Raw genomic sequence first — 56728 nt, forward strand, 5'->3', positions numbered from 1 at the left:
CATGACTTGGTTTGGCGTGGCTTGTGAGTTACACCGTGACTGGCGTAATGATGTGGAAGGTTTGGCTACTTTGTTATCTAACCATATCCCGGATTACCGTAATCTGATTACTTCGTATAACGCGCTGAGCGGTAATAAATAGTATTAATCAAAAAACAACAGAGGGGGAATGCTCCCCTTCTGCTCCTGCTAGTTATTTTTCTAAATTAACTCGCCAATCAACCAGCATCTAAAGAATTTGATGAAATCATGAACAAACAAATCAAAACCTCTTGTGTGAGTCCTATGCGTTTGACGGCAGTGATAATGGCCACTGCCTTCACTTTTCCAGCCTTAGCCGCAGATTACACACTTGCTGATAACAAAGAGCATGAAACACAATTCGTTCACCCTCATGAATCTATATTGGCAGAAGATGTACCGTTTGGCGCCCCAAATGCCAAGCCGCCACCTTATACCATTTTGCGTTACACCGAGCGTTACTCCTATCTGGCGGACCCGGCAAAACGTACCGACCCGTTTGATACGTTCAAATACATTCCACTAGACGCTGATAACCCGGAAAGCTATCTTTCCTTCGGCGGTGAAATCCGCGAGCGCTATGAACAATCGCACAATCAAGCCTTTGGCATCAAAGGTGCAGACAGTGAGCATTATGGCCTGCAGAGAATCATGCTACATGCCGACTTCCATGCCAATGAACGCCTGCGGTTCTTTGTACAAGGCATATCCAGTGTGCAGTTTGGCGGCGAGCAAAAGCTAGACGTGAACCAGAACCCGCTAGACCTGCAACAAGCATTTATCGACTATACCTTTGGCGACCCAAGCCCGAATGGCAACAGGCAAACCGTACGCGCCGGCAGGTTCTCCATGAGTTACGGCTCCGGGCGATTAATTGCCACGCGAGCAGGCCCGAATACGCAATTGAAATTTGATGGCTTGCAATTTATACACTCGAATGAAGGCAATAAAAAACTGTATGCGTTTGTGACGCGCCCGGTAAAAGAAGATAGATACGAGGCAGATGGGCCAAATCAGGCACAAACGTTCAGCGGCATTTATGCCAGCACGCCATTAAGCGCAACATCTGGCACCAGTGTAGATGCGTACTACCTTAACTACCGCAATGAAGAAGCGGCTTATGTAGGTGCCAAGGGTGTTGAAAATAGGCATACCTTAGGCCTGCGCTGGTTTGGCAAGAACGGGCAATGGGATTACGACTGGGAGGCCGTGGCGCAACTGGGCGAAGTTGGTAATCAAGACATTCGCGCCTGGACCTTTGCCAGTGATAGCGGTTACACCTTTAAAGACCTTGCCTGGCGCCCACGCCTAGGCATCAAAGCGGATATCGCAAGTGGCGACAGCAATAAAAAAGATGGCAAATTAGAAACCTTTAACCCATTATTTTTTAAAGCTAATTACTTCAATGATGCTGCATTTTTCCGCCCAGCTAATCTGGCCGATATTCATGCCTCACTGCAAATGCAGCCCAGAGAAGACCTGACCATCACGTTTGGTAGTGACTTCATCTGGAAACATACCAAGCAAGATGCGATTTACGCAACCACGGGGCGCGTGCTGTTGCCAGCTAGCGATGCATCCAGATATGTAGGCACCGCATTAGAAGCCGCTGCACAATGGAAAGTTAACCGGCACGTTATAGCGACTGCATCCTATGTGCATATGTACACAGGTTCACTGGTGGACAAAGCTGGTGGGGGCGATATTGATTACCTTGCTACCTGGGTTAGCTTTATTTGGTAGTTACTTACAAAATTAAAACGATTCCGCGCTAAGCAACGGTGAATATTTGAGATTGCCACACGTGGGTAATGAGTTACCCACCCTACTTGACCGTGGACTCGCCTTTCCAGCCGATCATTGCTGCCATGCTATACTCGCTGCAAACTTTTAACAGGCAACGTACCAAAAACAATGATTCAATATAACCCGAAAGACTGGATTATTTTTATCTTCCGTTTTCACGAATCGGATACCTTTAGGCGGCTTATCCCCATGATGATATTCATAGGGCTATACGCCGGCGGCATTGCCTACTTGGAGTTAGAGTTTTGGCAACTCTCCGATAAAAGCCATGTGAAGAATATCCCGTTAATGCACACCACCGTTGGTTTTGTACTGTCATTATTATTGGCTTACAGAACCAACACCGCTTACGAGCGCTGGTGGGAAGGCAGAAAACAATGGGGTGCTTTAGTCAACAATAGCCGCAACCTAGCGCTTAAACTCTCTGCTTTTTTATCCGATGAGAGCGACCGCAATTTCTTTAGAAAAGCCATTCCCACCTATGCTTCGGTGCTTTCCAAACATTTAGCCAATGAAGAAGTCAGCCAAGGTTTGTTTGAAGGGCTAGATTTAGAAATCGACCACCACAAACACAGCCCGCTGCAAGTGGCTAGGCTGTTGTTCCAAAAAACCAATGAGCTATACACCACAGGCAAAATCACAGGTGACCAGTTTTTCATCATTAAAGATGAACTACAATCCTTCACCGAAGTTTGCGGTGCGTGCGAGCGCATAAAAAACACACCGATCCCCTATTCTTACAGTGCGTTTATTAAAAAATTCATCTTCTTTTATGTGATGACGCTGCCGTTTGGCTATGTGTTTAACTTGGGCTACTACGTGATTCCAGTCGTAGTATTTATTTTCTACGTGTTAGCCAGTTTAGAACTGATCGCCGAAGAGATTGAAGAACCGTTTGGTGGCGATGATAACGACTTACCCACAAAAAAATTAGCCGCGAATATCAAAAAGCAGGTGGAAGAGTTGCTTTAACAATCAATAACCAATCCTACTTGGCTAGTCAGTTTAAACCTCAATCCTGCATGGCATGTGCAATACCGATTGCTGTACGCCAAGCCATCACTTTTTGCTCAAATGATAATGCTGCATGTGCCGGGCTGGTTGATGGTAAGCGCATATAGTCTATAGCAGTATGCTTGCATGTGGGTAATACGTGCTTTTGATAACACTGTGCTGCGGCGGCACCGTTGAAACATACCCTTGTAATATGCTGGTGCTGCGCTAGAAACGCATTAAAGTCATTCACTTCGATTGAGTCATTCTTAATCGCGGAATCCAGACTACCTTCACGGTAACATGAGTGCAAAACATCCCACAATGCGATACCAGCAAGCTTCAATGCTGCAACACGTTGCTCATAGGGAGCCTGCGCATCAAACCCAATGAGTTCGCCCATAATCTTCCAAAACGTATTGCGCGTATGCGCATAATATTGCCCAGCCTTAAGAGATGCCTCACCAGGAATGCTGCCAAGTATCAGTATGCGGGCAGAACTAATTGCTATCGGCTCAAAACTTACAATACGCACGCTCATGGCATTCATCCATTAAATAAAACAAGGGTATGCTAGCACCAATAGTGTAAACATTAGCGCGTAAAAAACGAGAAAAGCCGCTAACTTAGCGGCTTAACATAGGTTGTTTTAGGCAAAACTCCGTTGAGAATAAGCGACCGTACTAATACCCTCCTCGTCGGTCGTGGTAGCCGCCATCATGGTCATGATCTCGGTCCCTATATCTATCTCTGTCGCCATCTCGGTCTCTGCCATCACCACCGCGACCTCTATATCTGATTTCTTTAGGGTAATGGCTACGAGGCAAGTCTAGCCAAGGGCCTGAGCGTGAATGTGAATAACGCCAGTAGTTATTATCGTAATAGTAGTAATACCCTTGTTGATAATAATAAGGCTCAACACCAAACTCCACTACCACTGGCAAGGCCGGGGCTACAACCACCCTATCTGCGGGTGTAACCACGCAACCACCCAATAGTAAAATCGCAAGTGGTAAAACAATACGCATTTTAGACATTTGACTTCTCCTTTTGGGCGAAGCTTCAAAATTCCATCAAACTATCCGCGCCCTACTAAGCCAGCTAAACTAAAGTGCTCAAAACACTTTTAAGCAGTCTTTAGATTGCTTTACTTAACAATCTATTTGAATGCCCAAACGAGAGATAGTTTCTTACAACAAAGAATGAGATGTAAATGAGGATGTTCGATAAACCGCAAAAGCTAGTTAGGCCAATAATTGAACGGAAACTTAATCATTCAACTTCAACTTTTAGCGACTTAGGTGCTTGTGCTTTTTGCAGTGTATTTCAAAAATGCCATTCTTGAGTTGGCCATAATTTTTGACTCATCAACATTTACTAACAAAGATACTGAACGAGTAAACTGGGAGCTTAAAAATTTAGACTAGCCTTTCAAATCATCAATCAGTTTTCGTTATTGCAGACCATTTTTCTGAAAGTTGTTGGCTACGAAACTTATCAACAATGAAGTCTACGAAGACTCTTGTTTTTGCTGGCATAAGTTTTTTTGCAGCAAAATAAAGTGAAATTACGCCAATCTCAGTGTACCAATCTGGTAGTACTCTTAATAATGCACCGCTTTCTAAGTGCTTCAATACATGCGGCATAGGCACGTGTGCAATGCCCAAGCCTGCAATTGCAGCGTTACACAAAGCCTCTGGGTCATTGAGAGTTGCTCGCGGAGGCAGTTCAATAGTCACCTGTTCCCCTGCTAAACTTTTGAGATGCCAAGGTGTGATGCGATTAGTGGTTTGTGAATAACGAATAAGGGCATCAAATTTCTCTAAGTCAGCAGGTGTTTTCGGAATGAATTTATTAGCCAAATAAGCCGGAGAAGCCACCAAAACTAAATGTACTTTTGCTAATTCACGTACTACCACACCTGGTGCTAGCTCTATACCGCCGCCAATAGCCACATCAAAACCTTCGCCAATTAAATCTACTTGGCGATTATCAAAGCGCCAGTCTGGTTTGATTGCTGGGTACAAGCTTAAAAACTCGCCCAGTAAAGGCAGAATATGGTCACGACCAAAAGCCATTGCCATACCTACTTTTAGTGTGCCTGTAGGTTGGCCTCCAGCATTGCTTGTATTAGCAATGGCCGATTGAATAGAATCTAAACCACCACTCACTTGCGCTAAAAATTGTTCACCGGCTTCTGTAAGCGTGAGGCTGCGCGTGCTGCGATGGAATAATCGCACATTTAAATCTGCCTCTAACTTAGCAACGTTTTTACTTACACCACCTGGGGTCAGGCTTAATCTTCTGGCTGCGGCTGAGAAGCTGCCAAGCTCGGCGCTACGCACAAATGACTCGATACTGCTCAAGGTTTCCATAAGTTATCTTCTACTATTGGTATAAAGTAATTGTCACAATATACGACTTATTATTGAGTAATGAAAGGCTCATACTGCATTCATGCTTTAGGGCTAAAACAAATTAATCATTCAATAAGGAGTTTTATCATGAGTAACTTAAATACAAAATTAACAAATAAATCTTATCAACGTCTAGTTGGAAAAGTCGCTATCGTGACTGGTGCTAGTTCAGGCATAGGCCGTACCACTGCAAAACTATTTGCGCAACATGGCGCTAAGGTAGTGGTTGCAGCGCGCCGTGAAGCTGAGCTAGCGACACTGGTTGCTGAAATTGTGGCTGATGGAGGGGAGGCGATTGCTTTTGCCGGTGATGTGCAGTCAGAGGAGTTTGCAAAGTCATTAGTAGCACTTACCGTTAAAAGCTTTGGTCGTTTAGATATCGCTTTTAATAATGCAGGTACCTTGGGAGAGATTGGCCCAACAGCAGATGTGTCTGCAAAGAGCTGGAATGACACATTGGCCATTAATTTAACTAGTGCATTCTTAGGTGCCAAATATCAAATCCCAGAAATGGTGAAACAAGGCGGTGGTTCAATTATCTTCACCTCAACTTTTGTGGGATATAGTGCAGCATTTCCTGAGTTTGCAGCTTATGCTGCAAGTAAATCTGGCTTGATTGGACTGACACAGGCATTAGCCGTTGAGTATGGAGCTAAGGGTGTACGAGTCAATGCTGTGTTACCAGGGGCTGTAGATACTGATATGTATCGCGAGAAAAATAAAACCGCTGAATCACAAGCCTTTTTAACCGGCATGCATGCCCTAAAACGTGTAGGGAAGCCTGAAGAGATTGCAAATTCAGTGTTATACCTCGCATCTGACGACTCATCATTTGTCAGTGGAACTGCTTCTTTAGTAGATGGTGGTTTGTCTATTAATAGAACGTAGAAGAGCTACAATCCCGCAAAAATGTTGGTGAATCAATAAGCAGCTATTCACTAGTCAATTTAATCAATAGGTTAAATTGAGGCACGTCACCATAAGCCACAATTAGAAGTCCTCATAAAGTGCTAGTTTATGCAGAAATTTACGTATAAGTTGCAACTGAGATATTTCTAAGAAACTTCATATTTGTAGACAGAAATTTCATTTATTTGAGCTAATTAATTTAGCCAATACATTTAAGAACTGACTGATTAGATTCAGCAGCACCAAAGCCACATTATCGTCAAAGGTATGTGGCTTTTATATTATTAATGAATTAAACGGAGATTAGGTATGTTTGAAACAGGATTTACAGCAGTCGAGTTATTAAACCGATATGTTTCTTTTATTAAGAAAGAGATAAAAACTCATAGTGTCAATATCTATCCTATCCTTGGTGCACATGGGCCAGAGTTTTTTATTGAGTTGTCGTCAGGAGACTTAATTTCACGAGATATATTATTAACAATTGCAATCAAGTTTGGCGAGACAAACATGGACTACGAGCTAGCCAAGCAGGCTATAGCTAATCATTCAGAAATTTATGTCGGCGTTCTAAATTATGCATATCTAATCGCATTTTTAGGACTGTTAGAAAAAAGCTTTAAAGGCGATACTAAAATTTTACACCCTTTGAATAATACTGGCGATTTCCTACCTGGATGGAATCAAGCTATTGCTATGGTTTCTTCTTAAATACATTTTTGATATATAAATAGTCAAGATTCACAACTAGCAGCTCATATAGATTATTCACTAACATGGGTTGACCATAAGCATACCAACGTATTGGTGTTTTATCATTTACATACTGCTCAAGGGCTTTGAACAGCTTTAGATGAGACATTAAGGAATCGTCATGTAGAAGCGCATTATAAACTTTAATTTGGAAAGCAAAAGTATTGCCATTTACGCTTGTACTCACATCGCTAGAAATAATAAATCCATCTGATATTGCTTTTACAACTCCACTGCCATGATAAATCCTAGAGCGATTTGTATTTAAATATTTTGGTCCCCAAAATGCATCGTAATAATTTGTCTTATCACCCAAGGAAATTGGCATTTTAGTTAAGATGCTTTTAGTCAACGGTACCAGATCATTGGCATCCCAAATCTTATTTTTCACATTGCTATAACCATCAGTCCAAACACTGTTATACATCTCTACAATAGGCTGGAGTAAATAAGTCTTAGGAATTGGCTTACCTAATAACCCTACTTTTCTCCTACGCTCCAAGACCTCGATACTTGAGATGGTCAACCGTGGCCGCTCGGTAACTTTATTTTTTAAATTACGTCTGGGCGGCCGTTCTGTTAAAGCTTCTGGGAAAACTAATTCGTGAGAATCATAATGAGCCTGTCCTACTTTTTTTACTACTGCATTAGGGTAAATTGCTTCGCCATTACACTCGTACCTATGGGGCTCCCATCTTGCAGAGAAATAAGGCGAGCGTGAACTTTCACCATCGGTATATATCAAAAATGCGCATAGTTTAATGGCACAAAATGGACAATAAAAACTATCGTATCGAATGCCATCACTTAAATATAAGTAGCGGAATTCCCATGCAGACATTGGCTTATTGTCATATTCGGTAACAGCATAATCAGACATATGTATTTTTCTTATCTATTTACTAACTATTGTTCAATTCGAAGCAAAAGACTTTCACTTGTAGGTTCCACTTTGTCATAGTGGCGTATTTCCTTAAAAGCGGAAGCTGTGATTTAAGTTAACCTTTATCTTTTGGAGGGAATGGATCATTCCCATAGCTATCCTTCTCGCGAATTTGTCCATTCTTTCCATGTATTATCAATTCTGATTTTTGGTTTCTTGCTATATCTCTCGCATGCTCAATTGCCTGACTTTGTGTTGAATGTATTGCGGTTACACGTCCATTGCCAGCACCCTTTACTGCCCACTCGTTTTTATGCGGAACTACATGTTGATTCTTTTTCATCATGAAACCTTTCAATATAAATTTAAAAATAAACTTATTCCCAATCTCCGCTTTCTCGCAGAAACATACATAGAGCAATACAACTCCATATCGCAATCAATAAAAAAATCATCGCAAAAATAAATACTAATTGAACAAGGTAATGCCCAATCATGGTCAGGCTTTGCAAATCTTCACTAAAGGGAGCTATGAACCCAGCTAGTAACAACAATATAGCGGTCATTGCTGAAAATGCGATTATTTGTCTAACATAGCTACGGTATTGATTTAAAAACGGGTCACTCGTTTTTTGCCAGAAATCTATAATTGCAAACAAAATATTCAAAATTGATTCAAGAATTCGCATAGAACGGGTCTCCCATAGCCTCGGTATCTTTAAAGTGAGTACATACTGCAGTTTCTAAATACTTCATTCTTGGGCTGCTATTAATTGTTCCGTCTGAGCCGTCATACTCTAAATAAATCGCCCCTGTGCTCATCGAACCCCATGAAGTTAGTATTTGTACACCTATACCAACTGCACTCGACGCCAACACCCCATTCGGCCATATAACTTGGGGATTTCCGCCTGCATCCCCATATTTTTTGGCTTCTTTAGTTAAACGGTCTTCATTTAGAAACTTCATGCAATGCATACATAAATTCCCTGGCAAGGACAAAATTACCTGCCCACTAATATAATAGTTATCGTTTATTTTGTGCACATCCATACCTATATCAATATAAGGAATCAAATAGCGCCTAGTAAAGATCTCTAAGTCGCGTCTCTGATGGTATGAGTCTAAACAGCCAAAAATGAGATCACAATCGCGTAACTGTTTTGCCGACTCCTGCCAAGTAGTGTTTAAGACTTGTATGGATGCATCTGGATTAACCTGTCTAATCACTCTTTGGGCTATAGTCGTTTTTAGTTCGTTATGCTCGACATCTCTCACAGTGCCGCCTACCAGCCTATTCAGATTTGTATCTTCAATCCTGTCAAAATCAACTAATACGAAATTACCCAATCCAAGATGTGCAAACTGTTGTACGATATGTGATCCGCCGCCGCCCAAACCAATGAATCCAATTTTGGCACTTGCAAATATTTCATCGCTTTGCTCACCTAAAAAGCTTTGCCTAGAATATTTTCTTTTCATTAAGACCTTCTCCAAATTTTTGACAAAGGTGAGCCGGTAACTGTAATGTCAGTTATTGGGAATATGCTTTTAGGATTAGGTGTCCAACATAAGCCCCTTGCTAAGTCATGACTCAACACAATAGTTCCATGTGGTAACTTTGGCCGGACATTCCAAAAATCTGGAATGAATTTTGAGCTCTCTCTTAAATCAACCTTACTGAAACTTGGGACACCACGATGCTCGTGCATATGGACATGAAACATACACATATTCTCAATGTAAGCTATTTTTAATGCTTTCCGAATAGCAGCTGGCCCCATCATCGCACCCACTGACATATCATCTATATAGTCATCATCGTCCACTGGATAATAATCCTTGGCTAGCAATATCAGTCCATCATCCAATGATGCAACACTACATGCTATAAATCCTACCCGCTCAGCAGCAAACTTGTGTCTTGTTTGTAGATTAGACCGAATCGCACGATCTAATCCACTCGTGATTTTGAACGATATTTTTTTCATTTGAATGCCCTTAAATGCTGAGCAATAACATTTGTAGGGTTACCTGAAAATTCAACGTAATTCCATGAACAGGTATGCCAAGCTTTTCCGAGTATGCTATGTACAGACCAGTTTTGACCCTTTCCAGCTACCGGCTCTGAGAAAAATAATCGTGTGTTGTAACCATCTCTTGTGCTCAGGCATACCAATGCTTCTATTGCACCTGGTGTATTTCCAGGTGGTAAGGTAAGTGATGGAAAATGAATGTATGTCAACCCAGCCTCCACCATAATCGAAGCGTCATTACAGAATAACTTTTTAACCTCAGTCAGCATTTGTTCCGATACCATTACGATGATCCTCCTGCACGAACATGGCTAATAAATACTTCACCTCCTTTAATTACCACTCTTGAATCATCATTCAACGGGACAAAATCGCCATCAACAAACTGGTCTAACTCCTTGTCTGCCGAAACACCCAAGGTTGCTTTTAGATCTGATACTGTATAACTTCCTCTGTGAATAGATACAGATGTCGAATTAAGCTCAATGTCTACGTTAGACTTGCCTGGATTATCGTTCTTTTCCTTCATTTCTTTTACATCATGTTGATTATCTTCTTGATTTTTCATGTTTAAATCCTTATATGATTATTGCTATTTAGATAAATGGTTGCTATAATGCAATCAATGTCGCAACTATATACCATTGCTAAATAGAGTGTCAATACTCTATTTAGCAATTATTTTTCGGAGAGTAACAAAATGGCTACTTCAAATAAAGGTTTTAATCACGACGCCTTTTATGAGGCTGTGAACTTAACAAGAGAAACTAGGGAAATGAGTTGGAAAGATGTAGCAACAGCAACTGCTGTAGGCACTTCAACCTTGGCTAGAATGTCACAAGGCAAGCGTCCAGACGCTGATAGCTTAGCTTCCCTTTCTGCCTGGTCAGGCCTTAACCCTGCTAATTTTGTTGCGTCCGCTGAGAAAGCTGATCGCCCTGAATCTATAGCGTTAATTTCTTCGTATTTAAGATCAGATCCTAAATTAACTGCAGAGGGCGCGTCTTCTTTGGAGGAAATTCTCAAGACTGCATATAAGCATTTTGCTAAGTCAGAATAATCAAAATTCAAAGTTAATTATTTCTTTAATGTCATGCCAACTTTTGAAGTTAACCCATAAAAGATGTTCTTAAATTATTGAAATTGCTTTATTATTTCGCAGCTTTCAATAAATGAAATTTATCTTTTGCAATCTTTTTGATTGTCTGGGAATAAGGATGAATGATTATGAATAAATCAGACTTGTTACTATCAGCGCTAGCCGCTGGTGAAAAAAGCGAATACACACCTGTACAAATCCAAAAACTGATGTTTTTGTTAGACAAGAATATTAGCAATCGTCTAGGCGGACCATTTTTTGATTTCCGTCCATACGACTATGGCCCTTTTGACGCCTCTATTTACGAAGATCTCCGCGAATTAGAAAGACAAGGATATATTTCCACATCCCCCTCTAGTAGAGGATGGAAAAAATATCAATTAACAGATACAGGTCTCTCTAAAGCAAAGGAGTCATCAGCAGAAATTGATGCAAAAATATTCGACTATATCAAAGCTGTATCGAATTTCGTAAGATCATTATCTTTTGCTGATTTGGTATCATCCATTTACAAAGCTTATCCTGAGATGAAAGTTAATAGTATTTTCAAAGGCAACTAAATGACGATATTGGTTGGTATCAAGTGCAAAGATGGCATCATTATTGGATCGGACAGCTCAGCAACATTTAGTGCTGGCCAAATTTCCACTATTGAACAATCAACTAAGAAAATTCAAATTCTTCATGACTCCATTATAGTTGCGGGTACAGGTTCAGTGGGACTAGGACAACGCTTTTGTGATGTAATTGATAGTGCCTATGCTTCAAGAAAATTTGTTGGTTTGAACGGCATCCAAATGGCAACTAAAATGACGAGTCTAGCCATTGAAAACTTCATGAGCACAAGGGCTCCAGCAGGTCAATATGGAGCATTAGTTGCCTATACAGCTGACAACGATATACACTTGTGCGAGTTTGGTAATGCAGATATGCAGCCTGAGCTGAAAACCACAGGAATATGGTATGCATCTATGGGAAGTGGGCAATTGATTGCCGATCCATTTCTAGGATTAATGCGAAATGTATTTTGGGGTGATGGCATGCCGACTTTGCAAGAAGGCATCTTTATTGCGACATGGACAATAGAACATGCTATTAATCTTAATGCCGGTGGTGTTAACGGACCAGTTCAGCTTTCAATTTTAATGAAAGATGGTAAAGCTAGACTTCTTGATGAAGGAGAACTGGCTGAACATAAAGAAAATGTCTCTGGCGTAGTGGCCCATCTAAGAGCATATAAAGAAAAGTTTTCGGCGAATTCGGCTCCATCACTACCAGAGGTTCCAAAGGCTTAATTGCTTTTGTCATATACGCTAATTCCTACATAAAGCGGGATAAACCGTATCATCATCTACACGTAACACCTCAATAGCCTCCCCGCTAGAGCTCCTATCTACAAGGATGCCAGGCCCAGCTTTTCCCAGCAAAGCAGTGACATTAATATGTGCTGATAAAAAAGGTGTATCATTTGGCTCACCCGTTGGATCCAATATAACCTCTCCTATACGATTAGCATTATTTTTATCAGACTCAGCATAGTTATCAAGTAAACAAATTTCTGTAATCCATATCCTCTTAGGGAATTCCTTTTCCCTATAATACCTTTTTAAAATATCAGCCATACTAGCGTTTTTAGCTACCCATTCACGAAACCTGTATCTTTCTGATAAATAAGTTCTAACCACAACAGGCTTTACATCAACTTGTAATAATTCAGCAGACTTTGTTTCCAAGTACTCTTTTATCATCTGTAATATCACCTCAAGCGAGGTAGCTTCAGCCTCCTCTCCAGTGATAAAAACATCACTTGGGAGTAGCGGGACTGCAAAAACAGCCTGCTCCAAAGCATAATCTTGGTCAGATCTATCTTTAAGTTTTAAATATGGCCCAGTATTATCGTTGTGTATATAAAAATCATTCACCCAACTCACTGAGTGAAACATATTTAAAGTCGAGTTATGTGGCATTGTATAGTTGCCGATAGAGTTAGGCTTTATAGTTGCATCCCATCCATGCCCTATTAAAACCACTGCATGTCCAGATTGCGGGCTAGGAGGAAACAACCCCAATATCACAGGAATCTCAGACTCCACATATGTATAGATTTTTCTTTTTGCATTTTCTAAAGCATCATCTAAAATTTTCTCAGAGTGTCCTTTAAGCCATATTATATGAGACGAGTATCCAGCAAATCTAACGGCCTCAATAATTTGTTCTACGCTCAAACCCTCTCTGTTAGGGAGAGTTCTTCCACGAGTTAAAAAACGAGTTGCTGCTGAGGTAATTTGAGCAGGATCAAATGCAGAGTTGCCCTCTCTTTTTCTCAACGTTCGAAGCGCCATCCAAATAGACGCCTGTGCACATGCGCCTACAGCATTATCTTGTTGCATAAAAGGCGTTGCGCGTATGGAAAAGGTTCTGCCAGCTAAATGTACAAGAAACTCCTCATGTGCTAGAACGAAATGATTACCCGCCGGAGGTCTAATAATTGTTGCAGCTACTGGGCTTGACCTAATCGGCCTAATGGTCATAAAGCCTAAATAGTCGCTTGAATTATCAACATGAACACGATCTATATAGTCGAGTGAATCTTCATTATCTAAAGGTGCGGTAGAAAAAAAATGTAGTCTGTGACAATATTTATCTATTGATGCGAAAGTTTTAGAATAATATTTAGAATATTCTGCGTAGTAGTCAGAATCCTGTACAGGATACTGTTTAATTATTGCTTTACACCCCAAATTATTAAGCAACTGGAGAATGTTCGCTAAAGAATTGAAACGAGGCTTTTTCCCGTTTGTAGAAGTAAATGCTAAGCCTACAAAAGCATTATCAATATCTGAAAATTTATATAAGCTCAGTCTTTTTGACATATCAAACTATCCACATAAAAAAAGCCATTACATAATAATGGCTTTTTGTTCGTTAAGTCAAAGCTAAGCTAGGATTAGATTCTTACCTTCTTCATATGCTTTTCGTTGATCATTCCTTATATCTTCGATTTTCTCAGAAACATCTCGATAAAAGTCTTCGTAAAACTGCTGTCTTTCTGTTTCACTCAGAACTCGTTTTTCACCCGTTTCTAGCACCTCACTGATTATTGCTCCAAGTGTAGAAGTTGCCATCGCATACTCTCCGTATAAGTACATCAAATTTTGCACCGCCAATTATCAACATTCACTAGTCGACTTAAAAGCGCACTTTATTAATGCAAGTGTCTAATTTAGTGGCGATTTTACGACTTTTTATCAATACATGTCAAATTTAATTGACAAAGTGAAAAATCGGTAAGTTATGGATTTTAATTGACTTGCTACTATTTAATATCTACGAGCAAGCCAAGAAAAAAGTACTGAGTGTGTCGAAAAAGAAAGTAGGTTTTTAACTATTACATATTTAAATAAAGTGATATTGTGTTGGTCATAAATCTACGTTAAGCGAATGAAAAAACGTGGCGCCGTCTGGGAAACTGGATGTCACCTGGAGTGGCTAGGTGTGAAAGCACTGAGAGAGTCTCGCATGCAACGACCACTACGGTGGTCGTTGTTCTTTCTACGATTTAATTGTTAGTAATTAAACATAATCAACAATCAATCACCTCCAACCTGCCAATACGGTCAGAGAATCTATTAAGCGCATCAACTTTCTCTCGCTCAATTTTACATCTCTTGTTGTTATAGACCTCTGTCTTTAACCATTCTGCCTCTGATTCGAATAAAGACTCCTGAATAACGGTATGCCAAACTTTACGCTCTGCATTCCAGCGATAACCTCTAAACTTTAATAGGTCTTTAGATTCAAAAGGTGCTTGTAATGCAGACACTTTGTATTCTTTAAGCCTAGCGTTATCCAACATCTGTTTCATGGGCAGAATTCCTGACTCAGTCGGAGCACAGTGCAATACCTCTAGCAGTGCATGGCAATCAACAGATGCGCGGTGACCGTCATAATGAAAACCAGAACGATAAGCGAGAAACTCTAACTTGCTGCTTCCTAAACCCTCTGCAGCCCAATCAATCTGGGCGAAAGAACAGGCCCATGGCTTTGATTTAAATATAGGGAATCTTGACTCAACAAAGCGTCGATCAAACTTGGCATTGTGGGCAATGATAATAGAGGCTGAATCGATAAATGCTTCCAATTCATCATCGTTGATATATTTACCTTCTACCATGTCATCGGTGATGTGATGCACTTTGGTTGACTCTGGTGGGATTGGGAATCCCGGATCTTCTAGTTGATTGAAGGCGCCATGTACATCGCCAATTATGCCGGTACGTGGGCAGTAATCAAAAACCACCATACCAAGTTCAATGATTTTGTCTTGCGTGTAATCAGTACCAGTAGTTTCAGTATCAAGAATAACTGCCCGCATCATTTTGATATTGGTTGGTTCTGCTAGGTAGGTAGCTCTCTCTGCGAGAGGTCGAGTAAAACGATAGCCTAGGTCTTTGAGGCTTTCTAACAATATTTCGACATCGGCTTTATTTTGTGGAAGCATTTTCACGTAGGTCTTTTAGTAGATAACTGAGTTGCCACCCATTTTATAGATGCTAATTTATAAATACTATTGAAAGTGAAATATATCGTATCTAGAATACATATAACCACTTTGGGGGTGATTGAATGAAACTTCGTATAAGGAAATGGCGAAATAGTGCAGCTATTAGACTGCCCGCAAAGCTGTTGAAGCAAATTGATGCAGCTATTGGCGATGCTGTTGAATTAGACACACAAGCACTTCATGTAGCGCGACCTAAATATAAGCTGGCCGATCTTTTAGCTAAATGTAACAAAAATGCTCCATCCCCTACTGATTTAATATCATGGGAAAGCATGAATAAGGTGGGGACAGAGATTGTTTGATTCCACAATCTCTGTGGACAATGATGTTGAGTGGATGGGGATACAAGCGTTAAGTGACTGGTTCAGCAATAAAATACTGGATACATCAAATTTTAATCAGCACTGTCATAAAAACCCCAGCCGAAGCTGGGTGATGTTGTATCAAGATCAATAATCCAGATGAATATTTATGCAGCAATCATCTCCTGAGTACCATCATTAATACCCAGTAAATTAACATAGCCATTCGGTATCCAATAAATGTCAGTGTTACCTTCGATCTTAATGATTGGAATGCGCAGCTGCTTACATAGCTTTAGAACTGATTTTTGTGTTGATTTTTTAAGAGCTGCAACCTGATGACACTGAATCATACTGTTATTGAAATGGTTAAATGAATGCTCCGTGATGCGTAGCCCAAACCCTTTTAGATAGGTTTTCGTGAGTAGTCCATGTTTTATCAACGCAAATAGAGTCGGGCGTTTTATTGCCAGCTCAGACTCAACTTCACTAAGAGAAACAGTGTTCTGTAGTGCTAGCTTGATATTATCAAAATAGCTTTTAACTTTACGTGCATCAAAAACCAATCCACTAGGTAAAGCACTAGCAGTGCCAACGGCTAAAATTTGACGATTACATACCGCATTCAGCCACATAGCTTTCATCTCTGATGTAACTTTAAGTCTCATTACCTGATCCAATGTTAGGTGACGCTTACTCACCAGAAATGGCACTTTAAATTGCATTCTCTGCATCAGACAACTGTGTAGTCTTTCGACATCACGCTCATGAAACATATGCATTGGTGCAACAAAGTGCTTAGCCTCGTAATAACCATGTGACCGATAGGCATGTATTACTTTTACAGGAATATCAAGTCGCTGGGCCACCTGCTTCAAACTGAGCCGATCTCCTGAGGCAAACTCAAAGGGCTGCTGTGCGGCCAAGGTTACTAGCTTACGTGTTGCATTCAACTCATTAATCTCAACGTTAATCACCTTATCTTCAATCATCTTTCTGAGTGTGCTGGGTTGTACGCCAAGTGTAGTTGCCAATTTCTGCATACTCATAGAATGAATTGAATTGACCGCGCAGACCGCTAGCTTTTAGGTTAGTAGTTGGTGCATGCACCTCGGTCAAGTAGTCATGAAATCGGTGTGGCCAATCTGAAAAAACATCAGCAGTTGTTTTCACAGCTGCAAATTCAACATCCTCTTCTGCTATAGGCTCACAGTTGAACAGTCCAAAACGATAAATTATCGAAAGCAAGGTTTGTATCGATAGTTGCTCCATCGCTTCTTTCGGAAAACCACAATCATCCATCTGTGCATAATTCAAAGGCTGGCGCATCAGCTTTGCATATAAAACGGCTAGTAAAGCCAACACTGAAGGATCAGTAACGCTCTCAGAAGTATTTTGTGTGAGGTCTGCGCCACAACTGCATTTGGTTAATCCCATACGATGCCAACTCAAAGGTCTGTGACATTCAGAACAGCTAGTCACAACTCTAACCTGATGCTTATGACAAGCCACTGCGTATTTCAACTCATGAAACCCATCCACATAGCCAAACTTCTCTACACACTCCAAGCATAAACTAGCATGTTTAGATCGCGTGAACATGGATGGAATAGCATGACCCATGACCTGCAAATAACGGCCACTATGCTTGGCATTCTGGCCGTCCAATCCAACAGCTTTAAGTTCTGATGGTGTTTTACCAAATAACACCGCCAGCTTATCAAGCGGAGGTCTTGCTGACCGCGCTTCGTTATCGTCCATACCAGCATAATGTAATATGCCTAATGGTGATTTATAGCCATTGGCTTCAGACGTCCTCAAAATAAAGCCAGGTAAAGCCTCCCCCTCTTTGGGGGAGGGTGTGATCACCAATGGCTGGATAGCTGACTCATAATTTAGCCCATGATACTCACTAGAACCTATCATCGCGTCAGCGCCTCCGCTGCACTCATGTCCTTGGCTTTTGATCGGCTGGCTCTTGGTTTTATAGGCTCAGGACTTGCTGTCCCAATGAGTTGCACTGCTTCTAGCAAGTGTTCCGTAGGAACCATATCAAACTCAGGCCAGAATGGATTGGTCATTGGCGCAACCTCATCTACCCACACTGCCTCTTCATAAGCGTTAGACAGATCTTCAAACGTAATGCTGGACTGATCACTCATTTGTGCATTCAAGCATGCTTGATGTAGCACCTTCGCTACATAACCGATCAATCCTCCGGTTGCACAGTAAAATCTGAAAGCCATTTCATCAGAAGCCAAATCAGGAAAATGATAAAGACTTAAGCCTGCTTGGAAAGACTCTAAGCATGCGATAAATTGTTCTCTTGAGTCTTCGTTTTCCCAATCAAAACGTGGCATACGGATAGGTGCTAAGAAGCGGCCACGCAATTGCTGGTTCTGATTAATAACAGTCATGCAATCAGGTAGGCCAGCGACTATCAGCATCAAGCCAGAACGATCCACGAAAATCTTTAACCAATCTGACAAGTAGTGTTGCACTTTATGAGACACCTTGTCATAGAAGTGTTGAAACTCATCAATGATTATCGTGTGTGTTTTAGTGTGCTTGAGTAAGGTATATAAGCGTTCTGTCTTTTCGTTTTCTGACTCTCGTTTGTGCCATAACTTATCACCAATCTCCCTTAACAATATTTCAACCAGCGCTTTTACTGTAGGTTTTGATGGCGTTCTGATACTCAGGACTGGCACCACTAAGCCTTCGGGAGTACGGTATTTTTTATACTCCTTAGTGATGTACTCTAACAAACGTGATTTACCAGTGCGCGCTTCGCCTACTACGGCAATGCAAGTGGGCTCTTGGTAATGTTGTGCAGCGATTAAATGCGTATCGATACGTAATTTCGCTTTTTGAAACATATCATGTGGTACCAGTATTTGATCCACAGTGGTTGGAATGTAAGTCGCTTTATTCATGATGTGTACCTTCAATATTGTTAATTTCACTATGCGCGTTGGTCGATAACCGGTGTGTAACTAGGACGGACCTTAGCAACGACTGGTTTATTTGAACTCACTGGAGCAACTGGTCTCTTGCTGACAGCGTTTGCGACTTTTTTAGGCGTCGATTTGGCAGCAGATTGCTGGTTGGTATCCTTATATCGAGCGACCCTTGCGTTAGATTTTCTGCGTTTCAGATTCAAGTCTTTTTCAACAATCTCACGAATTTCTGTCTTAGCCAGGGCGTAGCTGTAAACGTCTACTTTGTTGAAATGCTTTTTGGCGTAATCACGACAGATCTTGTGTAGCCACAAGGTTGTACCTTTAGCGTAATCTTGATCAAGTGCAGGCACCTCAATATATCCTTGATGATCCTTTAAAAGGACATATAGATGGCCAATATCGGCTTCATCCACACGGATATCTACTGTTAAGGGATCGCCATATTGACGTCTTAGATTCATCAACTCAGGAGAGTTATAGAGCAGGTTATTAATCTCAATGCCTTTGTGAGTGACTTTCTTATTTTCAACCGCCTTACCCAATAACATATCCATTTCTGCTGGGTTATGAGCCAAAGCGATATCCTCAGGGTGGACGCTACTGGTCCAGACTACGGCTGGTGTTTGGTTATCTAGACTACGGTGTGGCTTTTGGTGATAGTAGTCAGCAATCCATTTATGGATGATTCGTCGTAATGTACTTAAAGTCACCACTGCATGCTTGGCAGGATCGTAATCATCCTTCTCAAAAATATTACTGAAGGTAGTGCCGGCAATCCCGTGACTGACATCATCGTTAATCGTACGATTGAATCGCTCTATCTTGCCTTTAAACCAAGGTTTTTTACGCGGTGTGTAAACAATCTCCACACCGAAAGCAAAGCAGGCTTTTTCTAAACTGATACTGTGAAATTCCAACCCATTATCAACAAATAATTGCTCCATCACCCCATGTGCATCCCAAGTATTTCTAATGTCAGGGAATTGCTCCTGCAGGTTAGTTTTAGGTAGGAAAGCATGCTTTAAGCATTTACCAACAGTAAGATAGCTAGGCGGTTCAAATCCTATGTAAATACCTAGGATGCAACGCGTATGACTATCAATACAGATGGTGAGCCAAGGCCTACCTAATGGCATATGTGAGTCGTCATCAATCACGAATAAATCGAGCTGAGTATGGTCGATCTGTGCCGACTCTAGTGCTTTCTTTGTGACCAGATGTTTTAGTTTGCTACGATATAAACGATTGGCAGCAATACGCCCATATCTTGCTGCGCATCGATCAAAAGCAGGGATAAGGTTAATCAATCTTTCGATTAACCTTCTTGTAGGAAGTGGTAGTTGCAGAGTATTGGGGCGCTGTTTGTTTTCACGCCCAATCATAACCGCCATCTCTTCTGTCGTTTCCACCACGGTACCGCGTTCACGGCGCATATAGATGCGGTCTATACAATCTTCTGCTATTTCAATTACCTCTATAGGATAGCGTGGTGTTCTATTACCCTTGCGCTGATGTTGTTCGCCAAGAGCAAAAGCATTTTTACCATGAGCGATGTATTTTTTCTTCCAAGCACACACGCTTACCCAATGAGGAGCTTTCTCTGGTAATTTTATTTTCTCCCATACTTCATTAATTGCCTGCTTAACAATGCCTTCAGTACTAGGTAAATGCTCAATAGCCTTGGCATATATACGCTTAACCTTGGCTCTATCCCATGCCTTACCTTCTAACTTGTGATTAATCTTATTTGGCAGGGTTTTAAAGGTCTCCTCTTTGTTTACAGTTTTATTGGCATCTTCTGTGAATACTAATTTGCCATCTGCATAACGCTGTTGAAGCTCAGATGTTTTGAACTCATGAATTCTGCCAGTACGTACTTCTTGTAGCTGCCAGAGACCAGCTGCTATTTCTTGAGTAAGTTGATACTCACGTCCATCCATATCAAATGATGTATTTTTACAAAAATATGCGATTGCCATGATGTGCTCCTAGTGTTGTGCGTTGAAGTTGCTATGGATTGAAGTAGCAGGACTGATGGGTTGATTAAAATCGATACTGAGCATGCCTTGGAGTATCAAGCGGCTAATATTGCGTAATGTTTGCGTAGATTGTTGTTCAAACATTCCCCAAGACATCTCTGGCTCATTGGCAAATAGGCGTCTGATGCGCTCTTGCTCAAGACTAGAAATGGGTTGGCGTCCAAGCTTGTTTAAGCGTGTTACGTTATCAAGCCGCGGTTGTTTGGCTAGAGCTTCTGCAAGCACAACACGATAGGTGTATCCATAATCTGGTAAGACATTAGTCAGTAACTCTGACCGCTCAGCCACTTCAGGACTATTAGCATCCGCTTCAGTTTTAACTTCCCATAGCTCGCGATAATTACCTTCAATCACCATCAGATCTGGGTAATGCCGATGTTGCATACCGTTAAGTGTGTAAATTATTTCACACGGCTGTTCTGTGAATGAAGTGACATGGGGTGTCGCATCAAGGATACGCATCGCATTCCCTTCATGGACTGATTCCCACTGCATCATGCGTTTCATTTTCCAGCTAGGGTACTTGCCAGTGTTACGAGCATTGGAGCGTTTAACTACTTTGCGACTACGGATTTTTCCATCTTTTGGGAAAATGATTTGTATCTTCGGTACTGCTGTTAATAGATTCATTGCTAACTCCTAATTTGCATCAAACGGAGTAACTCAGAAATTTAGGCGTAGGGAGTCCTATCTAGCTAATCAGCATTTTTACTAATTAGAAAGTTTAGGGTGCAAGGGGGCCAAGACTATCGTCTTAAATTTGACAAAACATACTGATGTCGTAGAATGTAATTAACTAGTGGGGACTAGGGATTGCTTATTACATTCATCAGACTCAAGTGCATTCCGCTTGGGTCTTTTGCATTTTAGTAGCCTAATAATCTATGCTACTTCACTCATTCAGCTTCTTTTCTTCGGTACTTCCTTTCTGAAAATGGCAGTTTTTAATACTGCCGCCTAATCAAATCACCAAAAAAAATTTCTGAGTGGTCTGAAAATCAAATTAGCACGAGTTTTAATCCTGTCAAATCTAGGCAAAGAATTAATTATTAAACTAAACTTGAGACTAATGCAACTTAAATTAAATGTTAACATATTGATTAATAAGTAAATTTATGAACTGCCAGTTACTGATTTGTAACTGGCAGTTCATAAAGGTGACTTGAAAATGAAAAAAGCCGCTAATTAGGCGGCTAGATTTGACAAAATAAATTTATTTGATTGGTTCGAGTTTTTAAACTGCTAGTTAATCAAGTACCATTGCTTCCGCGAGGAGATTTGCACATGACAACAAAATCAGACTTACAACTTCGTATCGACGAACTGGAAACAATGGCTATTGAAACGTTTGGTTCTAAAACTATAGCTGATGTATGGTTACACAGAGAGAACTTTGTGTTGGGTGCGACCCCAATTTACATGGCTGAATCAGATTCTGGGCTTATGGAAGTTAAGAAAATTTTAAGTGCAATAAACTATGGTGGAGTAGTGTGACATAGCTTTTATTTAACTGGCCGCTAAGGGTTGAACTCACAGTCCAAAGTTGACGCTCAACGTTTGGTTAACGGGTGGGCTTTATCCTTTCCCTGTGGCAAAGCGAACAACTTGATCCATTTGTTAGGTCTTACTTTGACGGGCGCTAAGCTCTTTGGTCAACTGATTTAGTGAGCACGTAGCCGAAGCTAGTTGAGCAGAACGACCGAGATACCAATCGCCGATAACGCTTAGACAATTTACTGCTTCTTCAAGAGCTTCGATATTTGCTGGACCAGTAATAACTTTTAACTTACCTCCGTTGCGAAGATTAGCCTTTGCACGCATCCACTGACTTTCCTCTCCGCCGACAAACCAAAGCGAATGCACAACGGCGTTTCTGAATGTCTCAGCTGACATCAGTGCATTACGTGCGCTCTCAATATTTATCGGGGGCCGTTTTGGATTCTTTCTGTCGTCATAAAGATCGCACATTAAATTTAATTTCTGTGCGTAACTCATAGCGGCAGTAACGCGATGGATATCTTCAGATTCGCGCATTTGCAATAATGAGGCTAAAATTTCTGCGATTACATTTTCTATTAGCTGAAATTTAACGACGATCTTTCCAATACAAATGTGAAGTCGATCTGTATCAATTATGATTTCTGAAGCCATTGAGTTTTCCTGATGCTTGGTTAAGGGGCCATCTTTAGCCAGTCCCGAGCTCGCGAAGCGAGCGACTTGGACATGTAATTAAAGGACTACACATGGCCAAATTTCTTTAAATTGCTTACGAACTCTTCAAATAACTGCTTGGTATTTAGGGCTCTCTCATGAAGCTCAGTTTTCAATGTATTATATTCAGCAATCTTTTCGGCATCATAGAATGTCATCCCACGATCCATATTTAGGTGTGGTGCTAAGCAGTACCTATATTCGCCTGTTGCTGAGCGACCCTCAGGAAAAGTAAAGAAATTGACTGCGACAAAATTGTGGAGCTGCGCTGCTGCGTCCGTGAATTTTTTGTATGTGTACTTAGACTCTTCTAGTTGGAGCTCAGATTCTGCTTTTTTGAAGTATGTGTATGCATTGTGAAATGCTATATCAAAGCTAGATTCATATGAGTGGTCGTCGACTAGGTTTGTGAGGTAGTACCTTACAACGTCAATTTTAAGTGGAGATGCAGTAATGGTTCTTTTGTCGCTCTCTTTTCTTTCTGCATGCTTATCGATAATGAAATGCTTGTAGGAAAGTAGTCCGACGCCAAGGGTTACTTGTAGAACTCCTAGAATGAGTTGGTATGTATCATTTATTGTTATATTAAGACTGCCAAGCAGTCCAATAAAAATGCTTTGCCACCAAGGCCCCGAAAGTGTAAGCAACCCATTGCTTACAAGTAACAGGCCAAGGGCAACGAAAATGTGGCGCTTAAATGAAAACGACCATTTTCCGCTTTCTTTGTCATGCTGAATCTCGATGCTCATATAGCTCTCTAACGATTGAATTAAGGGGCGCCATTAAGCGTTCCGCTTGATGGATGGATGGGTTAGCAATTTTTATTGAACTTCAGGTTCTGGGCCATCATTACTAAACCACCACCGCATTAAGAGTGTTTGAAATACCCAGCCCAAAACAACGGCTATGAAGCCAACGCCTACAAAAATATAAGCCGCCTCAGGCATTAAGAAATAGATCACGCCGCCAATACCTAATACTATACCTACTCCAGCAATAGAAGCCGTAGTCAGCACGAAGCGACGCGTCAATTTGGTGCGAAGATGAGGGTAGCTTTCTTTACCTAGAAAAATGTAATACTCGTAAATAATGCCAAGTAGTAGCCACAGTGGAAGAGCTATAGAAACTGAAATTAGACTAACTTTTATGCAAAGCTCTTTCATGCTAACTTGAGTTAACCCGAACAAAATCACAAGACAGGCGGCAGCACCTCCATAACCAAGATTACGCATTAGCATCAACCTTTCAACACTTGAGTATCGGCGAAGGCGGTTGGCAAAGCGGTCTGATTTTGAATTTTCTGCGGACATGTATATTTAGCTAACGTTTGAATTAAGGGCGCCCTTAGGCGTCCCGCTTGAATGATGAGTTAGAAATGATTTTAGGCAGAGTGGTTACCAAACACTACCATCATAGCCAACGAAGCAGCCGCGATGACAGATGTTACTTTTGCCCTCACACTTACTTTTGTTTTACTGCTGGAAACACCAGTACTACGGATTGGTCGATTTTTCTTCATATTGTTCTCCTTAACTTCAATTACAGACATTGTTGAATGGGATACTTCTAATCCAAATGATGCGACTGCCTCCACTGGTTTCTGATGGCGCTGAATCGAACAGCTCTCTCTACCCGTCTGCCTAAAATCACTACTCCTTATTATTTCTAACAGTAATTATTATAGAGACTCATGGGCTCTATATTAACTATTGAATGTTCGTAGCACATGGCTGGCATTCCTTGTCTTTTCTTAGTTTTATTGTTTCTGCGTCTCTATATTGAAATATTAATATAGAGACAGAGCATAGATTAATTTAATTGTAATTGAAGAATTGCATTCATAGGAAGTTAACAACGAATGTCCGCTTTGGGCAGACAGGATCCCTTTCTCAATAGATATAAATAAAGCCTGAATTATCAGGCTTTATTACTAGTGCTTTATGCGGTTGGTACTAGCAACTTATGAGGTAGAACTAGTCGCTTATGGGGTGTCGCACAAAAAAAAGGAGCCAAAGCTCCTTTTTTAATTTAACCGCACTTACTCTCACCACAATTCAAGCAAGTTAAGCATCCATCCATAATAATGCTAGCTTTGGTATTACACTTCTTACAAAGCTGCGCACCTTTTGGGAAGCCTTCTTCGTTCACTTCTTCACCTGATTTAGCGTGCTTTTCCAAGTATTCTGCTTTTTTCTCTTCTACCAGTTTTTGTTGGTGTTCATCTAAACCTGGCTTTTTAAGCATGCCGATTTCTTGCAGGTGTTGTTCTACCACTTCACCGATTTCTGCCACTAGGCTAGGTACAAACTTGCCGCCTTTTTTGAAGTAGCCGCCGCTTGGTTCAAATACGCTTTTAAGCTCTTCTACCAAGAAAGTCACATCGCCGCCCTTACGGAACACGGCTGACATCACGCGTGTTAGTGCAACAATCCATTGAAAGTGCTCCATGTTTTTGGAATTGATAAACACTTCAAACGGGCGGCGGTGCTCTTGTAGCGTGCCTTCGTTCATCACGATATCGTTAATGGTGATGTAAAGCGCGTGTTCGGTTACTGGGGTTTTAATTTTGTAGGTGTTGCCCACCAATTTCTCTGGGCGGCCTAGTGGCTCGCCTAGTTGTACAACGTTAGTGCTAGCTTCTGCTACTTTGGCTTCGGCAGCTTTTGCTTTGTCTTCTTCTGACACTAGGTTGTAGCTAACAATTTTCTTTTCAATTTTAATCGCCATGTTTGGTCTCCTGTGGGGTCTTTTTGGCTTTCCCGTTCCGTAGTTGCTTGTTGTCTAGCTTTAAGTCAATGACGGCTTATTGCTATTTAAACTAATTCAATCAGTAAAACGTAGCGAGCGATGCGAGTGCTAGGCGGAAATCAGTTTTGAACCGGAGTGTACAAATAGTACATGAGGATTTAAAACTGATTTTTAACAACGCAATCGCGAGCGCAGCCGTTTTAATGATTAGAACTTTCCGTAGTAACCTTCTTTTAATGCATCGTACAAGTTAGCTGCGCTATGAATCTCACCATCATATTCAATCTCATCATTACCTTTGGCTTCAATCTCTGTGCCGTCTTCTAAGGTAAATTTGTAAGTGGTGCTTTCTAAGTCTTTTTCTGTCACCAATACGCCTTGGAACGCTTCAGGGTTGAATCTGAAGGTTGTGCAACCTTTTAGGCCTTTATCGTATGCGTATAGATAGATGTTTTTGAAGTCTTCAAAGTCATAATCTGTAGGCACGTTAATGGTTTTTGAAATTGAGCTATCAATCCATTTTTGTGATGCAGCTTGGATATCCACATGCGCTTTAGCCATGATGGTTGAAGAATCCAAGAAGTAATCCGGTAATTGCTCTTCTGGCTTGTCGCTAAATGGCATTGCATTTGGGTTGATCAACTCACGGTAAGCTAGCAACTCATAAGAGAACACGTCTACTTTCTCTTTTGATTTTTTACCTTCACGAATCACGTTACGTGCATAGTGGTGCGCGAATGATGGCTCGATACCGTTACTTGCGTTATTAGCCAATGACAATGAAATAGTGCCTGTAGGCGCGATTGAGCTATGGTGCGTGAAGCGTGCGCCTTTAGCTGCAATTTGGTTACGCAAGCCTTCTGGGAACTGCTGCATGTAGCGGCTGTATTTACCTAGCAATACTTTACCTGCGATTTTTTGGCCAACTTTAATACCGTCTGCCGCCATTTCTGGGCGTTTTGCCAGCATGTCTGCTGTTACTTCAAACTTCTCGTCCATGATCGGTGCTGCGCCTTTTTCTTCGGCCAATTGCACACCTACGCTCCAGCCTTCTTCAGCCATCACGCGTGTTACTTCTTCTGTGAACTTGATTGAATCTTCTTCACCGTATTTCATTTTCATCATGGTGAGGCTAGAACCTAAACCTAGGTAGCCCATGCCGTGACGGCGTTTGCGCATGATTTCATCGCGCTGTTGTTGTAATGGCAAGCCATTGATTTCAACCACGTTATCTAGCATACGCGTGAAAATCGCTACTACTTCGCGGTATTCTTTCCAGTCGAAGTAGGCTTCATCGGTGAATGGCTTTTTCACAAAACGGGTGAGGTTTACTGAACCTAGCAAGCATGCGCCATAAGGTGGCAATGGTTGCTCGCCGCATGGGTTGGTTGCGCGGATGTTTTCGCAGAACCAGTTGTTGTTCATTTCATTCACGCGGTCGATCAAAATGAAGCCTGGCTCAGCAAAGTCGTAGGTTGAGGACATAATCACATCCCACAAACGGCGTGCTTTGATGGTTTTGTACACGCGGCATGCTACTTTACCTGCATCTACACCCTCAGTTTTAGTCAGGTATTTACCCTTGATTGGCCACTCGCGCCATACTACTTGGCTTTCGTCGTTTACATTCAAGCCATCGATAATGGATTCTTTTTCAGTCACAGGGAATGCTAGTTTCCATTCAGCATCCGCTTTTACTGCTTCCATGAACTCTTTAGTGATTAAGCATGACAAGTTGAATTGGCGTAAACGGCCATTTTCACGTTTTGCTTTGATGAAGTCTGTCACATCTGGGTGTGAGATATCAAAGGTTGCCATTTGCGCACCACGACGGCCACCCGCAGAAGATACGGTGAAGCACATTTTGTCGTAGATATCCATGAAAGATAATGGACCGCTGGTGTAAGCGCCGGCACCCGCTACAAACGCACCTTTTGGACGCAAGGTAGAGAACTCGTAACCAATACCGCAACCTGCTTTTAGGGTTAAGCCTGCTTCGTGTACTTTGCCTAAAATATCATCCATGCTGTCTGAGATTACGCCAGAAACAGTACAGTTGATGGTAGAGGTCGCTGGTTTATGCTCCAACGCACCTGCGTTTGAAGTAATACGGCCAGCAGGGATAGCACCACGGCGCAATGCCCATAAGAATTTTTCATGCCATTCAGCACGTTTTTCTTCGGTGGTTTCTACATCGGCTAAAGCACGTGCTACGCGCAGATAGGAGGCATCCATGTCTGCATCAACATTTTCGCCCTGCTTAGATTTCAAACGATATTTTTTATCCCAAATATCAAGTGAAACAGGCTGAACCGGAATTTCTTTTTCAACATCTGTACTTGAATTCTTAGCAGCATCTACGGCTTTTAGCATTATTTAACCCTCTTTATTGTTAGACTTAAATCAGCGATAAAACAATGAGATAAGTCTGTATTATTTAACGGCAATGTAGTTGGAGGTGGTAAGCACACACTAACTTTTTAACACCACCACAACTAAGCATTAACCACTATATATTGTGTTTTTTTAGTAATTTAATCATTCTGTAGTGGTAGGTCAAGCTGTTTTTCTATAAATATTTTTATCTAAAACTGCAAATTTCTCTTGCCAAATTTCAAGGCCGCACCGGCGCTGGCTTAGGGCAAATTAGCAAATTAAATCTGCTGCGATGCACTTAAAAAACTATATGAAAAAATTTATGCGAAAATACAACAACTCTATATTGCACCTGCCCAATACCAATAAACAAAATGACGCGCAACCTCTACACATGCTTACTCTATTTATTGCTGCCATTCACGCCACTTAAGCTACTTTGGCGCGGCAGAAAGCAGCCAGAGTACTTACAGCACTGGCGTGAGCGCTATGGCTTTTATCAGGCACCAGTACAAAAGCCTGTGATTTGGCTGCATTGCGTTTCGGTTGGTGAAACACGTGCCGCAGAGCCGCTGATTAAAGCCTTATTGAACCAATACCCAACACACCAGTTATTGCTGACACACACTACACCCACTGGCCGCGCCACTAGCGAGCAGCTGTTTGGAAATAGCGTTACGCGGGTTTATTTACCCTACGATGTACCATTTGCAGTTGCCCGCTTTTTACAGCACTTTAAACCGGTGGTAGGCGCACTGATGGAAACCGAGCTATGGTTTAACCTGATTGTGGGCTGCAAGCAACGCAATATCCCTGTGATGTTAGTAAATGCCAGACTCTCAGAAAAGTCTGCCACGGGTTATGCCAAACTAGGCCAGCTCTTAACGCAAGGTTTGCAAAACTTAAGCGCGATTGCTGCGCAAACCGAAGCCGATGCCAGCCGCCTGCAAGATTTAGGCGCCGCAGAGGTAAGCATTACCGGCAATATCAAATTTGACGTTGCCCCACATGCAACCGCACATAGCTTAGGGGAGCAGTTACGCCAACAATTAGGCACAGCACGCCCGGTGTTTTTAGCCGCGAGCACGCGCGATGGTGAAGAAAGCTTGATTATTGATGCGGTGAACCAAGCCAATATCCCCAACTTACTCACGATTATTGTGCCTAGGCACCCGCAGCGCTTTGATGCAGTGGCCGAGCTGCTGAAAAAAGCCAACCAACCCTTCATGCGCCGTTCCACACTTAACGATGCGGCGGTACCAGACGACACACGTTACTTATTAGGTGATTCGATGGGGGAAATGTTCACTTATTATGCCAGCTGCGATATTGCCTTTATCGGCGGCAGCTTGCTGCCACTGGGCGGGCAAAACCTGATTGAAGCCTGTAGCATGGGCAAACCCGTATTGGTAGGCCCACATACCTTTAACTTTGAAGAAGCCTCCAAAATGGCCATAGCGGCTGGCGCGGCTAACCGGGTGCAGAATGTAGAAGAACTAAGCCAAAAACTACAGCAATTATTTGCGCACGAGCAACAAAGACAGGCCATGTGCGATGCCAGCATTCAATTTAGCGCACAAAACCGCGGCGCCACACAAAAAACCTTAGACATAGTGCAGGCTTATATTACAAAGTAAACCTAAATTAGGAAAATATATATGAAACGGATGCAGTTGTTGTTTGCATGCTTATTGTTATCAGCCTTTACCTCTATGGCTCACGCTGCTGATGCATATATGGGGCAGTTTCTTTATAAGTATGAGGGAGGCAATGTTTACCGTGTTACGGTTAATGATGCTAAATCAATGTCATGGGCGTGCATAGAAGGCTCAGAAAAAGGCGCTAGTGGATTAGAAAAGCCAGAGCGTTTTAAGGTGGCTGACAAAATTTACTTTGCTACATGGGTAGAAAAAACCGGTATCACCGTTTCTCAAGTAATTAACTTGAAAACGATGAGGGTTTACTCAACCATCATCGACGGAATAGAGCGCTATGTACTTTCGGGTATGGTCGTGCGTGAAAAATAACCTTGCGTTCTAACCCATCGTTCAGACGTTAGACTTAAATGAGTAATTTATTGAAATGCCCTAAGCGCGAAACTCCGCTGGAGTTTACGAAAAATAAAGAAATTAGTGCCATCGATATAGCGGGCACTTTAGTCGTTGGCTCTCTTGTTTTTGGTTTTCTTAGTTTGTTTTTATTCTCAAGCCATGTTTTACGTGGTTTAGTATTGCTTGGTGGATTTGTTGCTTTTGGTCTTTATTACATGGTGGGCTACTCTAAGAAAGAGCAGTTAAAATGTAGCCAGTGTGGCTTTAAACATACAAGCGAGACACCTAACGGCGCCCCTTAAATTCAAGCGTTAGCGAATCAGCTTGCTAATCGCCTTAAATGCATCGCCCTGCGCCACCCCTAGCCACTCAAACACTAGCGATTCGGTATTGGTGATAATGCAGCCGGCGCTGCGCATACGCGCAATGGCATTTGCTTTATTTGCAGGGTTGCGCGAGATGATGGCATCTTCCACCACAAACACCTGCTTACCAATGGCGATTAAATCCAGCGCGGTTTGCAGTACGCAAATATGCGCTTCCATCCCCGCCAGCGCCACTTGTGCATGATCACGCGTTAATTGGCGGCTAAATTTAGGTTCAGCCAAGCAAGAGAAGCTTACTTTTTCTACTGCGTGGGTATGCGGGCTCACCGCGGATAGTTCAGGCACGGTATGGCCCAAGCCTTGAGGGTATTGTTCAGTAATAATCGCGGCTACATTGAGCATATTGGCAGCTTGCAGCAATATGCCGCAATTTTTAAGCACAGCCTGCATGTCGTTTGCTGCCATCACTACGGCTAACTTGGTTTGTACGTCCACCACTACCAGCTGGCTTAGCGCGACATTCGCTTTATTGTGAACATCCATATTATTGTACTCCCGCAACCACCAGTTGCTGGTTAATATCAGCTAAGTCTACCTCGGCCACTACGCCAGAAATTGCTTTCAGGCGGATGATATTCACCAGATAGCTATAACGTGCCTGCAATAAATCACGCTTAGCGCTAAACAGCTGTTGCTGCGCATTCAGTACGTCCACACTGGTGCGCACACCTACCTCATAACCTAGCTTGGTAGAGTCTACCTGGCTTTGGCTAGACACCAGCGCCTGCTCGTAGGCCTTTACCTGCGCAATACTGGAGCTTAAATTAAGGTAAGCGCGCTGTGTTTCAAGCTCTGCGCTACGACGTGCGATTTGCACATCGTCTTGCGCTTTTTGCTGGTTGAGCACGGCTTGGCGCACGCGTGAACTGACTGCACCGCCCTGATACAATGGGATTTGCAATTGCAAACCGATGACCGCGGTTTTAAGCTCACTGCCAATGCCGTTTGCACTGCCATTGCTGTAATTGTCGTTATAATTCGCCACGGCATCCAATGTAGGTAGATGCCCTGCATTTAAACGCTCTACTTCTTGCGCAGAAAGCGCCAATGCATCCTGCTGAATCTGCAGATTTAAGTTGTTTTGACTGGCAACTTCTAGCCACTTATCCACACCCTGCGTCAGGCTGGTGGCCGCCATGTCTGGTTTAACGCTAGCCAAGCGCTGTGGCGATTGGCCGGTAATGGCTTGCACCGCGCGCTGTGCAATCTGATGCTCGTTCACCGCTGCAATTTCCTGTGCAAACACCAGGTCATAGCGCGCTTGCGCCTCGTTCACATCGGTAATTGTGGCAGTCCCCACCTCAAAATTAGCCTTGGCTTGCTCCAGCTGGCTGAGGATGGTGGCTTTTTGCGCAATGATTAAGTCTATTTTGTCTTGCGCCAGCAGTACATCAAAGTAAGCCTGCGTCACGCGTAAAATCAAATCTTGCTTACTAAGGTTCAACTGCTTATCTGCCTGACTAACCTTTACTTTGCTTTGGTCAATCTGCACCAGGCTATCTTTACGATAAATGGGCTGGCGCGCCTCTACGCCATAGCTATAGCCTTCGTAGCTGGTACGCCCTTGCACTCTAAATGGACTGGCACCGGATAGATACTTAAGGTCAGACTGCGTGGCGGTAGCTGCTGCGTTTAAATTAACCGTGGGGCGATACAAAGCCTTGGCTTGCTCTATGGTTTCTTGTGCTGCCTGATTGGCACTCAAGGCTGAGGCCAGCGTGGGGTCATTAGCCAGCGCTTGCTGATAAACCTCTATCAGTGAATAAGCTTTGTCATCAGCATGGGCGCAAGACACCAATACTGACCACAACACCATGCATTTAATCAAGACTCTAAGCATATTCAACGTAGGCGTTAATCAATGACTTGTAATTAAAAAGCAAACTTAGTGGCCTGTGGCGCGTTTTCCAGCACTGGCAAGCAGGTTTCAAAAATCGTTTCATGGCGGAATGAAGCCTCGCTCACACGTTCAGTTACCGTGGCTTCCATAATCGGCGTATTGCCTACTACTGCAAACAGACGGCCACCAACGTTTAGCATTTTTTCTGCAGCTATCGGGCGTAGTGGCAATGAGCCAGCAAACACGATGACATCATACGGTGCAGCAGCTGCAAATCCATTTACGCCATCGCCTACGTATAGCGTAGCGTTATGAATACCCTGCGCTTGCAAACGATATTGCGCGGTATTAGATAGCTCTGGATAAATTTCAACAGCGTGTACATGCTGTGCCAAAGTAGCCAGTAACGCAGCCAAATAACCACTGCCGGTGCCAACTAGCAATACTTTATCGGTCTTTTTAATATTCAGCGCTTGCAGAATACGGCCTTCCAGCTTAGGTGACAGCATGGTTTGGCCTTCACCGATAGGTAGTTCTACATCCGCAAAAGCTAAACCCACTTGAGACTCTGCAACAAACTTTTCACGCGGCACGGCATCCAGCACGGATAGCACTACCGGGTCTAATACTTCCCAAGTGCGAATTTGCTGCTCAATCATGTTAAACCTAGCTTCACCGATATTAAATTGAGCACTTTCTACTGTTTTTGCTGTTTGTGTCATGTTGATTACTCTAATGGGTTTTATTTAATGTTAATTATAACGCAAGTGCTTATTGGCTAAGGTACTTTTACGCTAATCCATACTGTGTACAAGCCTGGCAAACTAGCGTGCTAGCTAATGCCGTATTGGCTGAGCTTATACCATAAGGAACGCTCGCTAATTTCCAGCACTTTTGCTGCCTTGCTTTTGTTGCCATTGGTCTGCGCCAGCGCTTGGGCAATCAGCTGACGCTCTAACTGTTCCACTGCGTTGGGTAAACAAAGCGGGTTGTGCGGCGCTTCGGCAATCGCTGCATCATGGCCTAACGCAGTGGCAGCAATGAACTCACTAGTGCTATTGAGCATTTCAGCAGGCAGATGCTGCGGCTGTATCAGCTGATTACCGCTAATAATTGCCGCGCGCTCTAATACATTTTCCAACTCGCGCACATTACCCGGCCAATCATATTGCATTAGCACCTGCACCGCTTGTGCCGAAATTTCTACGCGACGCTTAGCCAGAAAGTGGGTGGCCAACAGCTCGATATCCGACTTACGCGCTTTAAGCGCTGGCAAGTCTATACGGAACACATTTAAGCGGTAATATAAGTCTTCGCGCAGCTTGCCGTCTTTAATCGCATCACGCGGGTTGCGATTAGTCGCCGCCACCACGCGAATATCCACAGCAATCGGGCGATTGCCGCCTAGGCGCTCAATTACGTTTTCCTGCAGTGCACGCAACAGCTTAGCTTGCAATTGCATCGGCATTTCAGTCACTTCGTCCAAAAACAAAGTGCCGCCATCGGCTAATTCAAACTTGCCAATGCGTTCTTTCACCGCACCGGTAAATGCGCCCTTTTCGTGCCCAAACAGCTCAGACTCCAACATTTCATGCGGAATCGCCGCGCAGTTCACGGCAACAAATAATGCATTGCTACGTGGTGAAGCAGCATGAATGGCACGCGCCACCAACTCTTTGCCGGTGCCGGTTTCACCCGCTACCAGCACTGTTGCTTTTTCGGGTGATACCTGACGGATAGATTCAGCCAAGTGCTGCATCGCAGGGCTATTGCCAATCAAACCGGTACCAACTGCTTTATCTTCACGCAGGAATCTATTTTCAACCACTAAACGTGAAAAAGACAGGGCGCGCTTAATTGCCAACTCCAACTCGGTTAAATCAAACGGGCGCAGAATGTAATCGGACGCGCCATTTTTCATGGCCTCAATCGCTGAGTTAATTTCGCCTTGTGCCGTCACAATAATCACAGGTAATTCGGCATCGGTTTTACGCACCTCTTTCAGGAGCTGCAGGCCATCCATGCGCGGCATATGTAAATCGGTGACTACGCAGTCCACCTTTTGTGCATTAATCACATCCAACGCTTCACGCCCATCTTTGGCAGTGAGTGGCTGATAGCCAGCCTGACGCAGACTAATCTCCAGCAGGCGCAGCATGCTGGGCTCATCATCTACGGCTAATATATATTTGGTACTGTCTGACATAATCTCACTTTGCCATTTCACTTTTCTTATGATGCCGCATCTTGCAACAGCTGTCGTTTTGGTAGTTCAATTCTAAAATCTGCACCGCTACTGCCCAATGTACTTTTGTCAACGGCCAGCGTTCCAAAGTGAGCGGTTACTATCTGCTTGGACACTGCCAGTCCTAAACCGATACCACCCGGACGCTGCGTAAAGAATGGGTCAAATATCTGCTCTTTTTGCGCTTCGGTCACACCCGCCCCATTGTCGGCCACGCTAATAATGACATGGTCTGCTGCATCGATAATAGACGCCACCACCTTGCCCCCAGCCGGCAGCACTTGAATCGCATTCAAGAGCAAATTCAGCAGCACTTGTGTCATTTGCTCGGCATCGCACTCTACCAGCACCCGGCTTACAGCGCCGGCTACAGAGGGCTGAGGCAGCACCACGGCCAGATTAACATCCTTTTTATTGGCCTGCATACGCAGCATCGCCACCGCATGCTCTACCATCGGCACTAAATCATGCAGCGCAAATTCAGGCGGACGTGGACGCGCAGAATCCACTAACGTAGACACCAATTTATTTAAACGTTCAGTTTCCATATTGATAAACGCCACCACCTCTTGCCCTTCCGGGCTCAGTTTCTTTTCACGTGCCAGCACTTGGGCAGATGAGCGTAATATCCCCAGCGGCGTTCTAATCTCGTGGCTCATCGCCGCCGCCATTTCACCTGCCACTGCCAGCTTGGCGGCGCGGGTCAGGTTTTCTTTAGATAGGGTTAAATCATCCATCATTTTGCTAAACGCGTTGGACAATGCCCGCACCTCTGTCGGCCCGTCCACCTTGGGCGGCGCCCCATTGGTGGCGCGCATAAAGTGATTGGCATAATCCGTCAGCCTAGCCAGCGGCCGGGTAATACGTGCCGACAATGGCGCGGCAAACGTAGCAGCGAGTAAACCGGTAATAATCAACAGCAGAATAAACATATAACCCATACGATGCACTGGTGCCATCACCACTGAGCGATACTGTGCAATTGACACAATCCAGTTAAATATTGGCGGCTCGGCAGCAGGCTGCAATACCGAATCGACAGAAATATCATGAGCCGCCACGATTTTCTTCCAGTGCTGCGTTTCTGCCAGCACGCGCGTTGCCGGATGCGGGTCATCCAGATTGATCAAGGCAGCGGCACTGCCCTGATTAGCGGTGCTTTCCAAGATTCTGGTGACTGCGCTCCAATCAAAAACCACCCATAAAGTACCCACTTTATGTTGATTGGCATCCAGAATATCACTGGCCATGCGCAACTTGTGCTGCTGTAGCTGAGACAAGCGCACAATACGATTGGCAAACGAAATTTGTAGCCATAACGGCACACTGGCATTGGGCTTGCCAATATCGGCGGGCTGGCTGGAAGCCACGATCACATTGTGATTATTCACAACATAAATCGACTGATAAACCCCGTGATAGCTTACTTTAAGCTCATTGAGAAAGTTAGATAAGCGCTTGTCAAAGTCGCCAATCACCACTTCATCCATAATTTCCAGGCGGCTCCAGGAAGCAAGATTCTGCAACCGCTCAAACATCATGTTATCCACTTGGCGTGAGGCTGCATTAGCGCGTGTTTGCATATCGCGCGCTATTTCTTCCCTGAGCACGGTACGCGCCTCGTAAAAGGTAAGCACTGTCACTATCAGCATAGGCAGCAGTGCCGTCATTAAGAAACCCAATAAGAGCAATTTCTTAACTGACATTGATTTTACGGTGGATAGATTCAAAGTATTTCGCCTGTGCTTAAGCACCTATGATTAACGCAGCATAGATGAGCAGTATTACTCAGCTATTGACCTGCCGCAACGCTTTGCAATGGATATCGAATATAATCCGCGTATGCATTTAATTTCAAAAATTATCGCTGATTTTAAAGCCTGGAGCATCCATGCCTCTAATCAATAAATTCCGTATCAGCAGTGTAGCCGTGCTACTGCTGCTGTGCAAGGTTGCCTATGCAGAGCAGCCACCCACATCACAAAAAGGTGTGATGGATGGCTTTAGACTGGGCGGCTACAGCAGTGCAGGCATTACGGTGCCGCGTGAATCAGAAGCGAGCGCCGCCATTAACGAAATCAGCCTGATTTTGACTTGGGAAAACGAAAGCCGCTTTAAGTTTTTTGGTGAACTAGAGTTAGAAAAGCCGCTTACTTGGGATGATGATAACAAGTTCCACAGCAAACAAAGCAATATTGATTTAGAGCGCTTTTATCTGGATTACAACTTGTCAGACAACATCAACCTGCGTGGCGGGCGCTTCCTCACCCCTACCGGCCGCTGGAACCAGCTTCACGCCTCGCCGCTGGTATGGACAAGCTCACGTCCCATTGCAACCAGCAGGCTGTTTCCAACGGCAATTAATGGCGTCATGACCTTTGGCGCTATTTCGCTGGATAAAAGCGCGCTCGAATACTCCGTATTTATAGAAACACTCAAAGACCAAGATATCAGTCAGGACGAGCTAAAGTTCAAAAACACCAAGGGTGCACGTATTGCATTTGGTCAGCAGGCCAATATCGGTGTGAACTTAATGTCGTTTGAAGAAAAAAACACCACTAGCACTCGTTATCATATGCTGGGGCTAGACTTCCTTACGCACTACCGCGACATTGAAATATTAGGTGAGGCGTTCCAACGCTGGGATGCACATAACAACAGCAGTGGCTATGGCGCCTACCTGCAAACGGCAATCCCCCTGCCCATCGGCACCAACTGGTATGGCATTACACGTGTTGAAACCTATCAGCGCCCTGACGAAGGTCATCAGCAACGCTGGCTGTTAGGCGCCACTTGGCGCGTTAAGCCTACCCAGTTACTTAAACTGGAATTTACCGGCGGCAGTGGCGACCAGCCTGAGTCAGCTCGTGGCTTTTTGGCTTCATTTGCGGTGCTGTTCTAATGCGCTTACTGATTGCAATCTTGCTAGTAGCCAGCAGCCTATGCCTGCCTACGCCTAGCTATGCCGCAGATAAAACCGTGATTGCGGTAATTGTAGCGAACGACAATCCCATCAAAAGTATTGGCGTGGGCGAGCTCAAACTCATTTATTGGCGCAAAAAAACTTACTGGTCACATGGCCAGCGCATTCACCCCATTAACCTGCCGCCAGACAACCCGCTTAGGCTGCACTTCTCTAACAGCATCTTAGGCAGCTTACCAAATACACAAAGTGATTACTGGAACGGCTTATATTTCCACGGCGTATCACCGCCGCATGTACTATATTCGGACGAAGCCGCCATCCGCTACGTGCAAGAAACCGCGGGTAGCATTGCCTATGTGGATGCCTGCAAACTGGATAGCCGTGTTAAACCAGTGCTATGGATATTACCTAATGGTGACACCAGTGCCGACCCTGCCACGCTGAAATGCAATTAAAACGTCATCTGTTTTCTCTATCAACACCCATAGACTTTCAAACACCTCCAGCACGCACTGAGTTCCTGCCAAAAAATAAACTCAGCGCCGGCACCAAAGCTATAAACCCAATGTCAAAAATGCTCTAAGGCACCAGCTCGGCGTGAGCAGTAACTAGCTGTTATTTCAGAGATTATTAATTTATAGCACCGTGCTGAATTGACTATCTTCATTAAGTGCAATATTTGCATGATGTAAATTTATCAGCCTTTACCTACATACCATTTTTGCATGCACTTTGTTTGTGCAGGCAACGCGACAGATGGTATGAATATATGATTGAAAGGGTTAAATGCCAATCCATTAGAATATATATCATGTTGATTTATATATACATTTAATTACTTAATAAGATGATTGATGTAGATATACCTCACAAACTGAGGCATGGGCACGTTACTTGCGTTAGGTTATATATGATTAATTGAAGGTGAATGACAATATGCTGAGCCTAAGTTTTAATGCAAGTCCATTATTTTTTAATGCAGAAGCTGCGTATAAAACCCGCCCCTTTGCCGCAGCCAAACGCCACCTTGCTAGCGATATCCAAGCTGCCAGCGTTGAGCTAGGCGCGCCTGATCGCCGCGAGGTTGAACAATTTATTCATGATGTATTCGCACACACCTATGGCGCCGACATACAGCACTTTATGCCACAGCTCATCAGCCTACGCGGCGAGAATAACCAGCTAGTCGCGGCATTTGGCATGCGCAAGGCAGATGTAGAGCCCTTGTTCCTAGAGCGCTATTTGGATGCACCGATTGAAACCGTAATGTCTAACCACTTTAACCGTGCAATTACACGCCAGCAAATTACTGAAATTGGTAATTTAGCGGTATCTAACCCACGTAATGCCGGTGTTCTCATCGCACATGTTATTCAATACAGCTTGGATAATAACGTGGAGTGGTGCGTAGCCACTGCCCATCACCGCCTGCAAAATGGCCTGATTAAAGGTGGACGCGATGTTTATGCGCTACAAAGTGCGGACAAATCACGTCTCACAGCTACAGAACAAAGTGCATGGGGGCGCTATTACGACAACTCACCACAAGTAGTGGCGGTAAGAGGTATAGCTCAGCTATAAACGCTATGCAGCAAAATATCGTTATCAGTGCTATCGCAAAACATGCAGTCCAGCATGGCAATAAAATTGCGTTGCGTGGCATTGATAGCCAGCTCACCTATGCTGAACTGCAGGCCGCGATTACAGCACAGCAACACATGTGGCAATGCCTAAGTGAGCAGCCAACCATTGCCTTAGCGATAGACAACCATCCGGCTTGGGTGGTGTTAGATTTAGCCGCGTTAGCGAGCCACATCCCCCTTATTCCACTACCGTTGTTTTTTTCAAACACACAATGGTTGCATGCTATTGCAGATGCAGGTGCGGATATCGTGATCACCGACCATCCAGAACTGTTTGAGCCCTTATTAGCAAACAACATTGCCAGCCACACACAGTGGACAGTGGCAGGAAAGACGCTCACCCAATTTGTATTAAAGTTGCCAGCAAAAACGGTGTTACCTGCTCACACTGCCAAAATCACCTACACCTCTGGCTCAACCGGCACACCGAAAGGCGTGTGCCTCAGTGCAGACAACATGCTTAGTGTGGCAAGCTCTATTGCCGTTGCTACCAAATTAACGTCAGACGATATTCATTTAAACGTACTGCCACTCGCTACCTTATTAGAAAATGTAGCTGGCGTTTACGCACCATTGCTTGCCGGTGCCTGCTGTGTATTACTGCCGGGTAGCGACATCGGCCTAACGCGCGCCACCGGGCTAGATATTCAAAAACTACTCAATACATTTATAAAAACGCAGGCCTCTACAGCGATTTTTACCCCAGAGCTACTCAATGCCATGCTGCAGCAAATAGAAGCAGGCGCCAAGTTACCCAGCAGCCTACGCTTTTTGGCCGTGGGCGGCGCATCCGTGTCGCCGGCGCTACTTAAACGCGCACAGCAAGCATCGATACCGGTTTACGAAGGCTACGGCCTCTCTGAGTGCGCATCAGTGGTAGCGCTCAATACCCCTGCGTTTAATAAAATTGGTACGGTGGGTAAGGTGTTGCCACATCTAAGCGTAAGCTTTACAGACGAGCATGAAGTTGTGGTGAGCGGCAATGCTTACTTAGGCTACGTAGGGCAAACCGCCACCCATGCGCCGCAGATTTACACCGGAGATATTGGCTACCTTGATGCAGATGGCTATTTGGTAATTTCTGGCCGTAAGAAGAATATTTTTATTACTTCATTCGGGCGCAATGTGTCGCCAGAGTGGGTGGAGCGTGAGCTGACCATTTCGCCCGGCATCGCGCAGGCGGCCTTGTTTGGCGAGGCAAAGCCTTGGAACACCGCAATTATCGTACCCGGAAAAAACAGCACCACAGAGCAGATTAAAGCCACGATACAAAGCATCAATCATGGCTTGCCAGACTACGCCAGAATCACGCAATGGCTGCCAGCCGATGAGCCATTTACGCTAAGCAACCAACAGCTTACGGCTAACGGCAGAAACCGTAGAGACGTGATTTGGCAACATTACCAGCAAAAAATTAATGCGCTTTACGAAAGATAATGCATATGAACTTTTACCAAAGATTACTACAGACCACTGAAAAGGAACGCAATGAACTACTCAGCCTGCCGCTCATTACCAGAGGCGCTACCGGCAAGATTTCACGCGAAACTTATATAGGGTTTTTAACCCAGGCTTACCACCATGTGAAGCACACCACCCCTCTGCTTATGGCATGCGGCGGCCGCCTGCCAGCGCATTATGAATGGCTGCGCACTGCCATCGGTGAATATATTGAAGAAGAAATGGGGCATCAGGAATGGGTGCTCAATGATATTGAAGCATGTGGTGGCGATAAAGAGGCAGTACGTCATAGCACTACAGCAAGCCACAGCCCGAGTTTCGCCACCGAAGTCATGGTAGCCTATGCCTACGACATGATTAACCGCGTGAACCCGGTTGGCTTTTTTGGCATGGTACTGGTGTTAGAAGGCACCAGCACTGCGGTTGCCACGCATGCGGGTGAAGCACTCATGCAGTCATTAAATCTGCCGAAAAAAGCCTTTAGCTACTTACTCTCGCATGGCTCACTTGATATTAGCCACGTTACTTTTTATGAGAGCTTAATGAACCAAGTCAGCAATGCTGAAGACCAAGCCTTACTGATTCATAGTGCTAAAACATTTTATAGATTATATGGCAATATATTCCGTACAATAGAAGCTGAATACATGCAAGATTGAATAGGGTTACTTAAATAGAGTCACTATATGCAACTAAAAAACAAATGCATTCTACTCACTGGCGCCACTGGCGGCATAGGCAAACATCTAGCGCTGATGCTGGCACGCAAAGGCGCCAACATGATCCTAGTCGGGCGCGATAGCAACAAACTCGCTGCATTAAGCCAACAAATTCAAGACAAAGGCGGCAAGGCCAAAACCATTGTGGCTGATTTAGAAGCCGCTGGCAGCGTACAGCAAGTGGCGCAACAAGCCCTGCACTTATTTGATGGCATAGATGTGCTAATCAACAATGCAGCGATTCTGGATTTTATTCAATTTGAAGACCAAAGCCCTGAGCGCATAGCGCAAATGGTACAAACCAACGTCACCGCGCCGATTCAACTAACCAATGCGCTGTTACCGCACTTTAAATCTAACAATCAAGGCCAGCTGGTGATGATAGGCTCTGTTTTGGGCTCATTAGGCTTTCCGCACTATGCCACCTACTGTGCCACCAAATTTGCAGTACACGGCTTTTCACAAGCCCTACGCCGCGAATTGTGCGATACCAATATTGGCGTTACCTATATTGCCCCGCGTGGCGTCAACACAACCATGAACGATGCCGCAACGCTAGCGATGCTGGCTAAAACTGGCGGCAATATTGATGAACCGGAAAAAGTGGCACAAATTGTTGTGAAAGCAATTGAACATGAAAAGCAGGAAGTATTTATTGGTCAACCAGAAACGTTCTTCGCTTGGCTCAATGGTGTACTGCCAAGCGCTGTTAACCTCGGCCTGAAAAAACAAGCAAGACTGGCGCGTGAGTTTGTGACAAGAAAATAATGAAGGGTTAGAGGTACGACGGCAGATTCAAAGGTAAGGGCTTAAACGTAAAGCACCACAGGAAATACAGTTGCCGCCAACACCAAAATCACCCACTCCATACCCCAACGCTCCAAATGACCAGTGAAATGAAAAAAGAGCGCTGTAATCGCCACAAGGTAATAACCGATATAGATAGCTAAAGCCATAATCTCACCAATACCATTTAAGTTTGAGTTAAATACGATACGTACAATACAAGTGTACCAAAAAACGCTCACAGCGACTGATTTTTAAGTATATAGCATCAAAAACCAATTTAGCCGTACAGCTACAGCAACCGCAGGCGTGACAATGCGTGGCTGGCACCCTTAAATAGTTACGGTAATCTCGCACCTTACTTTAATACACAGGTTACGCCAATTAAACACTTGACTTAAACACTTGGTTTTATAGCAAATTTAGCGTATATTTCGCTAATTGCTAGGGGTCTGTATTTTTACCTAAATACAGTGAGATATACCCTTCGAACCTGATGCGGGTCATGCCGCCGTAGGAAAGCATCAATCCGCTTTCCTACAAATATACTAGTAAGGGGCACGCAGTTTTCCTGCTCCTTACGTTTTTGCTAGGAGCCACACTTGAACGCCACCGATAAAAATCTTACCAAGTTTCTTAATGAAACTGCCTCTGTTGATGAGAGCGCAACCACCCCTTTTGCCAAATCACGCAAAGTTTATGTTGAAGGCTCACGCCCAGACATTCGCGTACCGTTTCGCGAAATTTCATTAAGCGACACCCCTTCTGCTTTTGGCGCAGAAAAAAACCCACCAGTTGTTGTTTATGACACCTCAGGCCCATACACAGACCCAACCATCAGCATCGACATCCGTAACGGCTTACCTGCATTACGTACCGGCTGGATTATGGAACGTGGCGATGTAGAGCAATTAGACGGCCCTACTTCAGAGTTTGGTCACCAACGTTTAGTTGACCCTGAGCTTTCAGAAATGCGCTTCAACCTGCACCGCAAACCATTGCGCGCTAAAGCAGGCCAAAACGTATCGCAAATGCACTATGCACGTAAAGGCATTATCACTCCTGAGATGGAGTTCATTGCTATTCGTGAAAATCAACGCCGCGAAAACATGAGCGAGCTGTTGCAAACACAACACCCAGGTCAAGATTTCGGTGCAAACATCCCTAAAATGATTACACCAGAGTTCGTGCGTGATGAAGTGGCTCGCGGCCGCGCTATCATCCCACTGAACATCAACCACCCAGAAATCGAGCCTATGATTATCGGCCGTAACTTCTTGGTAAAAATCAACGCTAACATCGGCAACTCAGCATTAGGTTCTTCTATCTCTGAAGAAGTAGAAAAAATGGTGTGGAGTACACGTTGGGGTGGCGATACCGTAATGGATTTATCAACCGGCAAAAACATCCATGAAACACGCGAGTGGATTATCCGTAACTCACCAGTGCCTATCGGTACTGTGCCTATCTATCAAGCTTTGGAAAAAGTAAACGGTAAAGCTGAAGACCTAACTTGGGAAATCTTCCGCGACACATTGATCGAGCAAGCAGAGCAAGGTGTGGATTACTTCACTATCCATGCAGGTGTACGCTTGGCTTACATCCCGATGACAGCAAAACGTATGACCGGTATCGTGTCACGCGGTGGTTCTATCATGGCGAAATGGTGTTTGGCGCACCATAAAGAGTCTTTCTTGTACGAGCACTTTGAAGACATCTGTGAAATCATGAAACAGTACGACGTTTCATTCAGCTTAGGTGATGGCTTACGTCCAGGCTCAATCTACGATGCCAACGATGAAGCACAATTTGCAGAATTGAAAACATTGGGTGAATTGACCCAAATCGCTTGGAAGCATGACGTGCAATGTATGATCGAAGGCCCAGGCCACGTACCTATGCACCTCATTAAAGAGAACATGGACTTGCAACTTGAGCATTGCGGTGAAGCCCCGTTCTATACCTTAGGCCCATTAACTACGGACATCGCGCCGGGTTATGACCATATCACCTCTGGTATCGGTGCCGCGATGATCGGCTGGTACGGCTGTGCAATGCTTTGCTACGTAACGCCGAAAGAGCATTTAGGCTTGCCGGACAAAGAAGACGTGCGTGTTGGTATCATCACCTACAAGATCGCTGCGCATGCGGCAGACTTAGCAAAAGGCCACCCAGGCGCACAAATCCGTGACAATGCATTATCAAAAGCACGTTTCGAATTCCGCTGGGAAGACCAGTTCAATCTAGGCCTAGACCCAGAGAAAGCTAAAGAATTCCACGATGAAACATTGCCACAAGAAGGTGCAAAACAAGCGCACTTCTGCTCAATGTGCGGCCCACACTTCTGCTCAATGAAAATCTCACAAGACGTACGTGATTACGCAGCTGAGCAAGGTGTTTCTGAACAAGAAGCGCTGACCAAAGGCATGCAAGAGAAAGCCATTGAGTTTGTGAAAAAAGGTTCTGAAGTCTACCAAAAGGTCTAAACACCTTTTTCTGGGTTTATTTGTAAGTTTAAATAAACTTCTTAGCCAGTAAAAAAGCCAGCATTCTTGCTGGCTTTTTTACTTTTAGCATAGGATTTCTGTCTTTAATCTTATTTATCTGCTTTATCTATGCGTGTATTTCAGCCAATCTGCATTATGCTAAACTTTTGCTATCCTCTTTTATCTTAGATCTGGCTGCGTTGTGAACAATATCGAATCCACTATCGTTGCTGACTTTAGGCAAACCCTACTTTGGCCTGTACAACTGATTTCAGAATCCAATAGCCAGAAGATCCAGCGCCCGTGGGATATCCTTAAAGCTGAAAACTGTCCTTGGCAAGAAATCCAAGACGAATTTTCATTAGCCAAACAATCTTTAAGTGAAGTACGTTACCAAGAGTTTGTTACGTTCATGCCGTTTGCGCAGCGCTTTTTATATGGCGAAGGCAAACATGGGCGCGAATCTGGCGGCTATGGTGAGTCGCCAATTCATATTTTTTCACGTTCTGACGTGAATCAGGTACGCATTACGCTCAATAATCACGAAGCCCCTATCGTATTAAAGGTAGCCCATATTGAGTTGTATTTTTTCTATGATATCGATGTCGCTTTTTTAGCGCTTGAAGTCACCGGAGAAAATATCCAGCTCAATCATGCCATGGAGATTTTGTACCGCTTAGGGCGCACCTACCCTAATTATTGGGAAGAAAATGGCGATGCTGGTCACTGCGCAAAAAGCATTGAGTGGTTAGATAAACAAGGACAGGTGCTTGCATGCTCTGACTATCAAGACAAATCCCGATATTTATCATTTGTAAAAGATAACCACGTACCCTGCGTTTCTTTACACTGGGAGTTCTTGATGCACCCATTAGTGCAGCATTACTCCAGCCAAGAGGGCGAAATTCGCTATCGAGAAATTGAATATCAGCGCATGCCATTAATGGCGTACCTAGCGTTTGAAGACATCAGCAACCTCACCCGAGGCGATTTGATACGTTTAGGCTTGGTCACTCAGCCGTGGGATTCTGAAACGCTACCATTTACCGAAGAGTTTTTAAGCAATTTTGAACAAAAGCACTGCTACGACCGCTACTGGGATAGCAATAAAAGCGACCCGTGGAGCACCACTCGCATTATGTGTACGGGGCAAAATTTTATTGTGGTTGGCAGTAAACAACACCGCGTGTATACCAATGAAAGAACTGGCATTAAACGCAATTATCAAAGCCAATATTTCTTGCTGTTTTTAATCGCACACTTTCAAAAAGCAGCCCTGCTAATGCTGTCAGACCGCATGGTACAAGCCATTAGCCGCTTAAACATCGAAGATGAGACTTCTATCAAAACCTTTAGGCAAAGCATCCGTAATGTGATGGGCGTGTTTTTGCGATTCACCCATCGCTATTGGTTTGAAAGCGTATCAGACCAGGCCGTCGCAAAAGATATATTTGCCATGATGCATAAACAATTAAACACGCTAGATTTATTTAAAAAAACGCGTAGCCGCATTATGGATATGGCTGAATATTTAGAAGGCGAAGAAATTAAACGTCAAGCAGATACGGTAGTGAGACTAACGGTAGTCACAATTTTAGGTTTAATCGGCACCATGACCAGCGGCTTACTAGGCATGAATATTTTTGACTTCTCTCAAACAACTATCTTAGAAAAATTCGCCTATTTTGTAGGCATCTTTGTACCGGTGAGCATACTCACCTTTTACACAGTGATTAAATCACGCAGGCTATCGCTATTCTTAGATACGCTTTCTAATGAGAATACCGGCTTATTGTATAAAATAACCAAACTGAAAAGCGTGTGGTTTGGTAAGGATGATCACTAAAACATAGGCCTTACGTTACCGTAAGTGCTGCAACTAACCGCTCAATCAATTAAAAAGCACAATTGCCTTTAGTCACTTTTAACTAAGCTTCAACCTTGATGTGATTAAAAATAGCCAGCCATCTGCCGGCTATTTTGTTTTTAATTCAATCAATTGTATTCACGCCTAGCCAATAAAAAAGGCGTAAAATAGCAACATTCAAGGAAAAAACTTTTGACTACTCTAAAACTCTCAAAAAAATCTGGTGATGCCCCAAGCAATGTGGCAAGTAAAGCACCTGTACGCCGCACAAACACGCCTACGCGTGATAGAACAACTGCACCAGTTAGGCCACAACGCCCTAGCGCTCCAGAAGCAAGCGCACCTGTGCGTGCCAGAAATGAATCTAGAGACCAAACTAGAGATCAAGCAAGACCTTCGTATCAAGATACGCCACGTCAGCGTAACCATCGTCATGATGGTTCGTTACACACGTCCTCTGCACCTAAAGCACAAACACCAGATAGCCGTGCACCGTCACCGCGCCCGATTAATCCGGATGCGCGCAGACCAGATGCTCACAAATTAGACAGCATGCAAACCACCCGCGATAGAGCAGACCGTGAAGGCGCTTACCGCAACCCACCACGTCGTGGCGGTAAAGTGCGCGATGGCTTTGTAGCTAGCGAGTTTGATAAAACCCGCACCAATAAAGAAGCATTTGCTGCTAAAGCCAATGCCAGCCAACCAGATTTACCACGCTTATCTAAAGTGATGGCCGAACGCGGCTTATGTTCACGCCGCGAAGCGGATGAGTGGATTAGCAACGGCTGGGTAAAAGTAGACGGTGAGATTATTGAAACACTAGGCTCACGCATCAAACCTGATGCTGAAATCATTATCAGCAGTTACGCACAGGAATACCAAGCTGAAAACGTGACGATTATTCTGCACAAGCCTGTGGGCTATGTAAGCGGTCAGGCTGAAGATGGGTATCAACCAGCGATTGTATTGATACACCCAGACAACCAATGGGAAGACGACCCAGAGTTACACCACCATCACCCTAAACAATTCCACCGCGGCATGCTACAGGGCCTGGCGCCAGCTGGCCGCCTGGATATTGACTCTACCGGGATGTTAGTACTCACTCAGGACGGCCGCGTTGCGCGCCACTTGATTGGTGAAGACTCTACCGTAGAAAAAGAATATTTAGTACGCGTGACCGGTGAGCTTAGCGATGCTGACTTAAAACGCTTGAACTACGGCTTAAGCTTAGATGGTGAAAAGTTAAAACCAGCCAAAGTAAGCTGGCAAAATGAAGACCAATTACGCTTTGTATTACGTGAGGGCAAAAAACGCCAAATCCGCCGTATGTGTGAAATGGTGGGTTTACACGTAGTGGGCTTAAAACGTATTCGTATCGGCAGTGTAACTTTAGGTAAATTACCGGTTGGCGAATGGCGATATTTACGCAACGATGAGCGCTTTTAATGTAGCATCTGGCTTAATGATTAATTATTGATAGCGAGGTTTTATCATGGGATTATTTGATAGTTTAGCTGGCGCAGTGTTAAGTAATATGGGCGGTGATAAAGGCGCTATGCTGCAAATCGCCATGGATCTGTTTAAGCAGAACGGTGGCTTAGAGGGTGTAGTTGCCAAATTCAATGAAGCTGGCTTGGCCGAACAAGCTGCGTCCTGGATTAGCAAAGGCGATAATCTGCCAATTTCTGCCGAACAAGTGATTGAAGTGCTAGGTCGCGACAGCATTGCCGGCATTGCCGAAAAGCTAACGATGTCACCTAGTGATATCAGCGAGAAAATTGCAGAATACTTACCACAGGCCATCGACAAAATGACACCAAACGGTGAAGTAGACAGCAACTCAGGCAGCCTGCTAACAGCCGTCATGGGTATGCTTAAATAACAGCACCAAAGTAGAAACGGCGCTTAGGCGCCGTTTCTGTTCAATATTCACATGCTTGGCATCATGGTGCCAAGCAATGCACACACTAAAATTACTGTACGTTAACCTTTGCCTGTAAGCTCTTTTACTGCTTACCAATCACTTTATTTATTAAAATCAGCATATGGATATCTTGTTACTACTTAAGGCCGCCTTACTAGGCATTGTTGAGGGCGCGACTGAGTTCTTGCCTATCTCCAGCACCGGGCATTTGATCTTGGCCGGTGACCTGCTCAATTTCATGGACCATGAAAAACGCAACGTATTTGATATTGCCATTCAATTAGGCGCTATCTTGGCGGTAGTGTGGGAATACCGTACGCGTTTTGTCAGTACATTTGCTGGCCTAGGCCGCGACCCCATTGCCAACCGCTTATTCATTAACTTGAGCATCGCGTTCTTGCCACTTGCCATCTTGGGATTGGCTTTTGGCAGCATCATCAAAACTCACCTGTTTAAACCGGTACCGGTTGCCTTGGCATTTATTATTGGCGCTTTTATTATTTTATGGGCAGAAAAGCGCACACACAAAGTCACCATAGAAACCGTGGATGACATTCGCCCTGTGGATGCGTTAAAACTTGGCTTAGCACAAGCAGTTGCGCTGATTCCAGGCATGTCGCGTTCCGGCTCAACCATCATCGGCGGGCTGTTTTTTGGCTTATCGCGCAAAGCAGCTGCGGAATTTTCATTTTTCCTCGCTGTCCCAACCTTAGGCATAGCCTCTATTTATTCTATGTACAAAGACCGCGCCCTGCTCAGCATGGATGACATGGGCGCATGGGCAATGGGGTTTATATTTTCTTTCATTAGTGCCATGATTGCGGTTAGAGCGCTTATTCGCTATGTCAGCAACCATGACTTTACGATTTTTGCATGGTATCGCCTTGCGTTTGGTGGAATCGTACTGCTAACGGCGTATACAGGCTTGGTGGACTGGACTGTACACTAAAGTAAAAACAACAATATGAACGTGCATATACTGATAATCACAACATGTGCATTAGCAGTATGGCTAACAAAGGTGACATCATGAAAAAATTATTAAAATACGGTCTCTATGGCGTAGCTGGCGTGGTTGCCTTGCTGGTTCTGGCCGTTGCCATCATCTCCGCAACATTTAACCCCAATGATTACAAGCCGCTCATCATTAAACTGGTGCAAGAGAAAAAACAGCGCACCCTGAATATTGAGGGGGATATCAAGCTCGCTTTCTGGCCAAAAATTGGCGCAGATTTAGGCAAGCTTTCCATCTCTGAACATAAGTCTGACCAAACCTTTGCTTCGATTCAAGGCGCAAAAGTGGCGCTGGCACTGCTGCCCTTGCTTAAAAAAGAGCTGGTGGTAGATACCGTTTACATTGATGGCGCTCAGGCCAATATCATTAAATATAAAGACGGCACCACTAACTTTGATGACTTGCTCAGCAAAGATGAAGAAGAGTCAGAGCAAATTAAGTTTGATGTAGATGGCGTTAAAGTTACCAACTCTGCAGTCAACTATACCGATGAAGGTACAGGTGCAAAATATGCACTTTCTAAATTCAATTTAACCTCTGGCCATATTGCATTAGCTGAGCCAATTGATTTAGCCACTGACTTTAGTGCAACGGCAAATCAACCAGCGCTGGCGGCTGATGTAAAACTCAAGGGTACGTTCCTGGCAGACCCAGAGGCTAAACACTTTGCCGCAAAAAACCTAGACGCCAGCATTAAAGGCGACTTGCTAGGTGGTAAAGATGTAGCAGTCACCCTGAGTGGTGATGTGGATGCCAAACCTGAAACACATGAGTTCTTAATCGATAGCTTGAAATTAGCCTTAGCCGGCCAATTTGACGGTGCCAAAGTCGCCTTGGATTTAAACGCACCCGCACTGGTTGCACAAAAGGATGAAGTCACCAGCAAAAAAATCACCGTGAGCTTAAGCCAAGAAAAAGCGAGTGATAACTTTAAAGCCAACCTAACACTGGCGGATATTAAAGGCTCACCTAAGGCATTACAAAGCAGCGGCATCAGTGGTGACATTGCTGGCACACAAGGCAAGCGCAGCATTAACGGCAAGTTTTCATCTCCGTTCCAAGGCAATCTGGAAAGCCTGATTTTTGACTTGCCAAAATTCGCTGGCAATATCGATATTAAAGACCCTGCCATCCCCAATGGTAGCGCCAAAGTGAGCTTTGATTTAAGTCTGCATGCGGACGCCAAACAAGAGCAAGTGCATAGCAAGTTCTTGATGAATGTGGATAACACCAAGCTTAACGGCAATGTGGCACTAGCCAACTTTAAAAAACCCAATATCCAGTTTAATTTAACTGCTGATGCCTTGGATTTAAACAAGCTTTTAGGCTCCAACCATGCACAGAAAGCGGAAGCCAAACAGACAACAGCCGCCAGCCAGAAGCCAGCAGACATGTCGGCATTGGCTAATTTACTGTTAGACGGCAAAATCAATATTGGTCAAATCAGTTACGACAAATATCGCTTATCTGGCCTTAATGTTAACGTGAAAGCCGATGGTCAAAAACTGACACTATCCGGTTTGAATGTGAAGTTTGACGATAGCCAAATCAAAGGCGGCCTGGGCATTAGCCAGTTCCACAAGCCGCTTTACAGCTTTGACCTTGATATTGACCAGTTGAATCTGGATAAATACATCATTGCCAGCGACAAACCAGCCACCGAAACCAAAGCCCAAGCTAACACTGGCGATGCGCCGCTGGATTTAAGAGCACTGAAAGCGCTAAACGCCAATGGCTCTATCCGTATTGGCAACTTAAGGTACGGCAAAACCAAGGCTTCAAATGTGCGTGTGGATTTAAAAGCTGCTGATGGCGTTGCCACCATTGCGCCACTCTCTGCAAATTTGTATCAAGGCAGTATGAATGGCTCGCTTAGGGTAGACGCACGCAGCACACCCAGCATCGCCTTTAAGCAAGACATGAAAGGCATTGCCATTGGTCCTTTGTTGGTAGATGCCATTAATAACGATATGTTAGACGGTAAAGGTACACTTAGCGTTGACGTAACGGCAGCGGGTAATACCGTAGGCGCCATGAAAAAAGCACTCAATGGTACATCTTCACTGCAACTGGCTGATGGCGCGGTTAAGGGTATCGACATTGCTGGCACCATCCGCAACGCCAAGTCTAAAATCAATATTTTTAAGGACAAAAGCAGCATTGGTGCTGACCAAACGCAAAAAACTGACTTTAGCGAACTTACAGCATCATTTAACATTAAAAATGGGGTAGCCCACAACGAAGACCTTGCTATGAAAGCGCCTATTCTGCGCTTAGCCAAAGGCGATAGCCGTGGCGATGTAGATATTGCTAACGAAACCATCAACTACTTAGCGAAACCCACGATTGTTAAATCCCTTAAAGGCCAAGGCGGTGCAGAGCTAGACTCACTCGCCGGTGTATCTATCCCCGTGAAAGTGACCGGCACCTTTTCTGCGCCTAAATACGGCATTGACTTTGCTGCACTGGGCACTGCAATTGCCAAATCCAACCTAATCGACAAAGTGGGTGGTGACAAAGCCGGCGCTGTGAAAGCGTTAGTGGGTGATGGTAACAAAGTAGACGCCTTAAAAGGCTTGCTCGATAAAAACAAATCGACCGATAGCGCTACCACGCCAGCAGACGGCAGCACTGCAGAACAGCCAAAATCAACTGAAGAGCTAGCGAAAGAAAAAGCAGAGCAAAAACTTAAAAAACTGTTTAAATTTTAAGCAACTTTTCTGCTGTTTAGCCCTATCCCACTTTCATTTTTATAAAGTAGCTTCATTCATGACTGACTTTGCCAGCCGCCTGATTTCTTGGCAAAAAATACACGGGCGGCACGACCTGCCTTGGCAAAATACCACAGACCCTTATGCCATCTGGGTATCTGAAATCATGCTGCAACAAACCCAAGTATCAGCTGTGATTGGTTACTACGGCAAGTTCATGGCGCGCTTCCCTACCATTGCCGATTTAGCTCATGCCACGCAAGATGAAGTATTGCAGTACTGGAGTGGCCTAGGTTACTACTCAAGAGCGCGTAATCTGCACCATGCCGCACAAACCATAGTGGATGAACATGCAGGGCAGTTCCCGCAAGATTTCGACACTATTCAAACGCTATCTGGCATTGGCCGCTCCACCGCCGCAGCAATCGCCTCGTTTGCCTTTCATCAGGCGCAAACCATTTTGGATGGCAATGTTAAACGCGTGCTGGCTAGGCACTTTGCTATCAGCGGCTGGACTAGCGCGCCCAAAATTGAAAAAGCATTATGGCAGCTGGCTGAAAGCCTATTGCCGCAGTCTGACATGGTAGCCTACACCCAAGGCCTGATGGACTTGGGTGCAACCGTGTGTACCAGAAGCAAGCCTAAATGTGTGGAATGTCCTTTAAATGAAAGCTGTTTAGCACGTCAACAAAACCTGACCTCAGTATTACCTACACCTAAACCAAAAAAAAGCATCCCGGAGAAGAACACCACCATGCTCATATTGCAGCAAGGCAATGAGGTGATGCTGGTGAAACGCCCACCCACAGGCATATGGGGCGGTTTATGGAGCTTTCCAGAGTCGGATGACACCGAAAACCACGATTACGCGGCGACCGTGCTCAATCAATTTGGCGTCAACGCAACGGTAGACGTGCCACTAGCCACCATCAGCCACGTTTTTACGCATTTTAAGCTGCATATCAAGCCTCAGCCACTTACCGTTAGCCAGCATGCATTACAGGCACGCGAAGCAACTGCTATCTGGCTGCCGATAGAAGACGCACTTGGTGCCGCCATACCTACCCCGGTACGTAATATTCTATTAAAACTTAGCGCGCATCAGTCTTAACCACACTCTTCTTGCCCTCTGGCCAAGCAAGGCGTAGGATTAAAACTATCATCACCGTCAATTAAATTGAATCTAATGTTTAGATGGCGGTCAGACCTCTGTAAAACAACAATGCACAAGGAGAAAAATAAATGAACAACAACAATTTACCTTCACCAGTAGATGTTTCTAAAGAACAATTGATTGCCGACTTCAAGGTAGTAATCGCTGATGCAGAGGCATTGCTAAAAGCGACAGCTAGCCAAGGCGGTGAAGCAATGGCGAATCTACGTGCAAAAACTGAAGAATCTCTCGCTGTTGCCAAAGAAAAATTAGCTGATGCACAAGAAGCCCTAGTTGCCAAAACCAAAGCAGCAGCACGTGCAACGGACGACTATGTACATGACAAACCTTGGCATGCAGTAGGAATCGCAGCAGGCGTTGGCTTATTGGTTGGCTTACTTATTGGCCGCCGTTAATCACAATGAGTGATAGCAATAGCAATGACGGGCTATTAGGCTCACTAAAAAGGCTCACCAACACCTGTATCGGGATTGTGCACACGCGTCTTGAGCTACTAAGCACAGACTTAGAAGAAGGACGCGAGCGTTTAATCTCCTTACTAGCGATGACCTTTGTTGCCTTATTCTGCCTGTGCTTTGGCATGGTACTGCTGGCAATTCTGATTGTGGTTTTATTTTGGGATACCCATCGCTTGCTGGTGTTAAGCTTACTCACAGGTTTGTTTATTTTCACTGGCGGCATTATTGGTGCGCTAGCGATTCGCGCCCTTAAATCCATGCCTAGGATGTTTGAAGCCAGCTTAGCTGAGCTGGTAAAAGATCATCAAGAAACCAGTAGAGACTAGGAGCGATTTGTGAGCCCAAAACGCGCAACCATCGCCGAGCGCCGTGAAAAACTAATCCTTAAAGCAGCATCGCAACGTGCTTTACTCGCACAAGATATCGCACCTTTAGGCAAACCCTTAACTATTGCTTATCGTGGCTTTCAACTGGTGCGTTATGTACGGCAGCACCCTATTTTGATGCTAGGAGTCACCACGGCCATCAGCGTTATTCGCCCTAGCCGGGTGCTCAAGTGGTTAAAAACCGGTTTTTCTGCACTCAATCTGGCACGCAGTGTCAGTGATATCTTAATTAGGAAATAAAAAAAGCGGCCATCAGCCGCTTTTTTGTTCACCTACACTTTAAATGCCAGGTATTGCTTAGGTATCTAAATAGCGTAATCAGCTATCTTATTTTTGATCCCAAGAATCTTCCCACATGCAGTGTTTGATTTTGTTGCGGTTAGCAATCAACTCATCAATGCTAGGCTCGTCGTTCAATGCACGTTTGATCGCCAATTTAGTCGCATCGTAGTTGTTTTTGTACATATCAGCTTTGTCTAAAGTGCCTGCCTTTTCTAGCTCGATACAACCTGGGTCAATCCACACCAAGCTGATGATACATAGATCATTTGCTTGCTCTTTAGGGATGATGCCTTCGATTACACAGTCCAAGATCGCATCAGCAGTAGCTGCTTGCACCACACCACCGAACAAGGCTACATCTGTGCTGCCTTTTAATGTTACTTTTGGTACGGTCATACATACTGGGCGTACTAATTGGTTGATATCACGTACCGCAAACATTGCAGTGTGGCCTTTGCTTTGTGCCATTAAGTTTGCAAACGCTTGGCCTACTGGGCCATCAACCGCGCCGATTAAGATTTCTGGCATTGCTGCGGTAACGTCTTTACCTTCTGAGTAAACAGTAGCTTCGCCTGCTTTGAAAATGATTTTTGACATGAGAAATCCTTGAGAAAATAAAACGATGAAAAATACGAATAAAATCAATGATGCTATTCTATAAAGTAGGATTTTATAGAATAGCCCTGCTTTAAGCAATTTACATGCAAATAAAGCACCTCTGGCATGTAACACGAGCCAGCCGCGCACTAATCTGGTGCGCTTAATTGGTGCATAGTGTAATATCCTTAAAAATCTACTTAGGTTCACAAGCTTGGATAAACTTAAAAACTGGCTAAAAGGCTTTGTCCCAGAACGCATTGCCGTTAATCATACCGAACGCCTGCGCGCGGGTGTCGGCGCTTTTGTCGGCATTTTATTAACAGGCCTAGTGACCGTTTTAATTGAGGGTGATACTAGCACTCTCCCCTATCTTATTGCCCCGATGGGCGCCTCTGCCGTACTGTTATTTGCAGTACCCTCAAGCCCACTGGCTCAACCGTGGTCAATTATTGGCGGCAATACCACAGCAGCCTTAATCGGTGTGACTTGCGCCATGTGGATTGGGCACCCTGCCGCAGCCGCAGCTGTCGCAGTCAGCCTCTCCATTGTGGCCATGTTTGCATTAAGGTGCATACACCCACCCAGCGGCGCAGTCGCACTGACCGCAGTGCTAGGAGGAGCCACTATTCATGCACAGGGTTACTGGTTTGTGTTGGCACCGGTCGCGCTTAACTCTTTTATCCTGTTACTAGTTGCCATTATTTTCAACAATGCAACACGCCGCCCTTATCCACACCTCGCAGCAAAGGCTTCTCAGCAGCTAGCTAAGGATATTCCCGCTGAAATGCGCTTTGGCTTTAATACTGAAGATTTAAATGCCGTGCTCAAAGAATACAACCAAGTGCTGGACGTAAGCCGTGATGATTTGCAAACCTTGTTACAACAAACCGAAATGCACGCCTATCGGCGCCGTTTTGGTGAGATTGTTTGTGCAGATATTATGTCTAAAAATGTGGTCAGCGTCGTGTTCGGTACTTTGCTAGAGGATGCTTGGCTGCTTATGCGCCAGCATGAAATTAAAGCCCTGCCGGTGATTGATCGAGCACGGCGTGTGGTTGGCATTATCACCCAGGCCAACTTTATGCAGCATGCCAATTTAGAAGTATATGAAGGCTTTGAAACTAAACTCAAAAGCTTTATCCGCAGAACCCACACCTTGTCTTCGCACAAACCGGAAGTGGTAGGTCAAATCATGACCTCGCCAGCCGTCACAGCATCAGCCAATATGCATATTATTGAATTGATTCCGCTGATGTCGCAAACCAAGGTTCACCATCATATTCCTGTAGTTGATGATGAGCGCCGCTTAGTGGGCATGGTGACACAGTCTGATTTAGTGTCTGCGCTGTACCACGGGCGCGTGGCCAACTTAAAAACGCTGGGTTTATCCTCTTAAGCTCAAGCGGTGCTGCACATATCCATCTCGGAATAGGTTGCTACTTGGTTACGCCCGCCCTCTTTAGCACAATACAGCGCTTTATCCGCCGCCATCACTAAATCGGCAAACTCTAAACCAACCACGCTTGAGTCTGCCACGCCAATACTCACTGTAATATTAAGCCGCTCTTTACCCACGGCTAAGCTAAACTCAGCAAAAGCCAAACGCAAGCGCTCCGCCAAATCTAATGCTTCATTTTCGTTT

The 56728-nt window shown here is 44.1% G+C and carries 61 protein-coding genes, 1 pseudogene and 1 riboswitch (1 of these 63 cut by a window edge); of the genes and pseudogenes, 30 read left to right on the forward strand and 32 right to left on the reverse strand.

The genetic code is table 11. From position 1 onward, the window contains the following. The 3 genes and pseudogenes from VGD82_RS04625 to VGD82_RS04635 form a co-directional block, all read left to right on the forward strand. A pseudogene (locus VGD82_RS04625) lies at nucleotides 1–142 on the forward strand (hydrolase); the annotation flags it as partial. Nucleotides 143–249: 107 nt separating this feature from the next. Continuing rightward, nucleotides 250–1764: an alginate export family protein gene (locus tag VGD82_RS04630; protein ID WP_331019286.1), complete on the forward strand. Its 1515-nt coding sequence runs from the start codon at nucleotides 250–252 to the stop codon at nucleotides 1762–1764. Nucleotides 1765–1935: 171 nt separating this feature from the next. Beyond that, nucleotides 1936–2799: a bestrophin family protein gene (locus tag VGD82_RS04635; protein WP_331019287.1), complete on the forward strand. Its 864-nt coding sequence runs from the start codon at nucleotides 1936–1938 to the stop codon at nucleotides 2797–2799. Nucleotides 2800–2839: 40 nt separating this feature from the next. On the opposite strand, the gene VGD82_RS04640 is transcribed toward VGD82_RS04635, so the two are convergent. The 3 genes from VGD82_RS04640 to VGD82_RS04650 form a co-directional block, all read right to left on the reverse strand. Further along, the gene (locus VGD82_RS04640) at nucleotides 2840–3361 is read right to left on the reverse strand and encodes a DNA-deoxyinosine glycosylase (protein ID WP_331019288.1); all 522 of its coding nucleotides are present in this window, start codon (nucleotides 3359–3361) and stop codon (nucleotides 2840–2842) included. A 142-nt stretch (nucleotides 3362–3503) separates the two neighbouring features. Next, complete coding sequence (locus VGD82_RS04645) at nucleotides 3504–3857, reverse strand: hypothetical protein (RefSeq protein ID WP_331019289.1); 354 nt, start codon at nucleotides 3855–3857, stop codon at nucleotides 3504–3506. A 402-nt stretch (nucleotides 3858–4259) separates the two neighbouring features. Next, nucleotides 4260–5195 carry a LysR family transcriptional regulator gene (locus VGD82_RS04650; RefSeq protein WP_331019290.1) on the reverse strand — a complete coding sequence of 312 codons (936 nt, stop codon included), beginning with the start codon at nucleotides 5193–5195 and terminating at the stop codon, nucleotides 4260–4262. A 129-nt stretch (nucleotides 5196–5324) separates the two neighbouring features. On the opposite strand from VGD82_RS04650, the gene VGD82_RS04655 reads away from it, so the two are divergent. Together VGD82_RS04655 and VGD82_RS04660 are read left to right on the forward strand one after the other, a co-directional pair. Continuing rightward, the gene (locus VGD82_RS04655) at nucleotides 5325–6125 is read left to right on the forward strand and encodes an SDR family oxidoreductase (RefSeq protein ID WP_331019291.1); all 801 of its coding nucleotides are present in this window, start codon (nucleotides 5325–5327) and stop codon (nucleotides 6123–6125) included. A 330-nt stretch (nucleotides 6126–6455) separates the two neighbouring features. Next, on the forward strand, nucleotides 6456–6857 hold the full coding sequence (locus VGD82_RS04660) for a hypothetical protein (RefSeq protein ID WP_331019292.1): 402 nt from the start codon (nucleotides 6456–6458) through the stop codon (nucleotides 6855–6857). On the opposite strand, the gene VGD82_RS04665 is transcribed toward VGD82_RS04660, so the two are convergent. The 7 genes from VGD82_RS04665 to VGD82_RS04695 form a co-directional block, all read right to left on the reverse strand. Further along, nucleotides 6841–7779 (reverse strand): hypothetical protein, encoded by a 939-nt coding sequence (locus VGD82_RS04665; protein ID WP_331019293.1) that lies wholly within the window; start codon nucleotides 7777–7779, stop codon nucleotides 6841–6843. The genes VGD82_RS04660 and VGD82_RS04665 overlap by 17 nt on opposite strands. Nucleotides 7780–7897: 118 nt before the next feature. Further along, nucleotides 7898–8128 carry a DUF2188 domain-containing protein gene (locus tag VGD82_RS04670; protein WP_331019294.1) on the reverse strand — a complete coding sequence of 77 codons (231 nt, stop codon included), beginning with the start codon at nucleotides 8126–8128 and terminating at the stop codon, nucleotides 7898–7900. 31 nt (nucleotides 8129–8159) lie between these two features. Next, complete coding sequence (locus VGD82_RS04675; RefSeq protein ID WP_331019295.1) at nucleotides 8160–8471, reverse strand: hypothetical protein; 312 nt, start codon at nucleotides 8469–8471, stop codon at nucleotides 8160–8162. Continuing rightward, nucleotides 8458–9264 (reverse strand): ThiF family adenylyltransferase, encoded by an 807-nt coding sequence (locus VGD82_RS04680; RefSeq protein ID WP_331019296.1) that lies wholly within the window; start codon nucleotides 9262–9264, stop codon nucleotides 8458–8460. Before VGD82_RS04680 ends, VGD82_RS04675 begins: the two co-directional genes overlap by 14 nt. Continuing rightward, entirely contained in the window at nucleotides 9264–9773 is a 510-nt protein-coding gene (locus tag VGD82_RS04685) for a hypothetical protein (protein WP_331019297.1), read from the reverse strand. Before VGD82_RS04685 ends, VGD82_RS04680 begins: the two co-directional genes overlap by 1 nt. After that, nucleotides 9770–10102, reverse strand: a complete 333-nt coding sequence (locus VGD82_RS04690) for a hypothetical protein (protein ID WP_331019298.1) — start codon at nucleotides 10100–10102, stop codon at nucleotides 9770–9772. Before VGD82_RS04690 ends, VGD82_RS04685 begins: the two co-directional genes overlap by 4 nt. Then, nucleotides 10102–10386 (reverse strand): hypothetical protein, encoded by a 285-nt coding sequence (locus VGD82_RS04695; protein WP_331019299.1) that lies wholly within the window; start codon nucleotides 10384–10386, stop codon nucleotides 10102–10104. Before VGD82_RS04695 ends, VGD82_RS04690 begins: the two co-directional genes overlap by 1 nt. 132 nt (nucleotides 10387–10518) lie before the next feature. On the opposite strand from VGD82_RS04695, the gene VGD82_RS04700 reads away from it, so the two are divergent. From VGD82_RS04700 to VGD82_RS04710, 3 genes are all read left to right on the forward strand, one after another. Beyond that, nucleotides 10519–10878, forward strand: coding sequence for a helix-turn-helix domain-containing protein (locus tag VGD82_RS04700; RefSeq protein ID WP_331019300.1), 360 nt, complete (start codon nucleotides 10519–10521; stop codon nucleotides 10876–10878). Between the two features lie 167 nt (nucleotides 10879–11045). Beyond that, complete coding sequence (locus VGD82_RS04705; protein WP_331019301.1) at nucleotides 11046–11477, forward strand: hypothetical protein; 432 nt, start codon at nucleotides 11046–11048, stop codon at nucleotides 11475–11477. Next, nucleotides 11478–12212 (forward strand): hypothetical protein, encoded by a 735-nt coding sequence (locus VGD82_RS04710; protein ID WP_331019302.1) that lies wholly within the window; start codon nucleotides 11478–11480, stop codon nucleotides 12210–12212. It abuts the gene before it with no gap. Nucleotides 12213–12230: 18 nt separating this feature from the next. Here the strand turns inward: VGD82_RS04710 and VGD82_RS04715 are convergent, their stop codons facing one another. The 3 genes from VGD82_RS04715 to VGD82_RS04725 all read right to left on the reverse strand — a co-directional run bounded on the left by VGD82_RS04715 (nucleotide 12231) and on the right by VGD82_RS04725 (nucleotide 15418). Then, nucleotides 12231–13790, reverse strand: coding sequence for a hypothetical protein (locus VGD82_RS04715; protein WP_331019303.1), 1560 nt, complete (start codon nucleotides 13788–13790; stop codon nucleotides 12231–12233). A 63-nt stretch (nucleotides 13791–13853) separates the two neighbouring features. Continuing rightward, entirely contained in the window at nucleotides 13854–14042 is a 189-nt protein-coding gene (locus VGD82_RS04720; RefSeq protein ID WP_331019304.1) for a hypothetical protein, read from the reverse strand. 458 nt (nucleotides 14043–14500) lie between these two features. Beyond that, complete coding sequence (locus VGD82_RS04725; protein ID WP_331019305.1) at nucleotides 14501–15418, reverse strand: 3'-5' exonuclease; 918 nt, start codon at nucleotides 15416–15418, stop codon at nucleotides 14501–14503. Between the two features lie 125 nt (nucleotides 15419–15543). On the opposite strand from VGD82_RS04725, the gene VGD82_RS04730 reads away from it, so the two are divergent. After that, entirely contained in the window at nucleotides 15544–15783 is a 240-nt protein-coding gene (locus VGD82_RS04730; protein WP_331019306.1) for an AbrB/MazE/SpoVT family DNA-binding domain-containing protein, read from the forward strand. 167 nt (nucleotides 15784–15950) lie between these two features. Here VGD82_RS04730 and VGD82_RS04735 read toward each other — a convergent pair whose 3' ends face one another. The 5 genes from VGD82_RS04735 to VGD82_RS04755 are packed head-to-tail and all read right to left on the reverse strand — an operon-like array spanning nucleotide 15951 to nucleotide 21415. Further along, a complete protein-coding gene (locus tag VGD82_RS04735; RefSeq protein WP_331019307.1) occupies nucleotides 15951–16775 on the reverse strand; it encodes a hypothetical protein in 825 nt (274 codons plus the stop codon). After that, entirely contained in the window at nucleotides 16768–17709 is a 942-nt protein-coding gene (locus VGD82_RS04740; protein WP_331019308.1) for a TniQ family protein, read from the reverse strand. The genes VGD82_RS04735 and VGD82_RS04740 overlap by 8 nt, the downstream gene beginning before the upstream one ends. After that, nucleotides 17706–18719: a TniB family NTP-binding protein gene (locus tag VGD82_RS04745; protein WP_331019309.1), complete on the reverse strand. Its 1014-nt coding sequence runs from the start codon at nucleotides 18717–18719 to the stop codon at nucleotides 17706–17708. Before VGD82_RS04745 ends, VGD82_RS04740 begins: the two co-directional genes overlap by 4 nt. 29 nt (nucleotides 18720–18748) lie before the next feature. Then, a complete protein-coding gene (locus tag VGD82_RS04750; RefSeq protein ID WP_331019310.1) occupies nucleotides 18749–20725 on the reverse strand; it encodes a Mu transposase C-terminal domain-containing protein in 1977 nt (658 codons plus the stop codon). A 9-nt stretch (nucleotides 20726–20734) separates the two neighbouring features. Continuing rightward, nucleotides 20735–21415, reverse strand: coding sequence for a TnsA endonuclease N-terminal domain-containing protein (locus tag VGD82_RS04755; protein WP_331019311.1), 681 nt, complete (start codon nucleotides 21413–21415; stop codon nucleotides 20735–20737). 654 nt (nucleotides 21416–22069) lie between these two features. Between VGD82_RS04755 and VGD82_RS04760 the strand changes: the two genes are divergently transcribed. Continuing rightward, complete coding sequence (locus VGD82_RS04760; protein ID WP_331019312.1) at nucleotides 22070–22279, forward strand: MbcA/ParS/Xre antitoxin family protein; 210 nt, start codon at nucleotides 22070–22072, stop codon at nucleotides 22277–22279. 123 nt (nucleotides 22280–22402) lie between these two features. On the opposite strand, the gene VGD82_RS04765 is transcribed toward VGD82_RS04760, so the two are convergent. From VGD82_RS04765 to VGD82_RS04790, 6 genes are all read right to left on the reverse strand, one after another. Beyond that, on the reverse strand, nucleotides 22403–22936 hold the full coding sequence (locus VGD82_RS04765) for a hypothetical protein (protein ID WP_331019313.1): 534 nt from the start codon (nucleotides 22934–22936) through the stop codon (nucleotides 22403–22405). 86 nt (nucleotides 22937–23022) lie between these two features. Further along, nucleotides 23023–23745: a hypothetical protein gene (locus VGD82_RS04770; RefSeq protein WP_331019314.1), complete on the reverse strand. Its 723-nt coding sequence runs from the start codon at nucleotides 23743–23745 to the stop codon at nucleotides 23023–23025. A 72-nt stretch (nucleotides 23746–23817) separates the two neighbouring features. Next, nucleotides 23818–24306 (reverse strand): hypothetical protein, encoded by a 489-nt coding sequence (locus tag VGD82_RS04775; protein ID WP_331019315.1) that lies wholly within the window; start codon nucleotides 24304–24306, stop codon nucleotides 23818–23820. Between the two features lie 71 nt (nucleotides 24307–24377). Beyond that, nucleotides 24378–24515, reverse strand: coding sequence for a hypothetical protein (locus VGD82_RS04780; RefSeq protein WP_331019316.1), 138 nt, complete (start codon nucleotides 24513–24515; stop codon nucleotides 24378–24380). A gap of 509 nt (nucleotides 24516–25024) precedes the next feature. Further along, nucleotides 25025–25723, reverse strand: a complete 699-nt coding sequence (locus tag VGD82_RS04785) for an NrdJb (protein WP_331019317.1) — start codon at nucleotides 25721–25723, stop codon at nucleotides 25025–25027. Nucleotides 25724–25951: 228 nt separating this feature from the next. Further along, entirely contained in the window at nucleotides 25952–28117 is a 2166-nt protein-coding gene (locus VGD82_RS04790) for an adenosylcobalamin-dependent ribonucleoside-diphosphate reductase (RefSeq protein WP_331019318.1), read from the reverse strand. A gap of 377 nt (nucleotides 28118–28494) precedes the next feature. Between VGD82_RS04790 and waaA the strand changes: the two genes are divergently transcribed. Genes waaA through VGD82_RS04805 form a run of 3 tightly spaced genes read left to right on the forward strand, consistent with a single transcriptional unit; the run spans nucleotide 28495 to nucleotide 30473 of the window. After that, complete coding sequence (gene waaA / locus VGD82_RS04795; RefSeq protein WP_331019319.1) at nucleotides 28495–29757, forward strand: lipid IV(A) 3-deoxy-D-manno-octulosonic acid transferase; 1263 nt, start codon at nucleotides 28495–28497, stop codon at nucleotides 29755–29757. A 21-nt stretch (nucleotides 29758–29778) separates the two neighbouring features. Beyond that, a complete protein-coding gene (locus VGD82_RS04800) occupies nucleotides 29779–30147 on the forward strand; it encodes a MoaF-related domain-containing protein (protein ID WP_331019320.1) in 369 nt (122 codons plus the stop codon). A 38-nt stretch (nucleotides 30148–30185) separates the two neighbouring features. Beyond that, the gene (locus VGD82_RS04805) at nucleotides 30186–30473 is read left to right on the forward strand and encodes a hypothetical protein (protein ID WP_331019321.1); all 288 of its coding nucleotides are present in this window, start codon (nucleotides 30186–30188) and stop codon (nucleotides 30471–30473) included. A gap of 9 nt (nucleotides 30474–30482) precedes the next feature. Here the strand turns inward: VGD82_RS04805 and VGD82_RS04810 are convergent, their stop codons facing one another. From VGD82_RS04810 to VGD82_RS04830, 5 genes are all read right to left on the reverse strand, one after another. Next, complete coding sequence (locus VGD82_RS04810; protein ID WP_331019322.1) at nucleotides 30483–31040, reverse strand: isochorismatase family protein; 558 nt, start codon at nucleotides 31038–31040, stop codon at nucleotides 30483–30485. A 1-nt stretch (nucleotide 31041) separates the two neighbouring features. Continuing rightward, the gene (locus VGD82_RS04815; protein ID WP_331019323.1) at nucleotides 31042–32373 is read right to left on the reverse strand and encodes a TolC family outer membrane protein; all 1332 of its coding nucleotides are present in this window, start codon (nucleotides 32371–32373) and stop codon (nucleotides 31042–31044) included. A gap of 56 nt (nucleotides 32374–32429) precedes the next feature. Next, the gene (locus VGD82_RS04820) at nucleotides 32430–33119 is read right to left on the reverse strand and encodes a protein-L-isoaspartate O-methyltransferase (RefSeq protein WP_331019324.1); all 690 of its coding nucleotides are present in this window, start codon (nucleotides 33117–33119) and stop codon (nucleotides 32430–32432) included. 110 nt (nucleotides 33120–33229) lie between these two features. After that, on the reverse strand, nucleotides 33230–34603 hold the full coding sequence (locus VGD82_RS04825) for a sigma-54 dependent transcriptional regulator (RefSeq protein WP_331019325.1): 1374 nt from the start codon (nucleotides 34601–34603) through the stop codon (nucleotides 33230–33232). Nucleotides 34604–34629: 26 nt separating this feature from the next. After that, the gene (locus tag VGD82_RS04830; RefSeq protein ID WP_331019326.1) at nucleotides 34630–36312 is read right to left on the reverse strand and encodes an ATP-binding protein; all 1683 of its coding nucleotides are present in this window, start codon (nucleotides 36310–36312) and stop codon (nucleotides 34630–34632) included. 221 nt (nucleotides 36313–36533) lie between these two features. Here VGD82_RS04830 and VGD82_RS04835 point away from each other — a divergent pair, with 221 nt between their 5' ends. The 6 genes from VGD82_RS04835 (at nucleotide 36534) to VGD82_RS04860 (ending at nucleotide 42159) form a co-directional block, all read left to right on the forward strand. Next, a complete protein-coding gene (locus VGD82_RS04835; protein ID WP_331019327.1) occupies nucleotides 36534–37544 on the forward strand; it encodes a hypothetical protein in 1011 nt (336 codons plus the stop codon). After that, nucleotides 37544–38023: a hypothetical protein gene (locus tag VGD82_RS04840; RefSeq protein ID WP_331019328.1), complete on the forward strand. Its 480-nt coding sequence runs from the start codon at nucleotides 37544–37546 to the stop codon at nucleotides 38021–38023. Before VGD82_RS04835 ends, VGD82_RS04840 begins: the two co-directional genes overlap by 1 nt. Before the next feature lie 481 nt (nucleotides 38024–38504). Next, a complete protein-coding gene (locus VGD82_RS04845) occupies nucleotides 38505–39149 on the forward strand; it encodes a thermostable hemolysin (RefSeq protein ID WP_331019329.1) in 645 nt (214 codons plus the stop codon). 5 nt (nucleotides 39150–39154) lie between these two features. Beyond that, the gene (locus VGD82_RS04850) at nucleotides 39155–40648 is read left to right on the forward strand and encodes an AMP-binding protein (RefSeq protein WP_331019330.1); all 1494 of its coding nucleotides are present in this window, start codon (nucleotides 39155–39157) and stop codon (nucleotides 40646–40648) included. Between the two features lie 5 nt (nucleotides 40649–40653). Next, nucleotides 40654–41331, forward strand: coding sequence for an iron-containing redox enzyme family protein (locus VGD82_RS04855; RefSeq protein ID WP_331019331.1), 678 nt, complete (start codon nucleotides 40654–40656; stop codon nucleotides 41329–41331). Between the two features lie 27 nt (nucleotides 41332–41358). Beyond that, on the forward strand, nucleotides 41359–42159 hold the full coding sequence (locus tag VGD82_RS04860; protein ID WP_331019332.1) for an SDR family oxidoreductase: 801 nt from the start codon (nucleotides 41359–41361) through the stop codon (nucleotides 42157–42159). Between the two features lie 41 nt (nucleotides 42160–42200). Here VGD82_RS04860 and VGD82_RS04865 read toward each other — a convergent pair whose 3' ends face one another. Further along, nucleotides 42201–42347, reverse strand: coding sequence for a hypothetical protein (locus VGD82_RS04865; RefSeq protein WP_012777404.1), 147 nt, complete (start codon nucleotides 42345–42347; stop codon nucleotides 42201–42203). 266 nt (nucleotides 42348–42613) lie between these two features. Continuing rightward, nucleotides 42614–42714: riboswitch (TPP riboswitch) on the forward strand. 65 nt (nucleotides 42715–42779) lie between these two features. Between VGD82_RS04865 and thiC the strand changes: the two genes are divergently transcribed. The 10 genes from thiC (at nucleotide 42780) to VGD82_RS04915 (ending at nucleotide 54444) form a co-directional block, all read left to right on the forward strand. After that, nucleotides 42780–44663: a phosphomethylpyrimidine synthase ThiC gene (gene thiC, locus VGD82_RS04870; RefSeq protein ID WP_331019333.1), complete on the forward strand. Its 1884-nt coding sequence runs from the start codon at nucleotides 42780–42782 to the stop codon at nucleotides 44661–44663. Between the two features lie 202 nt (nucleotides 44664–44865). Then, nucleotides 44866–46509 (forward strand): hypothetical protein, encoded by a 1644-nt coding sequence (locus VGD82_RS04875; RefSeq protein WP_331019334.1) that lies wholly within the window; start codon nucleotides 44866–44868, stop codon nucleotides 46507–46509. A 213-nt stretch (nucleotides 46510–46722) separates the two neighbouring features. Next, nucleotides 46723–47982 carry a pseudouridine synthase gene (locus tag VGD82_RS04880; RefSeq protein WP_331019335.1) on the forward strand — a complete coding sequence of 420 codons (1260 nt, stop codon included), beginning with the start codon at nucleotides 46723–46725 and terminating at the stop codon, nucleotides 47980–47982. A 46-nt stretch (nucleotides 47983–48028) separates the two neighbouring features. Then, nucleotides 48029–48418, forward strand: coding sequence for a YidB family protein (locus VGD82_RS04885; RefSeq protein ID WP_331019336.1), 390 nt, complete (start codon nucleotides 48029–48031; stop codon nucleotides 48416–48418). 163 nt (nucleotides 48419–48581) lie between these two features. Next, nucleotides 48582–49409, forward strand: coding sequence for an undecaprenyl-diphosphate phosphatase (locus VGD82_RS04890; protein WP_331019337.1), 828 nt, complete (start codon nucleotides 48582–48584; stop codon nucleotides 49407–49409). Between the two features lie 80 nt (nucleotides 49410–49489). Continuing rightward, nucleotides 49490–52186 carry an AsmA family protein gene (locus VGD82_RS04895; protein ID WP_331019338.1) on the forward strand — a complete coding sequence of 899 codons (2697 nt, stop codon included), beginning with the start codon at nucleotides 49490–49492 and terminating at the stop codon, nucleotides 52184–52186. A gap of 58 nt (nucleotides 52187–52244) precedes the next feature. After that, on the forward strand, nucleotides 52245–53297 hold the full coding sequence (gene mutY / locus VGD82_RS04900; RefSeq protein WP_331019339.1) for an A/G-specific adenine glycosylase: 1053 nt from the start codon (nucleotides 52245–52247) through the stop codon (nucleotides 53295–53297). A gap of 131 nt (nucleotides 53298–53428) precedes the next feature. Next, the gene (locus VGD82_RS04905; protein WP_331019340.1) at nucleotides 53429–53755 is read left to right on the forward strand and encodes a DUF883 family protein; all 327 of its coding nucleotides are present in this window, start codon (nucleotides 53429–53431) and stop codon (nucleotides 53753–53755) included. 5 nt (nucleotides 53756–53760) lie between these two features. Beyond that, nucleotides 53761–54144 (forward strand): phage holin family protein, encoded by a 384-nt coding sequence (locus VGD82_RS04910; protein WP_331019341.1) that lies wholly within the window; start codon nucleotides 53761–53763, stop codon nucleotides 54142–54144. Nucleotides 54145–54153: 9 nt separating this feature from the next. Then, entirely contained in the window at nucleotides 54154–54444 is a 291-nt protein-coding gene (locus tag VGD82_RS04915; protein WP_135276853.1) for a YqjK-like family protein, read from the forward strand. A gap of 87 nt (nucleotides 54445–54531) precedes the next feature. Here the strand turns inward: VGD82_RS04915 and fae are convergent, their stop codons facing one another. Then, nucleotides 54532–55083 carry a formaldehyde-activating enzyme gene (gene fae, locus VGD82_RS04920; protein WP_331019342.1) on the reverse strand — a complete coding sequence of 184 codons (552 nt, stop codon included), beginning with the start codon at nucleotides 55081–55083 and terminating at the stop codon, nucleotides 54532–54534. Nucleotides 55084–55297: 214 nt separating this feature from the next. Here fae and VGD82_RS04925 point away from each other — a divergent pair, with 214 nt between their 5' ends. Continuing rightward, nucleotides 55298–56482 carry an HPP family protein gene (locus tag VGD82_RS04925; RefSeq protein WP_331019343.1) on the forward strand — a complete coding sequence of 395 codons (1185 nt, stop codon included), beginning with the start codon at nucleotides 55298–55300 and terminating at the stop codon, nucleotides 56480–56482. A 2-nt stretch (nucleotides 56483–56484) separates the two neighbouring features. Here the strand turns inward: VGD82_RS04925 and VGD82_RS04930 are convergent, their stop codons facing one another. Beyond that, nucleotides 56485–56728, reverse strand: partial view of a GGDEF domain-containing protein gene (locus tag VGD82_RS04930; RefSeq protein WP_331019344.1) — the 3' end only. 944 nt of this gene lie beyond the right edge of the window; the window shows 244 of its 1188 coding nt (coding positions 945–1188); its start codon lies beyond the right edge, outside the window; its stop codon occupies nucleotides 56485–56487.

Origin of the sequence: Methylotenera sp. (assembly GCF_036401095.1) — a bacterium.
In the GTDB taxonomy this organism is placed as follows: Bacteria; Pseudomonadota; Gammaproteobacteria; order Burkholderiales; family Methylophilaceae; genus Methylotenera.

What these genes read in the sequence shown, in the direction of transcription:
- VGD82_RS04630 (WP_331019286.1), top strand. Translation starts at nt 250, where the DNA reads ATGAACAAACAAATCAAAACCTCTTGTGTGAGTCCTATGCGTTTGACG.
- VGD82_RS04635 (WP_331019287.1), top strand. Translation starts at nt 1,936, where the DNA reads ATGATTCAATATAACCCGAAAGACTGGATTATTTTTATCTTCCGTTTT.
- VGD82_RS04640 (WP_331019288.1), bottom strand. Translation starts at nt 3,361, where the DNA reads ATGAGCGTGCGTATTGTAAGTTTTGAGCCGATAGCAATTAGTTCTGCC.
- VGD82_RS04645 (WP_331019289.1), bottom strand. Translation starts at nt 3,857, where the DNA reads ATGTCTAAAATGCGTATTGTTTTACCACTTGCGATTTTACTATTGGGT.
- VGD82_RS04650 (WP_331019290.1), bottom strand. Translation starts at nt 5,195, where the DNA reads ATGGAAACCTTGAGCAGTATCGAGTCATTTGTGCGTAGCGCCGAGCTT.
- VGD82_RS04655 (WP_331019291.1), top strand. Translation starts at nt 5,325, where the DNA reads ATGAGTAACTTAAATACAAAATTAACAAATAAATCTTATCAACGTCTA.
- VGD82_RS04660 (WP_331019292.1), top strand. Translation starts at nt 6,456, where the DNA reads ATGTTTGAAACAGGATTTACAGCAGTCGAGTTATTAAACCGATATGTT.
- VGD82_RS04665 (WP_331019293.1), bottom strand. Translation starts at nt 7,779, where the DNA reads ATGTCTGATTATGCTGTTACCGAATATGACAATAAGCCAATGTCTGCA.
- VGD82_RS04670 (WP_331019294.1), bottom strand. Translation starts at nt 8,128, where the DNA reads ATGATGAAAAAGAATCAACATGTAGTTCCGCATAAAAACGAGTGGGCA.
- VGD82_RS04675 (WP_331019295.1), bottom strand. Translation starts at nt 8,471, where the DNA reads ATGCGAATTCTTGAATCAATTTTGAATATTTTGTTTGCAATTATAGAT.
- VGD82_RS04680 (WP_331019296.1), bottom strand. Translation starts at nt 9,264, where the DNA reads ATGAAAAGAAAATATTCTAGGCAAAGCTTTTTAGGTGAGCAAAGCGAT.
- VGD82_RS04685 (WP_331019297.1), bottom strand. Translation starts at nt 9,773, where the DNA reads ATGAAAAAAATATCGTTCAAAATCACGAGTGGATTAGATCGTGCGATT.
- VGD82_RS04690 (WP_331019298.1), bottom strand. Translation starts at nt 10,102, where the DNA reads ATGGTATCGGAACAAATGCTGACTGAGGTTAAAAAGTTATTCTGTAAT.
- VGD82_RS04695 (WP_331019299.1), bottom strand. Translation starts at nt 10,386, where the DNA reads ATGAAAAATCAAGAAGATAATCAACATGATGTAAAAGAAATGAAGGAA.
- VGD82_RS04700 (WP_331019300.1), top strand. Translation starts at nt 10,519, where the DNA reads ATGGCTACTTCAAATAAAGGTTTTAATCACGACGCCTTTTATGAGGCT.
- VGD82_RS04705 (WP_331019301.1), top strand. Translation starts at nt 11,046, where the DNA reads ATGAATAAATCAGACTTGTTACTATCAGCGCTAGCCGCTGGTGAAAAA.
- VGD82_RS04710 (WP_331019302.1), top strand. Translation starts at nt 11,478, where the DNA reads ATGACGATATTGGTTGGTATCAAGTGCAAAGATGGCATCATTATTGGA.
- VGD82_RS04715 (WP_331019303.1), bottom strand. Translation starts at nt 13,790, where the DNA reads ATGTCAAAAAGACTGAGCTTATATAAATTTTCAGATATTGATAATGCT.
- VGD82_RS04720 (WP_331019304.1), bottom strand. Translation starts at nt 14,042, where the DNA reads ATGGCAACTTCTACACTTGGAGCAATAATCAGTGAGGTGCTAGAAACG.
- VGD82_RS04725 (WP_331019305.1), bottom strand. Translation starts at nt 15,418, where the DNA reads ATGCTTCCACAAAATAAAGCCGATGTCGAAATATTGTTAGAAAGCCTC.
- VGD82_RS04730 (WP_331019306.1), top strand. Translation starts at nt 15,544, where the DNA reads ATGAAACTTCGTATAAGGAAATGGCGAAATAGTGCAGCTATTAGACTG.
- VGD82_RS04735 (WP_331019307.1), bottom strand. Translation starts at nt 16,775, where the DNA reads ATGATTGAAGATAAGGTGATTAACGTTGAGATTAATGAGTTGAATGCA.
- VGD82_RS04740 (WP_331019308.1), bottom strand. Translation starts at nt 17,709, where the DNA reads ATGATAGGTTCTAGTGAGTATCATGGGCTAAATTATGAGTCAGCTATC.
- VGD82_RS04745 (WP_331019309.1), bottom strand. Translation starts at nt 18,719, where the DNA reads ATGAATAAAGCGACTTACATTCCAACCACTGTGGATCAAATACTGGTA.
- VGD82_RS04750 (WP_331019310.1), bottom strand. Translation starts at nt 20,725, where the DNA reads ATGGCAATCGCATATTTTTGTAAAAATACATCATTTGATATGGATGGA.
- VGD82_RS04755 (WP_331019311.1), bottom strand. Translation starts at nt 21,415, where the DNA reads ATGAATCTATTAACAGCAGTACCGAAGATACAAATCATTTTCCCAAAA.
- VGD82_RS04760 (WP_331019312.1), top strand. Translation starts at nt 22,070, where the DNA reads ATGACAACAAAATCAGACTTACAACTTCGTATCGACGAACTGGAAACA.
- VGD82_RS04765 (WP_331019313.1), bottom strand. Translation starts at nt 22,936, where the DNA reads ATGGCTTCAGAAATCATAATTGATACAGATCGACTTCACATTTGTATT.
- VGD82_RS04770 (WP_331019314.1), bottom strand. Translation starts at nt 23,745, where the DNA reads ATGAGCATCGAGATTCAGCATGACAAAGAAAGCGGAAAATGGTCGTTT.
- VGD82_RS04775 (WP_331019315.1), bottom strand. Translation starts at nt 24,306, where the DNA reads ATGTCCGCAGAAAATTCAAAATCAGACCGCTTTGCCAACCGCCTTCGC.
- VGD82_RS04780 (WP_331019316.1), bottom strand. Translation starts at nt 24,515, where the DNA reads ATGAAGAAAAATCGACCAATCCGTAGTACTGGTGTTTCCAGCAGTAAA.
- VGD82_RS04785 (WP_331019317.1), bottom strand. Translation starts at nt 25,723, where the DNA reads ATGGCGATTAAAATTGAAAAGAAAATTGTTAGCTACAACCTAGTGTCA.
- VGD82_RS04790 (WP_331019318.1), bottom strand. Translation starts at nt 28,117, where the DNA reads ATGCTAAAAGCCGTAGATGCTGCTAAGAATTCAAGTACAGATGTTGAA.
- waaA (WP_331019319.1), top strand. Translation starts at nt 28,495, where the DNA reads ATGACGCGCAACCTCTACACATGCTTACTCTATTTATTGCTGCCATTC.
- VGD82_RS04800 (WP_331019320.1), top strand. Translation starts at nt 29,779, where the DNA reads ATGAAACGGATGCAGTTGTTGTTTGCATGCTTATTGTTATCAGCCTTT.
- VGD82_RS04805 (WP_331019321.1), top strand. Translation starts at nt 30,186, where the DNA reads ATGAGTAATTTATTGAAATGCCCTAAGCGCGAAACTCCGCTGGAGTTT.
- VGD82_RS04810 (WP_331019322.1), bottom strand. Translation starts at nt 31,040, where the DNA reads ATGGATGTTCACAATAAAGCGAATGTCGCGCTAAGCCAGCTGGTAGTG.
- VGD82_RS04815 (WP_331019323.1), bottom strand. Translation starts at nt 32,373, where the DNA reads ATGGTGTTGTGGTCAGTATTGGTGTCTTGCGCCCATGCTGATGACAAA.
- VGD82_RS04820 (WP_331019324.1), bottom strand. Translation starts at nt 33,119, where the DNA reads ATGACACAAACAGCAAAAACAGTAGAAAGTGCTCAATTTAATATCGGT.
- VGD82_RS04825 (WP_331019325.1), bottom strand. Translation starts at nt 34,603, where the DNA reads ATGTCAGACAGTACCAAATATATATTAGCCGTAGATGATGAGCCCAGC.
- VGD82_RS04830 (WP_331019326.1), bottom strand. Translation starts at nt 36,312, where the DNA reads ATGACGGCACTGCTGCCTATGCTGATAGTGACAGTGCTTACCTTTTAC.
- VGD82_RS04835 (WP_331019327.1), top strand. Translation starts at nt 36,534, where the DNA reads ATGCCTCTAATCAATAAATTCCGTATCAGCAGTGTAGCCGTGCTACTG.
- VGD82_RS04840 (WP_331019328.1), top strand. Translation starts at nt 37,544, where the DNA reads ATGCGCTTACTGATTGCAATCTTGCTAGTAGCCAGCAGCCTATGCCTG.
- VGD82_RS04845 (WP_331019329.1), top strand. Translation starts at nt 38,505, where the DNA reads ATGCTGAGCCTAAGTTTTAATGCAAGTCCATTATTTTTTAATGCAGAA.
- VGD82_RS04850 (WP_331019330.1), top strand. Translation starts at nt 39,155, where the DNA reads ATGCAGCAAAATATCGTTATCAGTGCTATCGCAAAACATGCAGTCCAG.
- VGD82_RS04855 (WP_331019331.1), top strand. Translation starts at nt 40,654, where the DNA reads ATGAACTTTTACCAAAGATTACTACAGACCACTGAAAAGGAACGCAAT.
- VGD82_RS04860 (WP_331019332.1), top strand. Translation starts at nt 41,359, where the DNA reads ATGCAACTAAAAAACAAATGCATTCTACTCACTGGCGCCACTGGCGGC.
- VGD82_RS04865 (WP_012777404.1), bottom strand. Translation starts at nt 42,347, where the DNA reads ATGGCTTTAGCTATCTATATCGGTTATTACCTTGTGGCGATTACAGCG.
- VGD82_RS04885 (WP_331019336.1), top strand. Translation starts at nt 48,029, where the DNA reads ATGGGATTATTTGATAGTTTAGCTGGCGCAGTGTTAAGTAATATGGGC.
- VGD82_RS04890 (WP_331019337.1), top strand. Translation starts at nt 48,582, where the DNA reads ATGGATATCTTGTTACTACTTAAGGCCGCCTTACTAGGCATTGTTGAG.
- VGD82_RS04895 (WP_331019338.1), top strand. Translation starts at nt 49,490, where the DNA reads ATGAAAAAATTATTAAAATACGGTCTCTATGGCGTAGCTGGCGTGGTT.
- mutY (WP_331019339.1), top strand. Translation starts at nt 52,245, where the DNA reads ATGACTGACTTTGCCAGCCGCCTGATTTCTTGGCAAAAAATACACGGG.
- VGD82_RS04905 (WP_331019340.1), top strand. Translation starts at nt 53,429, where the DNA reads ATGAACAACAACAATTTACCTTCACCAGTAGATGTTTCTAAAGAACAA.
- VGD82_RS04910 (WP_331019341.1), top strand. Translation starts at nt 53,761, where the DNA reads ATGAGTGATAGCAATAGCAATGACGGGCTATTAGGCTCACTAAAAAGG.
- fae (WP_331019342.1), bottom strand. Translation starts at nt 55,083, where the DNA reads ATGTCAAAAATCATTTTCAAAGCAGGCGAAGCTACTGTTTACTCAGAA.